A 57,424-nucleotide genomic window follows, 5' to 3' on the forward strand; every position below is an offset into this window, starting at 1 on the left:
GTGGGCGTGGGCACGCTCGTCCTGTCCCGCCCCGTCTGCCAGTTGGTCCGCCGCCTCGTCGCGAGGTGGACCGCCACCGTCATCCCCGCCGGCTACCGGCAGGCCGGACCGGTGACGCGGATGTCCACCGGCTACTGGTGGAACGGCTTCAGTTACGAACGCACCAGCCGCGACGCGCTCCTGGACCAGAAGTGGCGGGTCCGGTGGGGCGACCCCGCCAACTGGCGCGATGTGCGGTTCACGGCGATCGCGCCGCTCACCGCGGGCGTGGTCGCGTCGCTCCCGCCGGCCGGGGTCGCCGCGGCGGTCCTCGGGCTCGGCCAGCCGGAGCCCGCCGCACGCGTCGTCGGGGTGCTCGGCCTGGTCGTGGCCGTCGCCGGCGCCCCGTACGCCTGGCGGCCCGTCGAACCGGTGGCCGTCCGCTTCCTGCGCCCGTCGCCCGCGATGGCGCTGGCGGAGCGGGTGGAGAAGCTGACCGCCCAGCGCGCGGACACGACTGTCGCGCAGGCCGCCGAGATCCGCCGGATCGAACGGGACCTGCACGACGGGGCGCAGGCACGCCTGGTCCTGCTCGGGCTGTCCTTGGCCACCGCGGAGAAGCTGATGGAGACCGACCCCGACCGGGCCAAGGAGCTGCTGCGGGAGGCACGAGCCGGCGCTGCCACGTCACTGACCGAGCTGCGCGAACTGGTCCGGGGGATCAACCCGCCGGTGCTCAACGACCGAGGCCTCGTCGACGCCATGCGCGCCCTTGCCTTGGACAGCCCGCTCGAAGCCGCGGTCGGCGCCGAGGTGTCGCTGCGTCTGGACCCGCCGATCGAGTCCGCCCTGTACTTCGGGGTCGCCGAACTGATGACCAACGCGGTCAAGCACGCCCGTGCGTCCCGGGCGCGCATCCGCGTCGCCCGGGACGGCGACGACATCGTCGTCGATGTCGAGGACGACGGTCGGGGCGGGGCCGGCGAGCGAACCGGCGGTGGCCTCGCCGGGCTGCGCCGCCGCCTCGCGGTCTTCGACGGCACCCTGGAGATCAGCAGTCCGGCAGGCGGTCCGACCCGTGTCAGGATGGTCGTGCCATGCGCATCGTCGTAGCCGAAGACCTCTACCTGCTCCGCGACGGGATGGTCCGCCTCATCGAGGCGTACGGACATCAGGTGGTGGCGACCGCGACCACCGGCCCCGAGACGCTCGACGCGCTGCTGACGTGGCGGCCGGACGTCGCCGTCGTCGACGTCCGCATGCCGCCGACCCAGTCGGACGAGGGTCTGCGGGCGGCCCTGGCCGCGCGCCGCGAACTGCCCGGACTGCCGGTGCTGATCCTCTCGCAGTACGTCGAACAGCTCTACGCCCGCGAGCTCCTGGCCGACGGCTCCGGTGGTATCGGCTACTTCCTCAAGGACAGCGTTTTCGACGCCGACCAGTTCGTCGACGCCTTGGAGCGCGTCGCCGGGGGCGGGACCGCGATGGACCCGGCCGTCATCGCGAAACTGCTGTCCAGCGGGTCCTCGAACCGGCGACTCGGACAGCTCACCGAACGTGAACACTCCGTGCTCGGCCTGATGGCCGAAGGGCTGTCCAATCAGGCCATCGGCCGGCGGCTCTTCCTCAGCGACAGTGCCATCAGCAAGTACACGACCTCCATGTTCGGCAAACTCGGCATCATCGACGACGACAACAGCAACCGTCGGGTGCTGGCCGTTCTCGCCTACCTCAACAACCCCTGAGTACCGCTCAGGTCCAGTGTGCGGGGGTCCGGGCCGCGTGCGGGGGTCCGGGCCGGGCCCCCGCGGCCGTTGTCAGTGGGTGCGTGCATCATCGTTCCCATGACGCAGAGCACCACTGAACCGCTGCACACGCTCGCCCGCGAGCACCTGCCCGCCGAGATCGCCGAGCGGTGGATCGGCCTGCTCCGGCCGAGCCTGCGCCTGGAGAAGGCCACGGGTACGGGCGCGGGAACGGATCCGGTCGTCGGCCGGCTCGGCGGCCTGCCGGAGCTGCCCCAGAGCGCGGAGTGGCCCGTATGGGAGGGACACGGCCCGCTGTCCTTCGTCGCCGCACTCGACTGTGCCGCGCTCCCCACCACCGCCCTCGACATCGCCTTGCCGGCGGACGGCACGCTGGCCTTCTTCTACTTCGACGGACAGTTGGACGACGGCTGCGCGGTGGTCGCGCCCGATGAGCCCGACACCTGGGCGGGCGCGCGCGTGCTGTACATACCGGCGGGGGACCCCGTCGCCGAACGGGCCGCGCCGGCGGAGCTTCGGCCGTTCCCCGAAGTACCGCTGACGGCGCGCGTGGAGACGACCGCGCCGTACCTCGGGCATCCGGTGGTCCACCGGGAGTTCGCACCGATGCCCGATGACCACCCGGTGCGGAACGAGGACTTCGAGGAGGCCTTGTGGGACCACGGCGAGGGCACGGAGCACCGCATCGGCGGGCACGCGAACCCGGTGCAGGACGCGGTGGAGTTCGAGGTCGCCCGCGGCGCCCTGGACAGCCCGCCGTGGGACGACCCCCGCATCGAGGAGGAGGCTCTGCGCTGGGTGCTGCTCGCCCAGTTCGACACGGATGACGGCGCCGACATGATGTGGGGTGACTGTGGCGCCCTCTACTGGCTGATACGCCCCGAGGACCTCGCCGAACGCCGCTTCGACCGCGCGATGTTCACCTGGCAGTGCGGCTGACGGAAGTCCGTCCCGGCCTGGCCGACCCGGATGTCATCAGCTGACGGAGTCGGTCCGGCCGCGTTCGCCCAGCACCTCCAGGTAGTGCGGGTTGTGCATCACACCGAGGATGTTGCCGAACGGGTCGAGTACGGCTCCGGCCCGGAAGTCGCCGTAGTCCCGCAGCGGCTCGTGCTCCTTCGCGCCGAGGCTGTGCAGCCGCGCCATCGTCGCCTCGACATCGTCCACGTGCCAGTACGCGACCACGCCGGCCGGGGCGGAGGGAGTACGGGAGATCCCGAACTCCTGCAGATGGTCGCCGAGCCGGAACTCGATGTATGCGGAGCGCTCGAAGTACGGCTCCACGCCCAGGACTTCGGTGTACCAGGCGCGGGCGGCGGCCAGGTCGTCGGCGTGGTAGCGGATGGTGGCGAGGCCACGGAACATTGTCATGGGAGCGAGTGTGCAGCGTATGCAGGTCGGTTCCTGACCTATATCGGCTCTGACCTACATCCGCTCTGACCTACATCCGCTCGTCGCATCGGTCGACGAGGAGCATCGCGGCGTCGTCCGCCAGGCGGCCCTGGGCGTGCCGGATCAACGCCTGGTGCAGCTGGTTCAGGAACTCCGGCGGGGTGCAGGCGTGCACCGCTTCCATGGCCTGGGGCAGGTCGAAGAAGTCGTTGTGGCGATCGCGGGCCTCGATCACGCCGTCGGTGTGCAGCAGCAGGCGGTCACCGGGCGGGAAGGGGTAGCTCTCCGCCTTGGCGGGAGGGCCGGTGATGAAGTCTTCCAGGCCGAGCGGCGGCAGGGGCGAGCCGGGCGTCAACGCCAAGACCTTGCCCCCACGCAGCAGCAGCGGAGGCGGATGGCCGCGGTTGACCACCTGGACCACGTGCTCGTCGGGCACCTCGGCCACGAGCGCGGTGACGAAGTCCTCCGCCCGATCGTCCTCCTCGTCCCGACCGACCGCCGCCGGCACGGCGCGCTCCCGCCGCAGCGCCGCCGCGCAGTGGTTCATGACCTCCACCAGGTCGTCCTCGTAGTGCACGGCCTCCCGGAACGCGCCCAGCACGGCCGCGGCCAGGCGCACGGCGGGCAGTCCCTTCCCGCGGACGTCCCCCATGATCATCCGCACCCCGTACCGGGTGTGCACCACCTCGTACAGGTCACCGCCGATCTCCGCCTCCGACTCGGCCGCGAGGTACACGCTGGCCACCCGCACGGGACCCAGCCGGGCGGGTACCGGCCGCAGGAGGACTTGTTGGGCCGCCACGGCGACCCGGCGCACCTGATCGAGCTCGCCCTGCCTGCGTGTGCGCACGGCGTTACTCGTGGTGACGCTGGCCACGGAGACCACGAGCAGCCCCAGGAGGTTGCTGTAGATCTGCTGGCCGCCCCACGCCTGGTGCAGGGTGGTGGTGATCAAGCTGACGCCCAGGGCTCCGGCCGCTACGGAGAGGGTGCCTTTCGGGCCCATCGTCAGCGAGGCCAGGGCCGGCATCGCGGTGAGGAGAGGACCGGTGTACAGAACGTGGGCGGGTGAGAGCTCGATCCCCAGCCCGAGCAGTACGATCGCGAACGGCACACACTGCGCGAACCTGAAGAGGACCCGGCTATGACCGCCTGCTCCTCCTGGTGGGGGGCGTGCGCGGAAGAGCGACCACATGCGTACAGCCTGCCTCGCCGAGGGTGAGTGTTCCACTCCTCGCGCTCGAGCCCTCCCGGAGCATGCGGTGGCCCGCGGCGGACTGGGGTGCGCGGTGGCGGCGGGCCGGACGGGGGCCGGGCCCGCCCGCCCTGGTGCACGATCTCACCGTCAGCGCCGGTGCACGACCTCCCCGCCGACGACCACGGTCTCCGCGACCGTGCCGGGGATGTCCTGCGGCCCGACCCGCAGGATGTCCCGGGAGAGGACGACGAAGTCGGCCAGTTTGCCGACGGTCAGCGACCCCCGGTCCTCCTCCAGGAAGTTGGCGTACGCCGAGCCCATCGTGTACGCGTGCACCGCGGTCTCGACGCTCACCGTCTCCTCCGGCTGCCAGGCCGCACCACCGGCCAGCGGCTGCCGGGTGACGGCCGTGTAGATGCCGATCATCGGGTCCATCTCGGCGACGTTCCAGTCGCTGGAGAAGGCCAGCACGGCTCCCTCGGTGTGCAGGCTGCGCATCGGCCAGGCCTTGTGCCAGCGCTCCGGACCGACGTTTCGCGCCCAGTCCTGGCCGGGGCCGGCGATCTCCGGGGCGCAGTGCCGTGGCTGCATACAGGCCACCACTCCCAGCCCGGCGAAGCGCGGGGTGTCGCGCGGGTCGAGGCATTCGACGTGCACGACCTGGTGGCGGGCGTCGCGCGGCCCGTTGACCGTGCGGGCCTGCTCGACGGCGTCGAGGACGGTGCGGATGCCCCGGTCACCGGTGGCGTGGACGAAGCACTGGAAGCCGCGGGCGTCCAACCTGGTGAGCAGGTCGCCGAACTCCTCCGCCGGGTAGAAGGTCTCGCCCCGGTGGTGGCGGCAGCCCGCGTAGGGCTCCAGGAGGGCGGCGGTCCGCGGCTCGACCACATCGTCGATGTAGAGCTTGAGGGGGCCGACGCGCAGCCGGTCGTCGTGGTGGCGGCGCGCCGCCTCGGCGAAGTCGTCGAGGTCGGCGTCGGTGGTGCCGCGCGGGTGGAAGAGCGCCGCGACGATCCGGGAGCGCAGCCGGCCCTCGGCGCGGGCGCGCTCGAAGAGGGCGAGGTCGTCCAGGGAGTTCTGGGGTTCGACGACGGTGGTGAGGCCGAAGCCGATGGCGTCGTCGAGGCTCCTGGCGAGGCGCCCGTACTGGCGGTCGGCCGAGGCCCAGGGCACGCCGAGCTCCTTCAGGGCGCGGTGCCCGGCGCGGGAGAGGCCCTTGACCGCGAAGTCCTTGAGGAATCCGGTGGGCTCGCCGGTCTCCGGGTCGGTCTCCGCCTCGCCGAAGGGCAGACTCGTCCGGTTCCGGTCGATGCCGAGGCGGCGCAGGGCCGCGGTGTTCAGCCAGGCGGTGTGGACGTCGTAGCTCAGGACGAAGGCGGGGGTGTCGCCGGTGACCGGGTCGAGGTCGCCGGCGCGCGGCATCCGGCCGCCGGGGATCGCCGAGTAGTCGAAGGCCTCGGCCTCGATCCACTCGGCGTCCGGGTGGGCGGCATGCCAGGTGCGGATGCGCTCGTGGATCGCCTCCAGGGTGCGCACGCCCGCGAGCTGGACGCAGGCGTCGTCGGAACCGAGCCGGACGTGGTTGTGGGCGTCGATGAAGCCGGGCAGCACCAGCCGGCCGCCGGCATCGATCACCCGGGTGTCCGGGCCGGTCCACGCCCCCGCGTCGGCGTCCGTGCCCAGCCACACGATCCGGCCGTCGCGTACGGCGAGTGCCTCGGCCTCGGGCAGGGCGGGGTCGACGGTGTGGATGCGGGCCCGGCTGAGTACCAGATCGGCGGGGGCGGCGGACGGGGTGGTACGGGTCATGAGGGTTGGGCTCCAGGGGTACGGAGGGGTGAGGTGGGACGGGACAGGGGTGGCATCAGGCGGCCGGTGGAGTGGCGGACACGCTGCGCCCGGCGAGCGCCCAGTAGACGAGGCCGGAGACGACCGCGCCGGCCAAGGTGAGGTCGGCACCGCCCAGCGGTGCGACCAGGGGGCCGGTCCACAGCTCGGAGTCGCAGGTCAGGGCGGCGAAGACCATCCCGGTGAGCAGTGCGGTCATCCCCGCCGGGTGGTAGCCGGAGCGGTACCAGTACGCGCCGGCGCGCCCGGAGTGCAGTGCCGCGGTGTCGTACCGGCAGCGGCGCAGCAGCATGTCGGCGAGGAAGACACCGCCCCAGGGGGCGAAGACGATGATCAGCAGGGAGAGGAAGGAGAGCAGCGACTCGGTGAAGTCGGTGAGGAAGAGGGCGCCGAGCGAGCCGAGGGCGGTGACGGCGGCGCTGATCACGATGGCCTTGGCCCGGCTCCAGGGGATGCCGAGGACCTGGAGGTTCAGCGAGGAGGAGTAGAGGGTGATGATCGAGTTGGTGACCGAGCCGAGGAGGACCAGGGCGAGGAAGACCGGCTGGAACCATCCGGGCAGCAGCCGCTCCGTCCCGGCGACGGCGTCGGTCATGTCCGTCCGGCTCGCGGCGGCCACGCCGATGACGCCGAGCGCGACGGAGGAGAGCAGACCGCCGAGGGCTCCGCTCCAGGTGAGGGCGCGCAGCGAGGTCGTCTTCGGCAGATAGCGGGTGTAGTCGGCGGGCATCGGTACGTACGAGAACGGCCCGGCGAGCATCACCACGAACGCCAGGCTCCAGCCCGCTGCTCCGGGGGCACCGTCCCGGGCGGTGAGGTCCGCGCCGGGCAGGACGAAGACCAGCAGCGCGGCGAAGCCGACGGCCAGGATGTAGGCCATCCAGCGTTCGGCGAACTGGACCGTGGCGTGGCCCCACATCGCCACCACGAAGGTGAGCGCGAGGGTCACCGCGAGCGCGAGCGCACGGGCGAGGTCGCCGCCCCGCCAGCCGAGGTCGGCGAAGAACGCTTCCAGGGCGAGGGTGCCGACGACCGTGTTGACGATGGTGTAGCCGATGCTGACCACCCAGTTGAGCAGTCCGGCCGGCCAGTTCCCGCGGACGCCGAAGGCGGCACGGGAGATGACCAGGGTGGCGGTTCCGGTACGGACCCCGCTCAGACCCGCCGCGCTGATCGCGAAGAAGGACAGCCCGCCGAGGACCACGACCGCGGTCGCCTGCCAGAAGGAGAGCCCGAAGCCGACCGCGAGGGCACCGTTGATCACATAGGTGAAGGTGAGGTTGGAGCCGAACCAGAGCCAGAAGAGGTCCTTGGCGCTGCCGTGCCGCTCGTCGTCGGGGATCGGGTCGATGCCGTGGGTCTCGACCCGGAACACCTCATCGGTGGCAGCGGGGCCGACGGCCGTGCCGGCGCTGGGGGCGGGGCCGCCGGCCGCCCCCGTCGTCCCGATCGTGTCCGCGTCCGACTGCTGTGCCATCCGCACACCGCCCTTCCGTACCAGCATCTTGAATGCCGTTCTAACTTTTAGAACGGCATTCAAGGTGTGCGACCGCTCCCCCGCCCGTCAAGCCCCTTGCACGAATTCGTGGATAGGGTTTGGGCCACAGGAGGACGTCGCAGGGGGACGTCACGGAGAGCCGGCAGCGGAGCAGGGGCGATACGGGTGGCACGGGCGGCACGGCGACGGGACGGGCACATCGCCCAGGAACGGATGCTCGAGGAGGCCATGGCGGCCATCGCCGAGAACGGTCTGGCCGGGCTCACCATGTCCGCGCTCGCGGAGCGTCTGGGCACCAGCGGCGGCCACATCCTGTACTACTTCGGCAGCAAGGACCTCCTGCTGCTGGAGGCCCTGCGCTGGAGCGAGTCCGCCCTCGCCGAGGAGCGGCGCGCACTGCTGACCCGCCGGCTGTCCGCCGAGCGCAAACTCGACCTGTTCCTGGATCTGTACCTGCCGCGCGGCCCCCGCGACGCCCGCTGGATGCTGTGGATCGAGCTCTGGGCCCGTACGCCGTCGAACGAGTCGCTGCACCAGGCTCAGGAGGAGATGGACCAGGGCTGGCAGGACGACCTGGAGGCGCTGCTGTCCAAGGGCGTGGAGCGCGGCCGGTTCGCACCGCTGGACGTATCGGCGCGCGCCTCCGAACTCCTGGCACTGCTCGACGGGTTGAGCACCCGGGTCGTCCTCGGCCAGCGCGGCAGCGACCACGGCCGCGCACTGGCCGCGGCCCGCTCCGCCGCGGAGCGTCTCATCCCCCGGCCGGCCGACTCATAGGTGCGACGGCTGCCGCGCTGGACGGCGCGGGCGGCGGTCGCGTGGGCCGAGTGCGGGACTCGGTGGCCCCGACCGGCCGCGGTACCAACTCACCTGACTTTCGGGCGCTTCATGCCTTGCCGAACCCGAACACCATGTCGTGCCAGTCCGTGTCGGGCATGCCGTCGTCGAGCGCCTTGCTGATCGTCCGCTCTTCGTAGCTGAAGTGCGATTCCATGATCGCCGCCAATCCGTCGAGTTCGCGCCCGATCGCCTCCAGGGCCGGGCCACGCGATTCGGCAGCTCTGTCGGCGAGTTCGCTCACCCGAGACAGGATCGAGGTGATCAGTCCATGGTCCTCCACGAGATTCGCGACCGTCGCGGCGAGATCCGGGCGTTCCCGTAGCAGCAGGGGCTCTTTTGGATGCGTCCGATGGAGCCGGGTTCGAACACCCTCGGCTCGGTACGCGCCCCCTCACTCGTACATCACGTACTCCGGTCGCGGAGTGAGCGCGAGGACCTCCTTCGGGGTCATCAAGCGGCTCCCCTCCGCGTCCTCCTCGTAGAACAGCTTGAAGCCGGAGTGGACGCCGTCGGGCAGCCGCGCCACCAGCCGGCGCCAGGTGCCCCGCTTCAGTCCCGGCGAGCCGATCCCGTCGACGCTCTTGATCAGCGCGACGCCGGGCTGCGGCCGCAGCGCGGACTCCGCCCGCAGGACGGACTCCGCGACCTGGTGGAAGACCAGCGGCTTCTCCGGCAGGTCGTGCTCCGCCACCAGGCCGGAGAGGTAGCGGGCGACGCGGGTCACCTCCTGCCCGCTGGTGTGCCCGTACTTCCCGCCCGGGACCTCGCCGGGCCCCATCTCCCACTCCGGGTCGAGTGCGATGCCGACATCGGGATGGACCAGCCACTCGCGCAGCGCCCGCACCTCGTCGAGGGGAGCCGCGCGGCCGGGCTGGATGTTCAGCAGGAGCAGCGCACGCCGCTCGCGGGCCATGCCGTGGAAGCGCCGGATCGTGGCGGCCGGTGTCCGCGAACGGTAGGTGCCGTCGCGCCCGGCCGAGGCGTTGGCGACCGTCGCCAGCAGCTCCAGCACCGGCAGCGGCTCGCGCCCGGCGGCGTAGCCGTGCGCCACCTTCTCCACCTCGGCGGCGCGGGCGCGCAGATCGCCTGTGCCGAGTCGGCCGAGCGCCGCCGCACCGGGCACCCCGCAGAAGCCCACCAGCCGGTATCGAGGGAACAACTCCCGCCCACCACGCGGGAGTTCGGGTCGATGCACCCCGTGCCGACCCGGACCGGCGGACGCGGAACGTGACGGGTCCGCGGGGGCGGGACGGGACTGCTCCGCGGAGGCCGAGGGCTTCGAGGACCGGGGCGGCTCCGTCGGCTCCGACGCCCGCGGGGGCGGCGGCGCACCGTTCGCCGGATCGTCCGGCCCGGCCGATTCACCACATCCCGCGAGGAGTCCGAGCCCCGTCGCCACGGTGGCGGCGAGCACCGTCCGGCGACTGGTCCCGCTCGCCCCGTCCGGTCCGCCCTTCGCACTCGCACTCGCACTCGCATCCGCACTGTCGCCCCGGTCCGCCACGTCGCCTCCCGTCCGTGTCACACCCCCCGCATCACGCGCCTGTCCAGAGCGCACCCCACGAAACCGTCGAGTTCGCCCGCCGAACCCGCTCGCCATCTGGCGCAGGACAGAGGAATGCCCGATGACGAGGCGCTCGGGTCGGTCGGATGGCTTGCGCACGCGACGCGTCGAACCGGCCGGCTCTAGGACCGGTCCGACGGGGCAGGGCCGGCGGCCCAGGACGACGTGCCGTGGACGGTGTCGACGGCCTGCACGGCACACCCCATGCGGTCGACGGCGCGGAGCACTTCGCGGCGGGCCCTCTCGCTGTCACCCGGCGGGAAGGCGACACGGAGCTGGTGCCCGTAGGCCGTCTCGTACGTCAGCTGCCAGCCGGGCCCGGTGACGACGAAGTGGTCCTGCCGGTTGCCGTCGTGTGCGTAACCACCGCGGTCCGAGGTGGGGGCGAGCGCGTCGCGCAGGATCCGAAGGCGCTCGGTATAGGGGAGGTTGCCTTCGTCCAGGCGGACGTAGATGTGGTCGCGGTCGATCGCCGCGTCGAACCAGGGGGCGGCTTCCGGTTCGCGGTGCAGGAGTTCGGAGCCGATGCGGCCGCTGACCCACCCGTCGAGAAACGCGGCGGCCCCGCCGTCGAATCGCTCGTAGTCGTCGTCCCGTGACCAGATCACCACCGGCCAGGATTCGGGCGGCCCTTCGGTCAGCCAGCACAACCGCGCCGCGTCGTCGGTCACCGCCCAGGTGAGCAGCCCGCCCGGTTCCGGGAAGAAGGGGTGGGGGTGGTCCTCGGGCCGGCGCTCGCGCAGCGGTCCGAAGTCCTCCAAGAGGTGCGCTTCGAGCCGGACCGGGTTGTCGTCGCCGAACGGAGTGCACAGGCACAGTGCGCCCCAGAAGTCACCGCGGCCGTAGGTCTCGACCAGCTGTTTGTAGTCGTCCGGCAGCCGGGTGCCCAGCGCCCGCTCGGCATCGGCCCAGTCGCCGTGTCCATTGACCGCCTCGGCGGGCGGTGGCACCCGTTCGATGACGCGGGCAAGGGGGCTGTGGGCATCGATCATGCGCACACCTTAGAACCGGCATCCGAGAGGGGCGGCGCCGAGTGTGAGTGCGGCGACGGCGACGCGGAGTGTTCGCCCGTCGTCGGCGATGTGGTCCTGTGACCGCAGGGGGGTTGCTTCCGGTCTCAGAGGGGCCAGAAGGGGTCCGGTGACCACCCGACAAAGACGGTGCGGGGAATGTCGGGTGATCGGGACCGGTGTCGCCCCACGATGGGGACATGGATGACACAACTTTGGTATCCCGCTTCCTCCGCGACGGCTTCGTGAAGTTGGAGGGCGCCGTCGCGCCGCGCGTGGCCGCGGACTGCGCGCGGCTGCTGTGGCGGGAGACGGGCTGCGACCCGCACGATCCGGCGACATGGACGCAGCCGGTGCACTGGGTGGCCGGCATGGCGCAGGGGCCGTTCGCCGCCGCACCCAACTCCCCCTCCCTGCAGCACGCGTACGACCTGCTCGTCGGCGCGGGACGCTGGGAGCCGCGCTACTCGCTGGGCACCTTCCCGCTGCGCTTCCCGCACGAGGAGGAGCCGGACGACGCGGGCTGGCACATCGAGGGGAGCTATCTGCCGGACGGCGAGAGCTGGTACTTCACGAATCTGCGCTCCCGGGGCCGGGCACTGCTGATGCTGTTCCTGTTCAGCGAGGTCGGTGAACAGGACGCCCCGACCCGGATCCGGGTCGGCTCACACCTCGACGTGCCGAAGGTGCTGGAGAAATACGGGGAGGACGGGGCGAGCGGGCTGACCCTCGCGCCCGACCTGGTGGCGGCGTCCGACCACCGGCCGCTCGCCCTCGCCACCGGGTCCCCGGGCGACGTCTTCCTCTGCCATCCGTTCCTGGTGCACTCGGCGCAACCGCACCACGGGGTGCGGCCGCGCTTCATGGCCCAGCCGCCGCTGATGCCGGCCGCGCCGTACGAACTGGAGCGGGCCGACGGCGCCTACTCACCCGTGGAGATCGCGATCCGTCGGGGCCTGGGACGACACACCCCCGGTCCGGACGGGGACGGCACCGGCTGCGGCGCCGGGTAGACATGTTCCGTCCCGTTCCACCGTCACCCGAAGGACGGGGACAGCCGCAGAGCGGGGCTCACCGGCTCCCCGAGATGCCGCCGAGTCCCGGAGGGGTACCGAGGACTCCGGCGATGAAGGCCGCCAACTGCCCTCGCATCTCCTCCCGGGACACGCGCTTGTCGCCGGCCAGGTACTCGACGAGGTCGGCTCGGGTGGCGGCGAGCAGCGCGTGGGCGGTGAAATCGCTGTCGATCGGATGCGGAATCCGCTCCAGCAGGTCCCGAAGCAGGGTGTGCCATCGCTCGTAGTGTTCGGTGCGATAGGGGCTGTCGCTGCCGGTTTGCTCCAGGGCCAGCGCGAGGTGGCGGTTGTCGAGCTTGAAGCACAGGACGGCGTCGAGCAGGGCCGGTACGCGCTGAAGCGGCGGGGCGGCGGGCCCCAGGGGCGGCGGGCCCTCCTCGACGGCGCTTCCGATCGGTTCGAGGCGGGCTTCGTACAGCGCACGGATCAGCCCGGTGCGATCGCCGAAGGCACGGAAGAGCGTCCCCTTGCCGACACCGGCCGCCGCCGCGACGTCGGCCATGGTGACCTCCTCCGGGCTCTGGCAGCGGGCGAAGAGCGTGTCGGCGGCCGCGAGGACGGCCGCCCGGTTTCGCGCCGCGTCCTTGCGCGGTCTGCGCTCGGTCATGGGTCCTCCAGTTGCGATGCGGACCGGCGGTCCGTATCTTCAAGGAAGCGGACCTTCGGTCCGCATCGTCATCGTACGCGACGGAGGACTCATGCCTGCGCACACCTCGCCCGCCGATCTGTACCGCCACGGCCTGAGGCTTCTGCTGGACAAGGACATTCCCGCCTGGGTCGGCCTGTGGGCCGCGGACGGTGTCATGGAGTTCCCCTTCGCTCCCCCGGGCCGGCCCGAGCGACTGGACGGCAGGGAGGCCATCGCCGCCTATATGCGCGACTATCCCGACCACATCGACCTGCACGACTTCCCCGACGTGCGGATCCACCAGACCACCGCCCCCGGGACCATCGTCGTCGAGATGCGGGGCGTGGGCCGGGTGGTGGAGACCGGCGGCCCCTTCGACATGACCTATATCGCCGTCGTGTCCGTCCAGGACGGACGCTTCACCTCCTACCGCGACTACTGGAACCCCCTCGCCGTCCACGCCCCCGGCATGGACTTCACCCGGAGCGACGCCCGATGACCAGTACCGGCACCACCCTCGTCGTCGGCGCCACCGGCACCACCGGCAGCCGTACCGCGAAGCGGCTGACCGCCGCCGGCCACCGCGTCAAGGCCGCCGGCCGCCGCGCCACCCCGGTCGCGGGCGCGGAACCGGTCCGCTTCGACTGGTACGACCCCGCCACCTTCGACGGCGCGCTCAGCGGAGCCGACCGCGCCTATCTCGTCCCGCCCGTGGGGGATCCGGACCCGGCCGCGGTCATGCTGCCCTTCCTCCGCCAGGCCCGCGCCGTCGGCGTCCACCGCGTGGTGCTCCTCAGCTCCTCGGCCGTCCCCGAAGGGGGCCCGGCGGTGGGGGCGGTGCACGGGGCCCTGCCCGGCCTGTTCGAGCAGTGGGCGGTGCTGCGCCCCTCCTGGTTCATGCAGAACTTCACCGGCACACACGGCCACGCCCGCAGCATCCGTGAGGACGGCGTCATCCTGACCGCGGCCGGGACCGGCCGGGTCGGATTCGTCGACGCCGACGACATCGCCGCCGTCGCCGTACACGCCCTGACCGACGACCACGCACCCGACTCCGACCTGATCCTGACCGGGCCGGAGGCGCTCAGCCACGACGACATCGCCACCGTCATCACGGAGGTCACCGGCCGCCCCGTGGCCCACCGCCCCCTGACGTACGAACAGCTGCGGGACCGTCTGGCCGCGCAGCTGCCGCCGGAGTTCGCCGCCCTGCTGGCCGGCATGGACCGTGCCATCGCCGAGGGAGCCGAGGACCGGACCACCGACACCGTCCGGCGACTCACCGGACGCCCGCCGCGCGGTTTCCGGGCGGTCGCCGAACGGGAGCTGGCAGGGGGGACCCGGCCATGACCCGTCGGACAGGACTTAGGATCGGACGGTGAAGCAGAGCGCGATGCTGGCCGGGGCCTTCGACGAGCTGGCCGACAGCTACGATCATCAGCACCACGAGGAGATCGCACGGGCGCTGATCGCATGGGTGGCTCCCGGTGAGGGCGACGCGGTCGCCGACGTGGCGTGCGGAGCGGGAGCCGTCGCCCGGCAGCTCGCGCGGAGCCGGCCCGACACCGCGCCCCCCGTCCTGGCCGTCGACCTGTCTCCCGGAATGGTCGCGGTGGGCCGGGCGCGGGCCGCGGGCCCGGTACGTGACACGGCGATCGACTGGCGGGTCGCCGACGCCGTACCGCTGCCGGTCGCCGATCACTCCCTCGACGTCGTGCTCTGCGCGTCCTCGCTGCACTTCCTGGGGCGCCGGGCCCTGGCCGACTGGCGGCGCGCCCTGCGCCCGGGTGGCCGGGTGGGCTTCACGCTGCCTCTGGCCACGCACTTCCGTCCGTCGGGGCGCTTCTCGGGTCATGTCGCCCGTGACCTGCCGCTGCCCCGGACCGCGCAGGAGGCGAGCGCCTGGGCGGCGGAGTGCGGCTTCACCGAGGTCGATTCCCGCGTCCTCGTCCTCGGTACGCGTCGTGTGGTGATGACCTCGGCCGTGGAGCCAGGCGATCGCTAGGCCGGCGAGCCCCGGCGCGCTGCGGCCAGGGCCTGTCCAACGGGTCATGGCCGGGTCCCCCATCGCTGCGGCGAGGACCTGCGGGGCGGTCCAGATAGCTCGTCCGGCGGCCGTCCCAGGAACGGCGCAGCGGGTCCCGCACCGCCCGGACGCACCACCCGGCCGGGGTGACCACCGCGAAGTACAGCGCGGCCAGGCCCAGGTGCCGCAGCCGCTCAGTCCATCGGGATCGCGGCACGCCAGTCGCCCTCCTCCCGCCACTCGGGCTGGTCCCGCTTGTCCAGCAGGAAGTCGCCGAGGACCAGCAGATCGATCCGGGTGCGCATGAAGCAGGCGTACGCCTCCTCGGCGTCGCGCACGATCGGCTCCCCGCGCACATTGAAGGAGGTGTTCACCAGCACCGGGCAGCCGGTGCGGTCCCGGAAGGCGGTGAGCAGCGCGTGGAACCGCGCATTGCCCTCGGCCGACACGGTCTGCACCCGGGCCGAGCCGTCGACATGGGTGACCGCCGGGATCGTCGAGCGGGGCACCCGCAGCAGGTCCGGCCCCGTGGCGCCTTCGGGCGCGGCCTCGCACTCCCGCCGCCGTGCCGCGGCGACCTGCGCGGTCAGCAGCATGTACGGACTCTCCTGCGTCAGGTCGAACCAGTCCTTGGCGTCCTCCGCGAGGACCGCGGGCGCGAACGGACGGAAGGACTCCCGGAACTTGGTCTTGAGGTTGAGGGTGGACTGCATGGCCGGGTCGCGCGGATCGGCGAGGATCGACCGATTGCCCAGCGCCCGTGGTCCGAACTCCATCCGTCCCTGGAACCAGCCCACCACCCTTCCCTCCGCCAGCTCCGCCGCGACCCGCGCCACCAGCTCCCGCTCCGGCAGCCGTACGGCGGGGTATCCGCCCCGGGTCAGGAACTCCCCGACCTCCCGGTCGCCGTAGCCGGGGCCGAGCAGCGCCCCCGCCATGGCGTCCGTGCCGCGCCCCACGTGTGCGCGGGGCGCTCCGCGGCGGTGCGACTCGGCCAGGGCCGCGCCGAGCGCCCCGCCCGCGTCACCGGCGGCCGGCTGGACCCACAGCTCGTCGCAGACCCCGTCGGCCAGGATCCGGCCGTTGGCCACGCAGTTGAGCGCCACGCCGCCGGCCAGGCACAGCCGTCGCTCGCCGGTGCGTGCCGACGCCGTCCGGGCCAGCCGCAGCATCACCTCCTCGGTGACCTGCTGCACCGAGGCAGCGAGGTCGAACTCCCGCTCCGTGAGCGGGCCTTCCGGTGTCCGGCGCGGCCCGTCGAACAGCTCCTCGAAGGCCCGGCCGACCATGGTCCGCCCGTACTGGAAGGTGAAGTGACGCAGATCCAGACGGAACGAGCCGTCCGGCTTGACGTCGATCAGCCGCTCCCGGATGAGCGGTGCGTAGCGCGGCGTCCCATAGGGCGCCAGGCCCATCAGCTTGTACTCGCCCGAGTCGACCTTGAAGCCGCAGAAGTAGGTGAACGCCGAGTACAGCATGCCGAGCGAGTGCGGAAAGCGCAGTTCCGCGAGCGGGACCAGCTCGGTGCCGCGGCCGTGCCACAGTGTCGTCGTCGCCCACTCCCCCACGCCGTCGACGCACAGCACCGCCGCCGACGGGTACGGGCTCGGGAGGAACGCCGATGCGGCGTGCGAGGCATGGTGCCGGTAGGCCACCACCGGAGGCAGCGGCCGCCCGGGCGCCAGGTCGCGCAGGTGCGCCCGGACGTCGTCCAGTGCCCGCCGCTTCCAGCCGGCCCACTGCGGGAACGCCCGGCGGAACACCGGGAAGCCGTGCGGGGCCGTGGCCAGCCAGGTCGCCGCCACCCGGCGGAACTTCAGTCCCGGGTCCTCGTAGAAGGCCACGGCCGCCAGCTCGTCGAGGCGCAGTCCGGCCTCGCGCAGGCAGAAGGAGACGGCGTGCGAGGGAAAGCCGGGGTCGTGGCGGCGCCGGGTGAACCGCTCCTCCTGCGCCGCCGCGAGCGGGGTGCCGCCGGCCACCAGCGCGGCCGCGCTGTCGTGGTAGTAGGCGGAGATGCCCAGGACCGGGCGGTGCGGCCCGCCGGGGCCCGGGCGTTCGGCGCCCGCACCGCCCTTGCCGCTGCCCATGTCAGAACAGCGGGTAGACGGATGCGTCGTCCTCGGGCTGCGGTCGCAGTCGGGACGGCGGCGGGGCCTGGGCGGCAGGCCGGTCCGGCGGGACGGCGGGCGAGGGCTCGGGGCGGTCGCGGTGCCGCAGCCAGGAGGCGAGGCGGCGGAGCGCCGATTCGGGCGCCGCGCTGCTGTCGTCGGGCATGGATGGGCTCCTCACGCCAGGTCGAGGCGGTCCGCCAGCTGCCGGGCCACCAGGTCGTAGCCCAGGTCGGTGCAGTGCACGCGGTCGATGAACAGCCAGTCCTCCGGCACGGCGGCCTCGGCCAGTGCCACGTTCATGTCCAGGAAGGGCACGTCGAGGCGGGCGCATCCGGCGGCCAGCCGGTCCGCGTAGGCGCGGCCCACCGCCATGGTGGAGATGTCGTTGTGGAACCGGCGGAAGTTGGACACCTCGTCCAGCTCCTCGAAGAGCAGCCGCTCGCGGGGCAGCGGCTGCGCACGCACCCAGGGCGCGAGGGGCTGGAGGACGAAGGTCAGCCGGGCGCCCAGGGCGCTGGCGAGCGACCTCCATCCTCCGAGGTGGCGGAGGGTCAGTTCGGTTGCGTGCGCCACTCGTCGGTCCGGCGGCGGGACGACGTCGGGGGCGGGTCCGCAGTCGAAGAACGCGCCGTGCCGGCCCTGCTGCTCCTCGGGCAGCCGGCTGAGCACCAGGTTGTTGACGCCGGAGAGCAGCACGATGTCCTCGACCGGCGGGAGTTCGTGCTGGAACAGGGTGAACAGCAGGAGCTCCTGGGCAGAGTTGTGGCTCTGCCCGGCGATGTTCAGCCAGGGCAGCCGGGGTGCGTGGGTGTTCCACAGCCGCGCGGTGATGGTGGCCGCGTCACCGGTGGCGCCCACGCCGAAGACCGCGGAACTGCCCGCGAGCACCCGTACCGGGCCGTCGGGGCGGTCGTCGCCGACCGTCGCCCGGAGCCCGTCGGGCCCCGGGGTGACCCGGAAACCGTGCCGGTCGGTGGTGTAGACGGGGGTCTTCTCATTGCCGTACTGGAAGTACCCCAGATAGGGCTGGTCCTCCAGGACGAAGGTGTAGTGCTCCATGTGCGGGGTGAACTCGGCGCGGGGTGACGTCATCGGCGAAGGGGCTCCCGTCGGTGCGCGGTGGGTGGCTGTGGTGCCTTCCGTGGTGACCGGGCGTCCGGCCGTGCGTGGGTGCGGACCGTGCGCACGGCGTGTGTGGGGTGGGCGGTGTGCGCTCAGCGGGCCGGCACCGGGGGTGGTGGCTCGGGCAGGGAGCCGGGGCGGTCCTCGCGGATGAGGTCGGCGTTGATGGCCATGCCGGCCAGGCCTCCGCTGGCGGCGGCCATCGCGGCCTGCTGCATGTTCCGGCCGAGGTCCCCGGCCACGTACAGCCGGGGCAGGCTGGTGCGGCCGCGCTCGTCGGTCTGCACGGACTCCAGGTCCGGGGCCTGCAGCCAGGGGCGCAGCGGGGCCACCCGGGGCTCGATGTCCAGGTGCAGGAAGAGCGCCCCGTAACTCGCGGACCGGCCGTCCTCGAAGAAGACCTCGACGCCCTCGGGATGCGGCTTCACCTCGCCGACCCCGTGGGTGACGACGGGCACGCCGGCCGCGGTGAGCCGGTCGCGCTCGTCCTGGGGCAGCTCGCGCCGGTCGGTGAGGTAGGTGATGCTGTCGGACCACACCGTCAGGGTCGCGGCCAGGCACTCGCTGGGCACGGTCCCCCCGTACACGGCGAAGCTGCGTGTCCGTACCTCCCAGGCGTGGCAGTACGGACACTCCAGGACCGTCTTGCCCCACAGGTCCGCCAGACCCGGGACCGGCGGCAGCACCGAGCGCACACCGGCCGCGTACAGCAGGGTGCGGGTGCGGAAGGTGCCGGACTCCTTGGTGGTGACCACCACATGGTCGCCGTCGGGCTCGGCCGACACCACCTCGTCGTCGCGGAACGTCACGTCGTACGCGGCGAGTTGGGCGCGGGAGCGGGCTCGGAAGTCCGCGATCGTCGCCCCGTCGTTGGTGAGGACGTTGTGCATGACGCCGGCCGCCATGTTGCGGGCGTCGCCCGAGTCGATCAGCAGCACCCGGCGGCGTGAACGCCCCAGGTAGAGCGCCCCGTTGAGGCCGGCCGGGCCGCCTCCGACGATCACCGTGTCGTAGAGCTGTGTGTCCAAGGGTCATCCTTCGTCGAGAGGGTCGTGGTGCGGGGGTGGATCGGACGGCGGCGGGTCGGACGACGGTGGGGGTGGTGCGCCGGGCGCGGGTTCGGTGGGCGCGGGCCGGTCACCGGGCGCGGAGTGGTCCCCGCGCAGGGGCGCGAGCAGCAGCAGGGCCCCCGCGGCCAGGACGGCCCCGCACACCACGAACACCGCGGGCACGGACAGGGCTTCGGCGAGCAGTCCGCCGAGGGTCGCACCGACCGGCATGGCGCCCCATGCGCACAGCCGGGACACGCTCATCACCCGGCCCTGGAGGTCTTCCGGGGTGAGCCGCTGGCGCAGCGACATCACGGGGATGTTCCAGCCCATCATGAAGACGCCGTTGGCGGCGAGCGCCAGCGCGGCCAGGACCGGGTGGCGGACCAGGCCCAGCGCGGTGTAGGCGGCTCCGGACGCCACCAGGGACCACCGGGCCAGCCGCACGGTGGGCAGCAGGGCGGCGGCCCGGGGCGCCAGCCAGCTGCCCGCGACGGCGCCCAGCGACCCGGCGGCGAGCAGCAGCCCGTACCCGGTCTCGCTCAGCCCGAGAGTACGGTCGCTCAGCAGCACCAGCATCGAGAAGGTCGCCGAGAACACCAGGCCGTACAGGGCGCTCGCGGCCAGTGTGAGCCGCAGGGTTCGGTCGGCCAGGACGAAGCCGAGCCCCTTGCGGATGTCGCGCAGCACTCCGCCGCCCGCCCCGCCCGGTGCCGCCTCGCGGCCGGGACGGACGAGCGGGGCGAGGCCGCACAGCAGCAGCGCGGCCAGCGCGTAGAGCACCCCGCCGGTGGCCAGTGCCGCGGCGGCGGTCAGTCCCACCAGCAGGCCCGCCACGGGCGGTCCGGCCGTTTCGTTGAGCACGATCTGCGCTGCCATCAGCCGCCCGTTGGCGCGCTCCAGGTGCCGCTCGTCGACCAGGCGCGGCAGCATCGCGGGCGCCGCGGTGTCGGCGAGGGTCTCGGCGATGCCCAGCAGGAACGCCAGCGCGTACAGCAGGGCCAGCGGGCGGTCGTCGGCGAGCACCAGGGCCACGCCGAGCAGGGCCGCCGCGCGGACGAGATTGCTGCCCAGCACGATCCGGCGCCGGTCCACCCGGTCCGCCAGGACGCCCGCGGGGAGCGCGAACAGCAGCCAGGGCAGCATGTTGACGGCGGTCAGTCCGGCGACCGCCGCCGGGTCGGGGTGGTGCGCGACCACCAGCAGCGGCAGCAGGGTGCGGGTGACGCCGTCGCCCGCGTTGGAGGCGGCCGTCGAAGCCCACAGCCAGCGGAACGGACGGCCCAGGTCCGCGCGGCGGGCCGGGCGGGTCCCGGACCGGGCGGTACTAGTCAACGGCGCTCCCCTCGGGCCACGTGCGCAGGCCCAGCAGCCGCTCGCCCAGTTCGGTCAGCGTCGCCGGCCCGTACAGCTCGGCCTCGTCCTTGCGCGCCCCGCCTTCCGGCGGGTGCGGCGGGATCCGCTCCCGCCAGAACCGCACCCGGGCCTCGCGGAGGTCGGCGTTCTCCTGCCAGGCGGGTGCCATGGTCAGGTACTGGGCCATCCGCACCCGGTCCTCGGAGACGTTGGGGTGCACCCCGTGCGGCAGCAGACTGTTGAAGATGATCAGGTCGCCGGGCGCGACCTCCGGCGTGGTGATGGCGTAGCCGGTGATGTCCGGCGTGCCCGGGTCGCGGTCGGCGGGCTGGCCACTCACCCACTTGTCCCACTCGGTGAAGATCTCCGGCACGCACTGGAACCCCCCGATCTCCTCGTCGCCGTGGGTCAGCGAGAGCACCGCCTGGCAGCTCACCGGCAGCGGGTCGGTGGAGGTGTCCACGTCCCAGTGGATGAAGCCGTCGAAGGCGCGCGGCCCCCGGTTGGGCGGGTTGACGTTGGCGAAGTCGATGGTGACCCACAGGTCGGTGCGGTCCCAGATGTCGGCGAAGGCCCCGTACACCCGGGGGGTCTGCCGGACGTCCCACTGGGCCTGGTGGTTGTACATCTCGACCAGCCCGCTGTGGCCCGGCAGCCGGTCGTTGCCGGTGTGCGGCGAGGTCCAGGTCGAGGGGGCCTCGGGGCGCATGTCGAGGAAGGAGTACAGGCCGTCGGTGAGGGCGGCCACCGTCTCCGGCGCCACTGCCTGACGCACGATCACATAGCCTTGGGTGATCCATTGTTGCCAGTCCGCGGGGGACAGGACGCGCAGTGGTTCCGTCTTGTGGATGTCTCGCAGTTGGATGGCGGCCACGGGCACTCTCCAGGGACACGACGCCTGCACAGGATCGGGTGGGACGGGCCGGCCCCGACATGTCCGATTCGGCCAACCTTCGCCCGGTCGGGTGTCGAGGGGTACGGGTACGGGGCGCTGGACGGGGCTGGGGCGGGGGTCACTCGATGATCAGGCGGCGTTCGGGCAGCACCACGGCGTCCAGTTCGGTCTCGGTGAGCAACTCCAGTGCCTCGTCGAGGTGGTTGAGGAGGGGGCGGCCGCCGCCGTTGGCACTGGTGTTGATCAGCACGGGCAGCCCCGTGCGGGCGGCGACCGCATGGCACAACCGGTGCAGCAGGGGCTGGGCGTCGGGCCGTACGGTCTGCAGGCGGGCCGTGCCGTCGATGTGCCGCGCCTCGGCGAGCTGCCGGGCCCGGTCGGGCCGCACCCGCACCGCGAACAGCATGGTCTCGGTGTGGTCCAGGGGGCCGGTGAAGTACTGGTCGGCCACCTCCTCCGGGCAGATCGGCGCGACCGGGCGGAACCACTCCCGGTGCTTGATCGTCTGGGAGACGTACCGGCGGGCGCCGCTCCAGTGCGCCGAGACCAGCAGCGAACGGTGGCCCAGCGCCCGCGGCCCGGTCTCCAGGCCGCCCTCCAGCCAGGCCACGCAGCGCCGGACGGCCAGCAGCTCGGCGACGGTCTGGAGGAACTCCTCCTCGTCGGCCGGGCGGTGCGGGGACAACCCGAGGCCGGCCAGACGCCGTGCCAGGCCGCCGGGTGGGGCCGTGTCGTCGCCGTCCACCGTGTCCAGGCCCGCCAGCGGCGGTCCGGCGTAGGCCAGCGACGTGGAGCGCGCGCGGCTGCGCAGGGCCGGACGGTCGGCCGGGTCGGCGACGGCCAGCGCCGCGCCCAGTGCGATCCCCGAATCGTCGCAGCAGGTCGGGATGGACACCCGGGTGAACTGGCCGCACTCGGCGAGGCGGCTGTTGGCGGTGATGTTGAGCGCGCAGCCGCCCGCGTAGCAGAGCGTGGTGTAGCTGGGGAAGCGCCGGCTGACGCCGGTGACCAGTCGCGTCAGGTCCCGCTCCACGGCGGTCTGCAAGGTGGCCGCCAGGTCCCTGCAGACGCGCTCGTCGGGGGAGGTCCCGACCACGGTCGTCCGGCCGTCCGCGGTGCGGATCTCGTCGGGGAAGACCGAGCCGAAGGAGTGCACCACGTCGTCGTCCGAGGAGTCGGCGAGGCCCGCGTCCAGATATCCGCCGCTGTCCGGGTCGTACTCCCACCAGGTGTCGGCGTAGCGCAGGGCGGTGCCGGTCAGCAGATCCTCGTCGAGCGGCTCGAAGAGGTCCGGCGAGGCGCGGCGGACGGACTGCGGGACGAGCATGGCGTGCAGCACCGGCAGCAGGGCGGCGTCGCTCTCCCCGGTGGCCGTCAGCCCGAGCAGCTTGCCGGTGTCGAACTGGCTGCCGTGGACGCGCCGCGCGAGGGCCTCGTAGACCAGGCCGAAGCGCGGGCCGGTGCGGTTGGTGAAGGACATCACCGGAGTCAGCTGGTCGCCGTCGCCGAGGCAGACCATGCCGCACTCGGCGTAGTTGGCGGTTCCGTCCAGGGCCAGCACCAGGGCCTTGCGGGCTCCGGAGGTGTAGTAGGCGAGCGCGGCGTGCGCGTAGTGGTGGCGCACCGCGGTCAGCGTGATGTCGCCGAACCCCTTGGCCAGCGGCCAGTCCAGGGGTTTGATCACCCGGGTGACCGCGTCGGCGAGTCCGGTGCCGCCGGTGGCCGTCCAGCGGGCGTCCTCGTTGACGAGCTCGACCAGCGCCGGGGGCAGCACCTGGCACATCGGCGTGTACCAGTCGGCCACGGCGATCCCGGTCACCGGGCCGGCCGCCCGCTCCCGAAGCTCCGCCAGCCACTCGGCGGCGGCCCGCGGGAAGTCGCCGTTGCCGCCGCACACATGACGCAGCCCCAGCCGGCGCTCGGCCTCGATGACGCGGTAGCCGCCCGCGTCGGTGAGCGCGGCACCCGCGTCATGGCCGAAGTGCATCCCAATCGTTGCCATGGAACCAGTCACCCTTCCTCGGCCCGGAGGAGAGTCGCGGGGCCGGGTCGTGGATCGGCAGCCCGCCTCGCGAGGGGGCGGGCCGTTGCGGAGAGCATCGGGAAGGGACCGGGTCAGGACAGGGTGGCGAGGCCCTGGGCGTGATGGCGCTCCAGGAGGCCCTGCACCACCTCGCGCATGTAGGCGCAGTAGCCGGGCGACATCAGCTGGATCGAGCCGTTCTCCTCCTCCAGCGCTCCGGCGGAGCCGCCCGAGCAGGTGCCCTGGAGTTCGCAGCCCTGGCAGCCGGGGCCGTTGGTGTAGGCCCGCATGCCGTAGTCCTGGTAGGCGGGAGAGGAGAAGATGCCGCGCCAGTCGTCGATGGTGCCGAGCTTGCGGGCGGTGGCCTTGCAGGCGAAGACGCTGCCGTTGGGCTCGATGGAGAGCTGGCGGCCGACCGCCGGGCAGGTCTTGTAGTCGGCCTGCTCGGCCCACTTGGCCTCGTCGATGATCATCTGGAAGGTCTGGTACCAGTAGCCGCTGAGCTGCACACCGCGCTCGCGCCCGTAGTCGACGGCGGCCAGCAGCCGCTGCGCCACGTCGTGCGGACTGTGCTGCTGGAAGAACTCCCTGGCCTGGAACGACACGATGACGTCCAGGGCGTCCAGACCGGCCTCGGCGACGAAGTCGATGAGCTGGGTGCCCCACTTGTCCCAGGTGTACTGGGAGAGCACCGAGGTGATGCTGACCGGGACGCCCGCGCCCTTCATGTCGAGGATCGCCTTGCGGACCACGGCCCACGGGGTGCGCTGCTGCTGTCCGCCGCGGAACTCGCCGGTCTCCGGGACCAGGTAGTCGATGGAGACGGTGGTGTCGACACGGTGCCTGGCGAGCGCCGCCAGCAGCTCGTCGTCGATGCGGGAGCCGTTGCTGGTCAGGTCGTAGGAGAGGGTGACCCCGTCGTAGCGGTCGCCGAACGTGCGCAGCACGTGCAGGATCGTGCCCCGCGCCAGGGTGGGCTCGCCGCCGAAGAACGACACCGTCAGATGGCCGCCTCCGTTGGCCTTGCGCAGCTCGATGGCTTCCTTGATGGTCTTCTCGGCGACCTCGCGCGACATGTGCATCGAGGGGTTGCGGCCCTCGTCGGCGCCGTGGTTCCAGTCGCCCTTGGCGAGCGTGGGGCCCGAGTCCTGGCGGAGCGGGCCGGCGTCGTCGCGCGAGCGGCGCAGTTCGACCAGGACCGGACCGGGTTTCACCGACTCGCCGGAGGTGTTGCGCTCCTCGACGCCACCGTCGAAGTTGTACGCGAAGCAGCCCTGGCAGGAGAAGTTGCAGGCGTTGGTGAGCACGAGCTGGATGGAGGAGTGGAACACGCCGCTGCCCAGTGCGCTCTGCCGGCTCTCCAGCAGACCGTCGATCTCCCTGGCCTCGTCGTGCCCGGCCTCGACGAGGAACCGGGCGGTGAGGAGGTCGCGCAGTGAGTCGTCGTCGGCCCGCTTCCTCAGCTGGTCCCAACTGAGGCCCTGGGAGGCCTCTTTGAGGAGTTCGACGATATCCCGGTCGATCAGTCGCGCATTTCCGAAGAGTGAATGAAAGGCCATGGTCCGCTCGTCGCCCTCGTAGGAGCCGAGCCGGCCCCCGAACGACGTGAAATCCCGGTCGCCCGCGGCACGTAGGGTGCGGACGTAGCGCGAGGACTGGTACATCGAATTCTGCATGGTGAAGATTTCTCCCTGCGTCTTACGACTTTCCGACCCGGCGTAGGGCGCGGCGCCCCCGGGCGCACGGCGTACGGCACGGCGTCGGTGAAGGGGATTTCGGCGCGGGGCCGTTGGGCGCGGACCGGTCCCGGACCTGGGTCCGGCCCGCGCGACAGACCGGGGCCCGGCCGGTGGGCGGGGCCCCGGGAACCTCAGCCCTTAGGCCGACGCACCCTCTTTCCGCTGCTCAGCGGAGGCCGAGACGACCTCCGCCTGCTTGCGGGCGGGTGTGATGGTCGGGGCGTTGCCCTTGTCCGGCGACACGAACGCGCACGGGCGGGACGACGCGGTGACCGCGGGGCGGGCGACCTTCTTGACTTCGGCCATCTGGCCTCCTCAGTAAGTGCGACTCACAACGCGCCCACTGAAGCAGAAGAAATGAACGCTCGATAAGACTGCTACCGGTCATGCTCGGAAAAACACCTCGATCACATTTACCAACACTTTCCGAGCGTTCCGCAGAGAATCGATCTTTCGACATTCGGCGGGTGCTGCGCTGAGCGGCCAATTCGCCCGCACGCCCGCGTGATCCCATGCGGCCGGGAGCGTCGCCGGGCGCACTTCGATTTCCTTTGCGCGGGATGAGATCCGGCCAGAAGCGGGGTGGGACGGCGTACGGCCGGGCCGGACCGGCGGTGCCCGGCGCGGTGACACGGCGTGCGGCCCCCGCCACCGCCCGCAGCGTTCCGCGAAGTGGCGGGCGGCCGGCCGGGCGTCCCCTCGTGACCGGGCGCATACGGAACGCAGCTGCTTTGACCGCGCCGGGGTGGCGTGCCTACGCTCGGAAGGGACGTCGTTGAGAGTGCAACATCGATTGCCGCGACGTCAGCGGAGCAGGTCGGAGTCCTGCGAAGTCGCCCCGCCGGTGCGGCCGGGCCGCGCGCGTTGCCGGCGCACGGCGGTGGGGCCGGAGAACTCCACATCGATACGCCGATGACCTCGGTACGCCGACGCATCGGCCACGCACCACCCCCGAGAGGGGACGACCATGCGCGCGAAGACCAGAACCCATCGCATCATCGCAGCACTGTGCACAGTGCCCTTCCTCGTGTTCGCCGGCGCCGGCGCCGCGAGCGCGGCTGCGGCCACCGCACCGGCGGCCGCCACCTCCCACGTCCAGAACCACGACTGGCGTTGTGACTACTGGACCTGGGACGACTGGGACTGCGACGCCTACTACGGACACGGCTACCACGGCCTCAGCTACGGCTTCTACGACCACGGATTCGGCTACGGCGGCCACGGCTACGGTGGCGGATACGGCGGCGGCCACGGTGGCGGATACGGCGGTGGCGGTCACGGCTACGGTGGCGGCGGTCACGGATTCGGTGGCGGATTCGGTGGCGGCGGCCACGGCGGCGGTCACGGCTGATCGACCGGCCGCGGAAGCACCGACGGCCCTTCACACAGGGGACCTGCCCGCAACGGGCGGGTCCCCCTTCCGCGCGCGGGATCGGGCCGGCGGGATCCGGTCCGCGCCGATGACCGCCGGCTTCACGCCCGGGGCCGCGTCCCGGTCCACCGGATCAGGAAAGCGTCAACATCGTCGGGCTCGCGCACGCTCCCGCCGGGCCTGCTGTGACCATGCGACACAACCCATGTCCGCTCGGCCGCCCGAGATCCGCTCGCAGTACCAGGCGTCGTGGGTCCCCGTGCAGGACCGGTGAGGCAGGGGCCTTCGGTGGCGCCGAGGGTGGTCGCGGCCGATACGCCAGGCGTACGGCCAGGAAAGCTCAAGGTGTTTCTCGGAGCGGCGCCCGGGGTCGGCAAGACCTACCGGATGCTGGACGAGGGGCGCCGTCGTGCCCGTCGCGGCACCGACGTGGTGGTGGCGTACGCCGAGTGCCACGGCCGGCCGCACACCGAGGAGCAGCTCCAGGGGCTGGAGCTACTGCCCAGGACGCGGCGCGAGTACCGGGGCAGTACGTTCACCGAGCTGGATCTCGACGGCGTCCTGGCCCGCCGTCCCGAGGTCGCGCTCGTCGACGAGCTGCCGCACACCAACGTCCCCGGGGGCCGCAACGCCAAGCGCTGGCAGGACATCGAAGAGCTGCTCGCCGCCGGGATCGACGTCGTCACCACCGTCAACGTCCAGCACCTCGAATCGCTCAACGACGTCGTGGAGAAGATCACCGGCGTCCCGCAGCGGGAGACCGTCCCCGACGAGGTCGTGCGCCGCGCCCACCAGATCGAACTCGTCGACATGCCCGCCGAGGCGCTGCGCCGGCGGATGGCGCACGGCAACATCTACCAGCCGGAGAAGGTCGACGCCGCGCTCGCGCACTACTTCCGGGTCGGCAACCTGACGGCCCTGCGGGAACTCGCGCTCCTGTGGGTGGCCGGGCGGGTGGACGAGACCCTGCAGAAGTACCGTTCCGAGCACGGCATCGGCACCGTGTGGGAGACCCGCGAACGCGTCGTGGTGGCGCTGACCGGCGGCCCGGCGGGCGAAACGCTGATCCGCCGGGCGGAACGGATCGCGGACCGGTCCTCCGCCGGCGGTCTGCTGGCCGTCCATGGCGATGAAGATGTCCGGGGCGTACGCGGAAAGGAGGCTCCAGTCGAGGGCGGCGAGCCCGTTCGTCCTCGTTCCACCGCCCGGCGCCGGCCTCGGGCTCCTCGGATCAGAACTGCAGGGCGTCGGACGCGGAGGTCTGCCAGTAGGTCACCGAGGCGTTGTCGTCCTTGTGCGTCTGCGCGGGCAGACTGAGCGTCAGGGGCGCGCCGACCGAACCGGAGCCGCTGCGCGGCGTGAAGTAGACCGTCAGCTTCCGGGCGGTGCGGCCATGGGTGTCCCCACCCGCCTCGCCGCTGAGCAGGACCGACGCATAGGCGGACCGGCCCGGTGCGAGGGTCACCACGGCTTGCGGCTTGCTGTCGTCGTTGACCTGGGTGGCGGACTGGTCGTCGTCGAAGCGCAGCAAGGGCGCGAAATAGGCGCTGCAGGGGCGGGAGCCCTTGTTGGTGACCGTCAGCAGCAGGTGGTTGATCGGGCGCGGAACCTTGGTGACCGTGGCCGTCACGTTGCCTCCCGTGCAGGCATCGGACGAGCCGGCTCCGCGGCCGGGGGCCTTTCCGCCGTCCGAGGGCTGCGGAGCGGAGGGGTTCTTCTCGGCGCCGGAGGCCGAGCCGCTGCCACTGCCGCCGCTGTTGCCATGGCCGCCACTGTCGCCGTCGCTGTTGCCGCTGCCGTCGGCCTTGTCCCCCGGGCGCGCCGTGGCGCCGTCGGCGGCGGCCTTCGCCGGGGAGCGGCCGTCGGACGACGAACCCTGGCAGGCGGTCAGGGACATCGCGGCGAGCAGGGCGGCGGCCGCGGCGACGGCGGTACGGGGACGAACGCGAAGCATGATGAAGGGTGTTCCTTTCGCTCCACGGTGGTGGAGGTGGTCGTTCCACAGGGGTGGAGGTGGGTCCGGACGTGTCTGGGTGTGGGTGGGGGATGGATCCGTGTGCTTGCGACGGCTCTGTCCCCACGGGGCGAGGTCGCCGGGTCTCAGTTCTGGTCGAGCAGCGAGATGACGACCACTGCGACACAGACGATCAACACGGCGACGGCGAGAACATCGCTGAGGCAGGGGCGGGTTCGCATCGGGTCTCCCGTCTCGGTGGTACCGCGTCCAGCCTGCGGGCTGCTCGCCGGCGCGCCAACGGATCCTGGACAATGAGAGAAGCTGGAACGCCGACAGTGGGTTTGACCTGGGGAAACGACCATTCCCTGGAACACCGTCCTGGAACGGCGGAACGAACAGGGGATCAGGGTGGCCACAGAGACAGCGGACTTCGCGCACCTGCTGCGCCGACTCAAGGAGCGCTCCGGACGCAGCTACGGCGCCCTCGCCGGGCAGTTGCACTTAAGCGTGTCCACGCTGCACCGCTACTGCAACGGCGACGCCGTACCGCTGGACTTCGCCCCCGTCGAACGCCTCGCCAGGCTGTGCGGGGCGAACCGCGAGGAGATGGTGGAGCTGCACCGGCAGTGGATCATCGCGGACGAGGGACGCCGCCGCGGGCGCTCGGCCCCGGCCCCGACACCGGCCCCGCCCGCCCCCGTCGGCCCCGACACCTCCGACGCGGGTGCGGATGCAGGTGTAGATGCAGGTACTGACGCCGACCCAGCGCCCGACGCCACACCCCCCACCACCCCTTCCGCGGAGAGCGCCACCGCGGCCACCGCCGCCGCCCCCACCCGCAAGCGGCTCCGTTTCGCCCTCGCCGCCCTCGCCCTGGTCTCCCTCGCCGTACCGGCGGCGCTGGCCCTGGAGCAAGCCCCGGCGGAGGACGCCCGCCGGGAGGCGCGTGGCGCCGCGCGCCTCCCGGCCGCCGGCGATCATCCCCTCCGCACATCCGAGAACACCCCCACCCCCGCCCCTTCCGCCGCGAAGGACTCCCCCGCACCCGGAGTCAAGGGCGAGCACGGCCCCTCCGCGTCGGGCCGCCCGAAAGCTCCCGACGCGAGCCGCATGCCCACCGGTGACAAGGGGAAGAGGGACGGCTCCGCACCGCAGGTCGGCGTCAGCTCGTACAACTGGGACGGGCCCTGCGGCGTCTACTACCTGCTCCAGCAGCAGCCGGAGCACGTCCCGCCGCCGCCACCGCCGCAGGACGCCCGCGGCTGGTCGCGTGCCCTGGGCGGCGTGGACGGCGGACATCTGCGGCTCCAGCTCACGGCGACCGGCAGCACGGACGAGGCGGTCGTCCTCACCTCGCTGCACGTCCGTGTGGTGGGCAAGCGTGCCGCGCTCCCCTGGCCCGTGTATTCGATGGGCGAAGGCTGTGGTGGCGGGGTCACCCCGCAGAGCTTCGACATCGACCTGGACTCCGACCGGCCGACGACGAGACCCGTGGCCGGCCAGGACGGCGACATCGAGGTCCCCGCGAAGGACTTCCCCTTCAAGGTCTCCACCCAGGATCCGCAGGTGTTCAACCTGGACCTGCACACCGAGGGCCACGACGTCAGCTGGTATCTGGAACTCGGCTGGAGCAGCGGCGACCGGCGGGGAACCGTGCGCGTCGACGACGGCGGAAAGCCGTTCCGCACCAGCGCCGTCGACGGCCGTGACCACTTCTCCTACTGGCCCGACAAGTACAAGTGGGTGCCCGAGTAGGCGGCATACGGAATCATCGTTCGCCTTTTCTTCATGTGCCGGCTGCGGTCGGGGTCGCCCGGCTGCTTCTAAGGTTGCGCCGTGCCGCCCCCCGAACGCTCGTCACTTCTGTCCGGAGGACAGTCATGACCGCAGTCAAGGCACCCAAGCGCCGCCGCCGTCCCCTCACCGCACTGGCCGGGGCGATGGCCCTCGCCGTCACCTCGATCGGGCTGTGGGCCACGACCGAGTCCACCGCGTCGGCCGTCGGGCTGCCGGCGCCCGATCACGTCGTGGTCGTGGTGATGGAGAACCACGCCTACTCCCAGGTGATCGGCAGCGCCGGCGCGCCGTACATCAACAACACCCTCAAGGCGGGTGGCGCCAACCTCACCCAGTCCTTCGCCCTCACCCACCCCAGCGAGCCGAACTACTACCAGCTGTTCTCGGGCTCCAATCAGGGCCGCACCGACGACAGCTGCGTCCCCGTCGGTTCCCTCAGCGCACCGAACCTCGGCTCCGAGCTGATCGCCGCCGGCAAGACCTGGGCCAGCTACAACGAGGGCCTGCCGAGCCAGGGTTCAACCGTCTGCAGCAGCGGCCAGTACGCGCAGAAGCACAACCCGTGGTTCGGCTTCTCCAACGTGCCGACCAGCACCGCGAAGACCATGACGCAGTTCCCGACCGACTACTCCACCCTCCCCAAGGTCTCCTTCGTCGTGCCGAACCTGTGCAACGACATGCACGACTGCTCGGTGTCCACCGGCGACTCCTGGATCCAGAACAACCTGGGCGCGTACGCGACCTGGGCGCAGACGCACAACAGCGTCCTGGTCGTCACCTTCGACGAGGACAACAAGCAGTCGGGCAACCGCATCCCCACCGTCTTCTACGGAGCACACGTCGCCCCCGGCAGCTCCACCAGCACCACCTACAACCACTACAACGTCCTGCGCACCCTGGAGGACCTGGCCGGTCTGACCACGCACGCCGGCAACGCCGCCTCCGCCTCCGACATCACCGGCATCTGGAACTGACGCCGGTGTATCTCGCGGACTCCCGCAGCGCCGCGCCCGCCGTCGCCCCGGACACCCGTCCGGGGCGACGGCCCGCCGTGCCCGGCACCGTCCTGGCCCTCGGCGCGGTCAGCCTGATCACCGACGTCTCCTCGGAGATGGTCACCGCCGTCCTCCCGCTCTATGTGGTCGCGACCCTCGGCCTGTCGCCGCTCGGCTTCGGGCTGCTGGACGGCATCAACAACGGCGTCGGCGCGCTGGTCCGGCTCGCCGGCGGCCACCTCTCGGACCGCGGCGGCCGGCGGCACAAGGTGGTGGCGGGGCTCGGATACGGGCTCTCCGCCGTGTGCAAACCGCTGTTCCTGTTCGCCCACGGCCTCCCCGTGATCAGCGCCGTACTCGCCGCCGACCGCACCGGCAAGGGCCTGCGCACCGCGCCCCGGGACGCGATGATCTCGCTGGCCACCCGGCCCGAGCACCGAGGCAGGGCGTTCGGCGTGCACCGCGCCATGGACACCACCGGCGCCCTGCTAGGGCCGCTGGTGGCCTTCGCCGTGCTCCGGGCGGCGGTCGACGGCTACGACGCGGTCTTCGCGGTCAGCGGCTGCATCGCCGCACTCGGGGTCCTCGTACTGGTGCTCTTCGTACCCCGGAGGATCACTGCGGAGGCCGTTCCGGGCCCGAGGACCGCTCCGGAGGCCGTCCGGGCGTCCCGCGGCGGATCCGGTCCCACGCTGCGCGACTCGCTCGCGCTGCTGCGCCGGCCCGGCCTGCGCCGGCTCACCCTGTGTGCCGCCCTGCTCGGGCTCACCACCGTCAGCGACTCGTTCCTCTACCTGCTCCTCCAGCGCGAGATGCAGGTGCCCGCCCATATGTTCCCGCTGTTGCCGCTCGGTACGGCCGCCGTCTTCCTGCTGCTCGCCATTCCGCTGGGCACGTCCGCGGACCGTGTCGGCCGCGGTCGGCTCTTCCTGGCAGGACACGGCCTCCTGCTGCTCGGCTACGGTCTGCTGCTCTCCCCCGTCCGCGGCGCCCCGGTCGCGGTCACGGTCGCCGTCCTGGTGCTGCACGGTGCCTTCTACGCGGCGACCGACGGGGTACTGGCGGCCGCCACCGCAGGCGCCGTGCCCGCCGAGCACCAGGGTGCCGGGCAAGCACTGGTGGGCACCGGCCAGGCCCTGGCCCGGTTCACCTGCTCACTCGCCTTCGGCGCCGCCTGGAGCCTGTGGGGCGGACGAACCGCCCTCGCCGTCACAGCCGCCGCCCTGGCGGTCAGCGCCGTCGCGGCCTGGGCTGTGCTGCGTACGACCGGTGAGACGCCGGATGAGACGACCGGAGGTGCCGAATGACCCGAACCGCCCGCCTCGCGATACTGCTGGTCGCCGTACTCCTGCTGGGGACGGCCGGCACCGCGGCGGTCCTGCGCGCCGCCGAGCGGTCCGGCGAACGCGACCAGGAGCAGGCGGGTGGCCCGCCCGTGCGGACCGGCACCGTCTCGCTCCGGGCGACCGCTCCCCACCGCCGGCTGCTGGTCCGCAACCTGGCCTGGGGACCGCACCGCGACGAGATCGCCACCGCGCCCGCCGACCGGCCGAACGGGCCGCGCACCGTCTCCGGTGTCAAGTGCCTGCGCTTCCACGCGGCCGCCGGCACCGGCATCTGCCTGCAGGCCGTGCACCACGCGCTGGACGACACCTATCGGGCCGTCGTCCTCGACTCCCACTTGCGCCCGCGTCATGATTTCCCGGCGGCCGGCATCCCCACCCGGGCCCGTGTCGCACCCTCCGGCCATCTCGTCGCATGGACGGTGTTCGTCAGCGGGGACTCCTACGCGGGCACCAAGTTCTCCACCCGCACCGCCATCGTCGACACCCGCACCTGGGCGATCGACGACAACCTGGAGTCCTTCGCCGTCACCAAGGACGGCCGGCCCTACCGCGCCTCCGACATCAACATCTGGGGCGTCACCTTCGCCGACGACAACCGCTTCTACGCCACCCTCGCGACCCGCGGTCAGACCCACCTCGTCCAGGGGGACGTCACCACCCGCACCCTCACCACCCTGCACCGGAACGTCGAATGCCCCTCGCTCTCCCCCGACGGCAGCCGGATCGCCTACAAGAAGCGCGTCGCGGGAGCCTCACCCGACGCACCGTGGCGGCTGTACGTACTCGACCTGCGCAGCATGTCCGAGACCGCCACGGCCGAACAGCGCAACATCGACGACCAGGCGCTCTGGACCGATGACTCCACCCTCGTCTACGCCCTCCCCGGCGACTACGGCTCGGACCTGTGGACCGTCCCTGCCGACGGGGGTGGCCGGGCCCGGCGCCTGATGGCCTCCGCCCTGGCTCCGGCGTATCTGCGCTGACCGATGGACCGCCCTCCGGCCCCGATGAGCACGACGGCATACTGCCTGTCGGCGCGACGTGTTCATTTCCGCATGTGAGGAGCAGTCATGGCCGACCAGCCCACCGCCCAGAAGACCACGTTCCGGACGGTCTTCGAAGTGGGCCCCGATGCCCTGGCGCAGACACGGCGCATGGCCGACGCCTTCCAGCACGCGGTCGCCCCGGCGACCGTGGACTACGACTTCGGTGAGATCCGCCGCGCCGCGGAGGCGATCCCCGACGGCTCGATCGTCAAGATCATCCGTGGCTGGGGGCTCCAGGAGACCGCTCCCACCGGCGTCATGGTGCTCTCGCTCAGGGAGACCGTCCGCCAGGCGCTGACGCACCCCTTCGGCAACCCCGCGTTCTGGGAGAAGGCCGAGACGGCGCTCACCGACGCCTTCGTCGGCCTCGGCGAACAGCAGGGCACCCACCTGTCGTTCCACGGGGACGCCACCGACAGCACCAGCTACTACTACAACCTGCTGTTCGCGCTCCAGGACGAGGAGACCGAGGGCTTCGTCCACGTCCTCGCGCTCTGCGCCGATGTGACCGTCGCGCTGGACGGGGAGCGGGCGCGCACACTGGCCCTCGACGACGTCGCCCGGTTCGCCATCCGGATCAACGCGGTCACCGTGCGACAGGCTCTGCAGTCCGCCGCCTGACCGCCGGCCGGGGTGTGGCAGCGCGCCACGCCCCGGCTCTTCTCCGTACTCCTCGCGTTCACCGCCACCAACAGGTCAGTAACTGCGGGTAAGTGATCAGTTTCACTCAGTACGGGACCCGCTCGCGGTCCATACCGGTCTCCCGGCTGCCATGATCCCTAGTGGTGCGGAACGCGGTGGACTCCACACACTCCGCACGGTCCGAAATGACAGCGAATTCAGGGGTGTTGGCGTGAAGTTAGCGTGGTGGCGGCGGGTTGCGCCCAGGCGGGCGGGCACCGGCTCGGGTGCCGTGCCGAGGCGGACGGGGACGGACCGCCGCTCACGGACGGCGAGGCGCTTCGCGGCGGTGGGGGCGGCCGCCGTGCTCCTCGGCCAGCTCCTGGGCGGGCATCCGGCCGCGGCGCGGTCCGGCCTCCTGCCGGGATCGGCGTTCCCCCTCGTCCTCGACGTGGACCTGACGCCGAATCCGGTGTGCAGCGGAGCCGTGCACGGTCGGGTGCAGATCTACGACCCGTCCGCGGCGAAGACCGGAGCCACCGTGGAGTGGCGGCTGCGCGCCGGTGCGGAGCAGCTGGCCGGCGGGCGCCTCGCCATGGCCGCCAAGGTCGGCACCGCGGAGTTCAGCATCCCCTTCGACCGGGTACCCGCGGCCGAGACCGCCGTGCAGGTAGATGCCCGCATCGCCGCCTCCGACGGCCGTGCGCCCGGCCGCTACGGCAAGGTATGGCGGGACACCGTCCGCCGGGGGTGCGACCCGGTGCGGGTGGCGTCCGTCGGCGACTCCGTGGTCTGGGGTCAGGGGCTGGACCACGACCAGAAGTTCCCTTATCTGACGGGTGAGTTGCTCGGCCGGGCGACCGGGCGGGGCCATCAGAACCTGGACTACTCGATCTCCGGCGCGGTGCTCGACGCGCCGGAGCTGCCCGCGGGCAACGACGACGCGGCCTGCCTGCGCACGACGGAGAAGCAGGACCCGGACGGCGACGGGGAGATGGAGTTCGGCGAGGTCACCCAGCAGATGCCGGACGTGTTCTGCCAGTTGGAGAAGGCGGGCGCACAGGCCCGGGCGGGCGGTTACGGTCTCGATCTGGTCGTGATCAACGGGTGCATCAACGACCTCGATCCCTTCTTCGGCATCGGCGTAGGCATCACCCCCGGCTCGGAGGACCTGCCCGAGGCGGTGAAGCGCGAGTGCTCCGGCGTCGGCGCCGCACCGGAGAACCCGGCCAAGGACGTGCCCTACTTCAGTGGCGCGAAGGTCGGATACGGCGGACGCGGCATGCAGGCGGCGATCGAGAAGGCCCACTCCCTGCCGGGACGGCCGAAGGTGCTGGTGGCCGACTTCTACTACGCGCTGAGCCGCAGCAGCTCTCCGATCCCGGTGAGGACCTGTTCGACCCGGGGAGTCGCCGGGGCCCGGCTGGCCTCCTGCAAGGCCGCCCTCGGCAAGGTGGCCGAGCGCTACGAGCAGTACACGCAACTGGCCAATGCCGCCTACCACCAAGCGGCGGCCGCCGCCAACAAGGCGTCCACGGACGGCGCGTACGCGGTCGCGGCCGACGGACTGTTCACGGTGGACAACGCCCTGCTCACCCGGGACTCCAAGGTCTGGAACACTCCGGTGACCGATCCGGCGTTCCCGCTGCGCACACGCGCCTGCCCCGAGCTCAGCTCGACTCCGGCGCAGTGCCTGTCCGCGGCCGTCGGTCACCCCGACATCGAGGGCGCCCGGCAGTACGCCGACGCCTTTCTCCTCAACCCCAGTGTGCGCGCATGGTTCCACCTCCCCCGGCAGGGACCCCGGGCGCAGCTGGAGGCCCCGAGGAACGCGCAGGTCGACAGCGAGGTCCCGCTGTCGGTGACGGTGGACGGGAAGCCGCCCGCCGGCGGGTACCGCTACCACTGGTACTTCGGTGACGGTACGCAGCAGGAGACGGGCGAGCCGTCCGTCCAGCATGTCTACGACCGCAAGGGGCCGTGGCTGCCGCGGATCGTGATGACCGGCCAGGACGGCGGACGGGTCCTGGCCGAGGCCGCCCGTGCCGTCACGGCGGACTGACGTCTCGTACGGACCCTAGGGGCGGCTCGCAGGCGCGGGCCGCCCCTCAGGCATGTCCCTCCGCCGGCAGCACCACCGACGCCACCATCGCCCGCAGCGCGACCAGCGCGCCCTTCGGGTCGACCCGGTCGGGGGCCAGCAGCCACTGCTGGTGGATGCCGATCACCGCACCGCTGATCGTGACGGCCAGCGTCTCCGCGGACGGACCGTCCGGCAACGGCAGTTGCTCCAGCCATCGCCGGCAGTGGCCACGCAGGGTCTCGTGGATCTCGACATAGCGGCCATGGATCGGTGAGCCCGGCTCCAGCGCCTCCACCAGGAGCGTGACGAACAGCTTGGTGGTGGGCGCCTCCAGCATGGCCTGCGCGCCCTCCACGAGGCGGTCGAACCCCACCTCCGGGGCCTGCGCCCCGCCCGGTTCGGCGAGGGCGGCGCTCATCAGCTGCACCGAGCGTTCGAGTACGGCGAGCAGCAGGCCCTCCTTGCTGCCGAAGTGCCAGGGAATCGATCCCCTGCTGATCCCGGACCGCTCGGCCACGTCGGCGAACGTGGTCTGCCGATACCCCTTCGCCGCGAACAACTCCGCGGCCGCCGCGAGGATCCGCTCGCTGCTCTCGTGGCTGGTCTGCTCTCGTCGCGTCGCCACACCGCCCCCTTCTCTACTGATGAATATATTCTATGCTGGCCAACATAGGATGCGGGACGGCATGAGGAGGGGTTGCTTTGCGCTTCGTCACATACGCCTCGGCTGACGGCGACCGGGCCGGCGTCATCAACGGAGACCTGATCCACTCGTTACCCAAGGGCACGACCCTGCTCGAACTGCTCGGCTCCTTGCGGCAGGAGGGCGAGCGGGCGCTCGCCGAGCCCGACGAGGTCGTCGCGCTCGCCGACGTCACGCTCCGGGCCCCCGTCCCCAGGCCGCCGTCCCTACGGGACTGCCTGTGCTTCCTCGACCACATGCGCGGCTGCCTCAAGGCCGCCGGCGGCACAGGGACGCTGGAGCCGACCTGGTACCAGATCCCCGCCTTCTACTTCGCCAACCCCGCCACCGTCCTCGGCCCCCACGACGACGTCCCCATCTCCCCCGGCAGCGCCTGGTTCGACTTCGAGTTGGAGATCGGCGCGGTGATCGGCACCGCGGGCCGCGACCTGACGCCCGAACAGGCCGAAGGCCGTATCGCCGGTTACACCCTGTTCTGCGACTGGAGCGCCCGCGACCTGCAGGGCCTCGAAAGCCAGCTCAAGATCGGCCAGGCGAAGGGCAAGGACGGTGCGTCCACGCTCGGGCCGTGGCTGGTCACACCCGACGAGCTGCCCTTCGCCCCGAACGGCAGGCTCGCGCTCCAAGTGCGGGCGGAGGTCAACGGCGAGCCGGTCGGCGAGGGCCGAACCGACTCGATGGACTGGTCCTTCGGCGAGGTCGTCTCCTACGCCTCCCGCGGGGTCGAGCTGCAGCCGGGCGACGTCTTCGGCTCGGGCACCGTGCCCGGCTGCTGCCTGCTGGAACACCTCGACTTCGGCGACCTTTCGACGTTCCGCGGCTGGCTCAAGGACGGTGATGTGGTGTCGCTGCGCGCCGAGGGACTGGGCGAGGTGCGGCAGACCGTACGGGCCGGCGCCGCTCCCCATCCGCTCGCCGCCAGACCCGATCCCACCGCGCGGCCCCGCCGGCCGAGGGTCAACCCGGCCCGCTCCGCGCTGCCTTACACCAAGGGGCTGCACCAGGTCGGTGACGGCGTCTGGGCCTGGCTGCTGCCCGACGGCGGGTACGGCAGGAGCAACGCGGGGCTGATCGCGGGCGACGGCGCGTCGCTGCTGGTCGACACGCTCTACGACCTGCCGCTCACCGCCGAGATGCTGGCCGGCATGCGGCCGGTCACCGACCGGCACCCGCTGAGCCACACCGTGCTCACCCACGCCAACGGCGACCACACCCACGGCGGCCAGTTGCTTCCCGGCCCGGTACGCGTCCTCGCCGCCGAGGGCACGGCGCAGGAGATGCGCACCGAGATGGCACCGGAGCTGACCGCGGCCCTTCAAGTCATGGACTTCGGGCCGGTCCTCACGCCGTACCTGCGCGACCGCTTCGGCGCGTTCGACTTCGGCGGCATCCGCCTGCGCACCCCCGATCAGACCTTCGACCGGCGACTCACCCTCGATGTGGGCGGACGCGAGGTGCGGCTGCTCGACCTCGGGCCCGCGCACACGGAGGCCGACACGGTGGTGCACGTTCCCGACGCGGGGGTGCTCTTCGCCGGCGACCTGCTGTTCATCGGGTGCACTCCGATCGTGTGGAGCGGCCCCCTCACCAACTGGATCGCCGCCTGCGACACGATGATCGGCCTCGGCGCGCACACCGTGGTGCCGGGCCACGGCCCGGTGACGGACTCCGACGGGATCCGCGCCGTCCGCGACTACTTCGGCCATGTCATCGAGCAGACGGACGCCGCGTACGCCAGGGGGCTCGACTTCCAGGAGGCGGCGTTCGGGATCGATCCGGCCCAGTACGCGGACTGGCTGGACGCCGAGCGGATCGTGGTCAACGTCTACCGGCGCTACCGCGAGATCCACCCCGACCAGCCCGTGATCGACAGATTCGCCCTGTTCGGCCTGATGGCCGAATGGGACAGCCGGCGGCAGCGGACGCAGTGAGCCGACCGCCGAGCAACGGACCGCACAGCTCGATCCGGATCCGGCACGGGAAAGACCCTTGAAAAACACCGAAGGAGAGCACCATGAAGGTAGGAATGGTGGCGTACCACTATCCGCACGCCGCTCACCGCGAGGAGTTCGTCTCGCGCGTCCACCAGGTCCGCGAGGTGATGCTGCGGACGCCGGGATGCCTCTCGGGTGAGTGCTGGGTGTCCGGCGACGCGGTGATTTCCATAGTGCGGTGGGAGTCCGAGGAGGCCCGGGACGCGTCGCTCGCCGCCGTGATGGAGGCCGGAGTCGACGTCGCCTACGACGAGCGCGAGTCACGCCCCCGCGAGATCGTTGCGCTGGTCGCGGCCTGAGCACGGCCCCGCGGTCCTCGTGGGCTGCGGGGCCGTCGGTGCGGTCCGGTCGCGCGCCGGTCGGTGCGCCCCGTCCCGCGCCCGGCGCACCGTTCGGAGGTTTGCCGGGCGGACAGCCGTGCGACTAAAATTCAAGATCATCGATACTTTATTCGATTCACCGGTGTACCACCGGTATTCCACTGCAGTGGCCCCACTGTTGGAGGGCGGCCATGGCAAAGATCCTCGCGGTGCTCTATCCGGATCCCGTGGGCGGCTATCCACCCGAGTACGCCCGCAACGCGATTCCCAGCATCACCGGCTATCCGGGCGGTCAGACCGCGCCGACCCCGCAGGCCCTCGACTTCACCCCGGGACAGCTGCTCGGCTGTGTCTCGGGAGAACTGGGACTGCGCCGCTTCCTGGAGGAGCGGGGCCACACCTTCGTCGTCACGTCCGACAAGGAGGGCACGGGCTGCGCGCTCGACCGCGAGCTGCCCGACTCCGACGTGGTGATCTCGCAGCCCTTCTGGCCCGCCTATCTGACCCCCGACCGGATCGCCGCGGCGCCCCGGCTCAGACTCGCGATCACCGCCGGGATCGGGTCGGACCACGTCGACCTGCCGAGCGCCATCTCCCACGGCATGACGGTGGCGGAGGTGACCTACAGCAACAGCATCAGCGTGTCCGAGCACGCCGTCATGCAGATCCTCACCCTGGTGCACGACTACCTGCCCGCCCATGAGTGGGTGACCGCGAAGAGGGGCTGGAACATCGCGGACAGCGTCTCGCGCTCCTACGACCTCGAAGGCATGGACGTCGGCGTCCTCGGCTCCGGCCGCATCGGCCAGGCGGTGCTGCGACGCCTCAGGCCGTTCGACGTCACCCTGCACTACTGCGACGTGCACCGGCTGCCCAGGGACATCGAGGAGGAGTGGGAGCTCACCTTCCACCCCGACGCCCGTTCACTGGCCTCCTCGATCGACGTGCTGTCCATCCACACCCCGCTGCATCCGCAGACCCACAACCTCTTCGACGAGGAGCTCATCGGGGTCATGAAGCGCGGGTCGTACATCGTCAACACCGCACGTGCGCTCATCGTCAGCCGGGACGCCGTGGTGCGGGCCCTGGACAGCGGACAACTGGCCGGATACGCCGGTGACGTCTGGTATCCGCAGCCGCCACCACCCGACCACCCCTGGCGCACCATGCCGCACCAGGCGATGACCCCGCACGTGGCCGGTACGACGCTGTCGGCGCAGGCCCGCTACTCCGCCGGCACCCGGGAGATCCTGGAGTGCTGGCTCGACGGACGGCCCGTCCGCCCGGAGTACCTGATCGTCGACGGGGGCGGGCTCGCCGGGACGGGAGCGCGCTCGTACACGGTCGCCGGATGACCGCCCGCCGGCCGGCGGGCGGAGAGTCGTCGCGCGGGGACCCATGGACCGGGTGCTACCTCACCGCTCTCCGCGCCTCACAACGGCTGCTGCGCCCAGATGGTCTTGCCGTTGCGCACATAGCGGGTGCCCCAGCGTTCGGTGAGCTGGGCGACCAGGAAGAGCCCCCGGCCGCCTTCGTCGGTGGTGGCGGCGTGGCGCAGATGGGGCGAGGTGCTGCTGGTGTCCGAGACCTCGCAGATGAGGTCGCGGTCGCGGATGAGCCGGAGCGTGACCGGGCCGCTGCTGTAGCGGTAGGCATTGGTGACCAGCTCGCTGACGATCAGCTCGGTGGTGAAGGCCAGGTCCGCCAGCCCCCAGTCCTTGAGCTGGGCCACCGCGAGCGTCCGGCCCTCGGCGGCCGCGGTCGGCTCCTCCGGCAGCTCCCAGGTGGCCACCTTGTGTGCGGCCAGACAGCGCGTACGGGCGGTGAGCAGTGCGATGTCGTCGCTGGGACGGTCGGGCAGCAGTGCGTCCTCGACCGCCTTGCAGGTGTCCTCCAGCGAGCGGGCGGGCCGGCTCAGCGCCCCGCGCAACTGCGCCAGGCCCTCGTCGAGGTCGCGGCGGTGACGCGCCAGGAGGCCGTCGGTGTAGAGGGCGAGCACGGTGCCCTCGGGCAGTTCCAGCTCGGCGGCCTCGAAGGGCAGTCCGCCGAGGCCGAGCGGCGGGCCGGCCGGCAGATCGGGGAAGTCCACCCGTCCGTCCGGTGTCACCACCGCGGGCGGCGGATGACCGGCGCGGGCGAGGGCGCAGCGCCGGGAGACCGGGTCGTAGACCGCGTACAGGCAGGTCGCGCCGACGACCTGCGGAGCACGCTCGCCGGTGGCCTCCTGCTCGGCTGCCAGCCGGTCCACGAGGTCGTCCAGATGGGACAGGACCTCGTCCGGGGGCAGGTCGAGGTTGGCGAGGGTGTGGACGGCGGTGCGCAGCCGGCCCATGGTGGCCGCCGCGTGGATGCCGCGGCCGACCACGTCACCGACGACGAGGGCGACCCGCAGTCCGGAGAGCGGGATGACGTCGAACCAGTCGCCGCCCACGCCGGCGGTGGCGTCGGCCGGCAGATACCGGTGGTCGATCTCGACCGCCGGGTGCTCGGGCACCTCGCGCGGGAGCAGGCTGCGCTGGAGCGCGAGCGCGGCCTGGTGCTGCTGGGTGTAGCGGCGGGCGTTGTCGATGCAGACGGCGGCCCGGGCCGCGAACTCCTCGGCCAGCGTGAGGTCGTCCTCCTCGAACGGCTCGGGCCGCCGCCACCGCCACAGGCTCACCACGCCCAGTACGAGGCCGCGCGCGACCAGTGGCACGACGATGAGCGAATGGACGCCCAGTTCCAGGACCCGCTCGACCTTGTCCGGGTCGAGGGAGGACCAGCCGGGAGAGAACTCCAGGACCGGTTCGAGGACGGGAGTCCGCTCGGCCAGGCACCGGGCCTGCGGGGCATCCGACGGGAAGTGCATCGTGTGGCCCACCGGATACATCACCGGAGGGGCGTCGGGTGAGATGCTGCGGACGGCCGTCCGGACCATGTGGGCCAGTTCCTCCCGAGCCGGTTCCTCACCGCGGGTGACCGGTTCGAGCAGGTCGACGGAGACGCAGTCCGCGAGGTCGGGGACCGCCACCTCGGCCAGCTCGCGCGCCGTGCGCTCCACGTCGAGGGTGGTGCCGATACCGGCTCCGGCCTCGTTGAGCAGCGCCAGTCTGCGGCGGGCCCGGTAGCGGTCGGTGACGTCCTCCACCATCTGGGTGACGCCGAGGATGTGGCCGGCGGAATCCTGCATCCGGAAGGCCGACACCGACACCACCAGCTCCCGGTCGGGGTCGTGCCGCAGATGGCAGGGCTGCTCGGTGAAGATCAGCGGCTCGCCCGTTTCGAGCACCCGCCGCAGCTTCGCCTCCACCGTTTCCGCGTCCCGGCCGATGACGAAGTCGCCGGTGCGCAGCCCGCGGTAGTACTCGGCCGGGATGCCGCCGAACCGCGCGATCGCCCGGTTCACCCGCAGCAGGCTCAGGTCGGGGGCGTGCACCGCGAGTCCGATCGGTGACCGGCGGAACATCCCGTCCAGGACGGACCGGTCCGTCTCCCACTGGATCACCTGCTCCGCGGGCGCGCCGACCAGGACCCACTCGACATCGCCGTCGGCCCGCGCCACCGCCCGGACCCGGCAGCCCAGCTCCACCCGTTTGCCGCCGCGCTCCCGTACGGGGATCACCCCGAACCAGCCCCCGGCGCTCACGCAGTGCGCCACCGCGGCCATGACGACGTCCTCGTCGCGCGGGTCGAGCAGCACCTCGCGCGCCGTCCGCCCCAGCACCTGCTCCGGCGAGTGGCCGAGCAGGGCCTCCGCGCGCTCGCTCCAGCCGACGACCCGCCCCCTGCCGTCCAGCACCGCGGAGGCCGAGCGACGCACGGCGAACGGGTCGTCCGGGCCCTCGCTGAACGTCGTCACCGGTGTGTCCATCACCTACCACCCTCGTACCGTCCCAGTGGGACCGCGCGTCGGCGCCGGGGGGCTGCTCGATCCGCCTCGACCGGGCGCCTGGCTCGACTCGAACCCAGTATCGGCCCGGTAAATGCACTCCGCGCGCCTCACACGGCATACGCAGGGGCCCGCGCCCGCCGTCACGGCGCACTGCCCGCCCCTCCCCCGGAGGGCCCGTCAGGCGCGGAGATAGGCGAGGACGGCCAGGACGCGGCGGTGGCCCTGGCCGTCGAGGTGGAGGTCGAGCTTCTGCAGAATGCTGCTGACGTGCTTGTTGACCGCCGCTTCCGTGACGTACAGCTCGCGGGCGATGGCGGCGTTGGCCCGGCCCTCCGCCATCAGGGAGAGCACCTCGCGCTCGCGCGGGGTGAGGCGTCGCAGAGGATCACGGCGGCGGTTCAGGAGCTGACCGACCACTTCGGGGTCCACCACCGTCGCGCCCGCCGCGACCCGGGCCACCGCGTCGACGAATTCGCCGACCGCGCTGACCCGGTCCTTCAGGAGGTAGCCGACGCCGGTGTCGCTGCCGAGGTCGAGCAGATGGGCGGCGTAGGACTGCTCGATGTACTGGCTGAGGACCAGGATCGGCAGGGTGGGACGCTCGTGGCGCAGGAACACCGCGGCACGCAGCCCGTCGTCGGTGTTGTCCGGTGGCATGCGGACGTCGGTGACGACGATGTCGGGGTCGTGCTTCTGGACCGCGGCGACCAGGGCGTCCGCGTCGCCGACGGCGGCGAGTACCTGGTGGCCGAAGCGGGAGAGCACGCCGACCAGGCCGTCCCGCATCAACGGGGAGTCCTCGGCGAGCACGACGGTCAGCGGCACGGCAGCTCCACATGCAGGAGTGTAGGTCCGCCCGGCGGGCTGGAGATGCGGAGTCTGCCGTCCGCCGCGGCGACGCGGTCGGCGAGGCCGGTCAGGCCGGTGCCCCCCTCGGGGGCGGCACCGCCGATGCCGTCGTCCCTGACGGACAGGGTGAGTACGTCGGTGTGGAGGCGGGCGTGCACGTCGACCCGGGTCGCTCGGCTGTGCTTGGTGGCGTTGGTCAGCGCTTCGGCGATCACGAAGTACGCGGTGGTCTCCACGGCGACCGGCACCCGGTGTGGCAGGCGGATGTCGGCCGTGACGGGCAGGGCGGAGCGAGCCGCGAGGTTCTCGACGGCCGCCGGCAGGCCGTGGTCGGTGAGGGCCTTGGGGTGGACACCGCGGCTGAGCTCCCGCAACTCCTCGACAGCGAGGGTGATCTGGGCCTGGGCGTCGGCGAGCTGCCCGGCCAGCGGTGAGTCCGGCGCGACGTCGAGGCGGGCCAGGCCGAGCGTCACGTTGAGGGAGACCAGCCGCTGTTGCGCTCCGTCGTGCAGGTCCCGCTCGATCCGGCGCCGTTCCGCGTCGAAGGCGTCGACCAGACGTGCGCGGGAGGCCCGCACGTCGGTGAGCTGCCGGCCCAGTTCGCTGTCGCGGGGCGCCAGCATCAGGCGGGTGACGGCGGCCCTGGCACCGGCCCACGCGGTGATGGTGTACGGCGCGGCGACCAGCAGGCACAGGCCGACGACCGTCAACGGCCAGGCACCGGGGTCGTCGGCCGGCGAGTACATCACCACTACGGGGACGACCAGGGCGAAGCCCAGTACGAGGAAGTCCATCCACCACAAGGCGGCCGAGGACACCGCGGTGAAGCCCAGCTCGCGCCAGGTCGCCGGCTCCCGCATCCGGGTCCGCAGCCATCCGCGCAACCCCGGGCGCTCGGGGGCCTGGTGGGGGTCGGGCACCGGGTCCAGGTCCACCAGGCGCAGGCGCCACCGCTCGAAGCGGGTGACGGCGATGCCCGACAGCGCGACGCCGAGCAGCAGCACCGCGCCCACGACCACGATCAGGGAGACGATGCCCGCGATCAGCGCGCTCACCAGGACGGCCGTGGCGACGGCGCCGAAGGCGACCCCGGACAGGAGGTAGGCCAGGGACCGCCAGGGCCAGCTCGACCGAAGCATCGTCAGCGGGTTCTGGCCCAGGGCCTGCCAGGCGGTTCGATGTCGCACCCGACGACCGTACCGGGGCAGGGATCTTGCCGCGGTAGTGCTGGCACTACCTTCGGGCTCCCCTTTACGCCAGTGCGCCGGCCCGGGGCGAAGGGGTGCACTGGGCGCCATGAGAATGTTCACCGTCCGCAGTGGCGCCCGTCGCAGACTGGGCGTCCTGGTGGCCGCGTTCGGCATCACGACGGCCGCCGCTTCCCTCTCCTCGGCCGCATCGGCCGTCCAGCCCGCCGCGAGCCTGGCTCCGGCCTCGATCGACCGCTTCGTCACCGACTACCTGGAGCAGACGCGTCTGCCGGGCGCGGTGATCGCCGTGACCAAGGGCAACCGGGTCGTCCACACGGCCGGCTACGGGCACACCGCCTCCGGGCGGGCGGTGACCGCGCGCACCCGCCTGCCGGTGGCGTCGCTGTCGAAGTCCATGACCGCACTCGCCGTCATGCAGCTGGTCGAGGCGGGCAAGGTCGACCTGGACCGGCCCGTGCACCGCTATCTGCCGGAGTTCACCATGGCCGACCGGCGCGCGGCACGGATCACCGTCCGCCAGCTGCTGACCCAGACCTCGGGCATGGCCGACTCGACCTATCCCGACCTGACCCGCGCCCAACCGCACACCCTCAAGGAGGCGGTGGCCGCGATGCGCGGGGCGCGCCTGGCCACCGCACCTGGGACCACGTACCGCTACCACAACCCCAATTACTTCGTCGCGGCCCGCCTGGTCGAGGTCGTCAGCCAACGGCCCTTCGCCGACTACCTGTCCGCCAAGCTCTTCGAGCCGCTGCGCATGACGCACACCACGTCCGTCGACAGCACCGACGACATGCCCGACCACGCCCGCGGCTACGTCCGCGCCTACGGCGCGGTGATCCCGCGTTCCCACCCCCGCTGGTTCACCGCCGGCGGCCATGGCGTCGTCACCACCGCCGACGACCTCTCCCAGTGGCTGATCGCCCAGAACAACCAAGGGGTGTCCGCCGACGGACGCCGTATCGCCTCCGCGCGCACCATCGAGCTCACGCACACCCCGCCACCAGCGCCCCGGGACAGCGACTACGCGATGGGCTGGACGGAGGACCGGCACGACGGCGGCCCCAGACGGATCCAGCACACGGGCGAACTGCTGACCCACAACTCCATGGCGACCCTGTTGCCCGACAGCAAGGTCGGCATCGCGGTCGTCACCGACACCGGCATGATCTCCGGGGACGACGCACCCCAGATCCTGCAGGGCCTCGTCGAACTCGCCCAGGGAAAGCACCCCGAGGTGGCCAAGCCGTTCTCGATGACGGCCGACTGGGCCCTGGCGGCCCTCACCCTGCTGGCCGTGGGCCTCGGCGTCCGCGGCGTCCTGCGCGCCCGCCGGTGGGCGCTGCGCGCCGCACGGCGACCGTGGTGGCTGGCGGCGCTGCGGATGCTGCCCCAGGCCCTTCCCCTCCTTCTCCTGACCCAACTCGCCGCGCTGCTCGGCCTGCTGATGAACCGCTCGGGAACCCTCGCACAGACCACCTACGCCTGGCCCGCGCTCGTCGTCTGCGCGACCGCGGCGGCACTCGCCTCCACCGCGGTCGTCACCGCACGCACTGTGGCCCTGCTGCGCGGGCGGGCCGCGCGGCCGAACCGCCGCTGAGCAGAGCCCGGCGCCGGCCGCGGGACCGGCCGCGGGACCGGCCGGCGCCAAGACGCCCGTGGCCCCAGAAACCGACACCTCAATAATGTGGTCATGGAGTTCTTCTGCTACCACCGTGATCGGCCCGACTCCTCGGCACTGCGCGAGGAGCTGTTGGAAGAGCACTGGTCCTACATGGACCGCTATGCGAAGGAGATGATCGCCCGCGGCCCGACCCTCGTCGGCGACGTGCCCACCGGCAGCGTCCACATCGTCGACCTGCCCGATCTCGCCGCGGCCCGCGCGTTCGCCTTCGACGAGCCCGGCTACCAGGCCGGCGTGTACCGGGACGTGCTGTTGCGGCGGTGGCGCAACATACTGGGGCGCACGATGTGGGACTTCCCCGGTGGCGCGACCGGCGGCAACCGCTACCTGGTGCTCGGCCTCGGCACGGGACCGGCAGCCGACCTCGCGCTGCCGCCCGACCAGGACGAGCTGATCGCGTACGGTCCGCTGCTGTCCGACGACGGCGCCATCTGGGTGGGTACCGCGGCCCTGGTCCGGGCGCCGGACCCGGACTCGGCTCGCACCGTCCTGACCCGGGAGCGATACGCCGACATCGAGGTCCACAACTGGCAGTTCGGCGGCCGGTCGTGAGGGATCGGGGCGTTGCTCAGCGCTCGCCGTCCGTTCGGAAGTGCTCGACGAGCACGCGCAGGACGAAGAGGTTCCGGATCGTGGCCGCGGTGTCCGTCAGGGTGTGCCATGTGCCGTCGATGTCGAGCCTGACGGCCCCGCGCTCGATCTCCAGCTGCCGCACCTGCGGCCACCGGGCGGAGACCTCCGCGGAACCGACCTCTTCCCGGGTCAGCCAGATGTCTCCGAACGCCAGTCGTTCGCCCTGGTCGAGTGCGGCCAGGGCGCGCGGCAATTGGGCGCGGATGACGGCCCGTCGGACCTCGGGCACCCATTCCTCCGCATCGCCGTGCTCCGGCCCGTCGTACAGCACGATCCGCTTCCCGTCGACATCGGCGAGCGTGTGGACGCCGAGGGCGCCGGCCCGGGCCGAGCCGTGCGCGGGCCGGATGCTCTCGTGGAACACCGAGGTGGTGTCGTAGCGGACGACCTGGATCCGTCCCTTGATGGCCACCGTCATCCCGTGCTCGTACAGGTCCAGTCGCGCGTCCACGCGCACCTTCGTCGCAAAGGACCGGCCGTAGCGGGCGAAGGCCAGCAGCGTGCGGATCACCCGGAGCGGGCCGGTCTGCGCGGGGGCCGGATGCCCGGCCCCCGTGTAAGTGGCGCGCCGCCTGCCGATGCGTGCCCGGCCGGCCGCTGCCGAGATCCGCGCCAGCAGCAGTTCCTCACCGCGCGCACGCGGCGCCGGACGGGTCATGGCGTGGTGCGGGCGAGGCCGGGGCCGGCGTCCTGCCCGCGCAGGATCATCAGGTGCGTCCGGCTCAGCAGCCCGCCCGGCGACACCCCCAGATCGTCGGCCAGACGGCGTCGGGTGCGGTCGTAGACGGCCAACGCCTCGGCCCGCCGGCCGCTGCGGTACAGCGCACGCATCAGCATCGCGGCGACCGGTTCGTTCAGGGGCTGCGCCAAGGACAGGGCCCACAGCTCGGCGACGGCCTCGGCGTGCCGGCCCAGCCGCAGCTGCCAGTCCAGCTTCCGCTGCGCGAGGGCGATCCTGCGCTCGGTGAGCCGTAGCCGCTCCAACTCGACGAACGGCCCGGGCAGACAGGACAGCAGCTCCCCGCGGAACAGGTCCACCGCCTGGGCGCAGACCCGGACCGCCTCGGCCAGTTCGCCGGCTCGCTCGGCCTTCGCGGCGGAGGCGACCAGTTCCTCCATGCGCGTCACATCCACCTCGACCGCGCCGGAGACCAGCCGGTAGCCGCACCGGTCGCGCCGGATCACCGAGTCCTGGCCGTCCCCCATGTTCAGGATCTTCCGTAGTCGGTAGATGTACACCGGCACCACCTTCGTGTTCGGCGGTTCCGTCCCCCACACTCCGTCGAGCAGTTCCTGCTGGCTGACCGTCCGGTCCCGGCAGAGCGCCAGCGCCGCCAGCACGGCCTGCTGGCGGAGCGGCCCCAGGTCCACGGGCTGTCCGTCACGCCAGGCCCGCAGGGGGCCGAGCACGCAGATCCGCACCCGCGGCTCGCGCGCCCGGCCGCCGGCCGTCCGTGCCACCGGGCTCGCCGCCTCGCGCGGGCCGTGGCCGGGGACGACCAGGCCGCAGTCGAAGGCGTGGACGATGGCGGCGGCCCGGTCGCGCAGCCCGAGTTTGGCGAGGATCCGGGCGAGGCGTCCGGCCACGGCGTCGTCGGGGAGGGCGAGGGTGGAGGCGATCTCGGCGTCCCTCAGGCCACAGCCGACCGCGTAGAGCAGCTCGCGCTCCTGGGGCGTGAGCGTGGTGACGGTCGGTCGGTCGGCGGTCGCGGTCGTCGGCATCGCGGGATCCCCTGACTTCGCTGGTCGGTCTGGTCGATGCCGTCGACGCTGGCCCCGGCGGCGTCCGGTGGACAGGCCAGCAGACCGGCCGTATCCGGCCGGTGGCCGCGCTAGAGTCCCTCACCTGGGGGAATCGACATGCCGGGGGAAGGCGTGACCTGTGACGACCAGTGAGTTCAGCGCCCTGTTGAAGCGGCTGCGACGGGCGGCCGGGATGACCCAGGAGGCGTTGGCGGAGCGCGCCGGAGTGGGCGTGCGCACCATCCGCGGGCTGGAGACCGGCGAGCGCGCCGACCCCAGGGTGACCACGGTGCGCCTGCTGGCCGACGCGCTCGGGCTGAGACCCGAGGAACGTGAGGAGCTGATGGCGGCCGCCGTCCGCCGGACCGGGGACGGCAGCCGTCCGGAGGAACCGGCTCCGCGCACCGAGCCGGTGCCGGGCGGCCGGCCGGAGTCGGCGTTGGACGAAACCCTGGCCGACGTGTCCGAGCAGCTGGCGCAGACGGTGGCCGCCCGCTGGCGGCGCGAGGAGGAGCAACGGCAGGTCCACGATCCCTATCCGTTACCGGTGCGCTGGCGGCCGGTCGCCGAGGAGTTGACCGATCACTGGGCCAACATCCGCCGGCTTCCCGCGGGTGCCGCGCCCGGTCCGCTGGACCTGAGCGGGCAACTGGACGAGGTCGCGGGCGTGTACCGGCGGATCCCGTCCGGGCGGCTGGTGGTGCTGGGCCGTTCAGGGTCCGGGAAGACGATCCTCGCCGTGCGGTTCGTCCTGGACCATCTGGCCTCGAGGAGCCGTACCGACGCCGTACCGGTGATCTTCAGCATCGGTTCGTGGGACCCGACCGCGGTGACGTTCCGCGACTGGCTGGCCGCGCAGCTCACCCGCGATCACCCCGGTCTCGCCGCCCCGGGCCCCGGCGGGTCGAGCCTGGCCGCCGCACTGGTCGAGACCGGCCGGGTGCTTCCCGTGCTGGACGGCTTCGACGAGATAGCCGGCGGACTGCGCCGTCCCGCGCTGGAGGCGCTCAACGCCACCACGCTTCCCCTGCTGCTGACGAGCCGTCCGTCCGAGTACGCCGCCGCGGTGGCGGAGACCGACGTGCTCACCTCCGCCGCCGCGGTGGAGCTGACCGACCTCACCCTGGGCGACCTGGCCGACTACCTGCCGCGCACCACGCGCAAGGCCCGCGGTGGGTCCCCCTCGGCGACCGCCTGGGATCCCGTCCTGAACGAGCTGCGCGCACGGCCGCACAGCCAGGCCGGCGCCAACCTCGCCACGGTGCTGACCACTCCGCTGATGGTCACCCTCGCCCGGGCCGTCTACAGCGACACCCCCGGCAACGACCCGGCCTCGCTCCTGGAAACCCGGCGCTTCTCCGGCCCCGACGAGCTGGAGGACCACCTCCTCGACAACTTCATCGCCACCGCCTACCGGCCCCGGCCCGAGCACCGCCCCGGCAGCGGGCCGCGCCGCGCCGTCGCCCCGGAGCGCGCCCAGTACTGGCTCGGCTACCTGGCCGACCACCTGACCCGGCTCGACACCCCCGACCTGGAGTGGTGGCGGCTCGGTCACGGGCTGCGCCGCACCACGCGCACGCTGGTGACGGCGCTGGCGACCTGCCTGGCCATCGGGCTCGTCGACAGTGTCGTCGGCACCCTCTTCGACTCCCTCCGGTTCCAGCTCGCGGACGGGCTCGCGGCGGGACTCCTCTCCGGGCTGCTGTTCGGCATCGCGTACTGGCTGCTGGTCGCGTCCGACGACGCGGCCGTGGAGCCGTCCGGCATGCGCATGAAGCTGTTCGGCATGGACGCGCGGGCCAGACGCAGAGCCCTCCCCCGGCTGGTGATCGGTGTGGTGTGCGGGCTCGTGTTCGGCCTGTGCTACGGCTTCGTCCGCGGGGTGCTCAACGGCATCCTCGCGCACGGCAGCCTCCCGATCGTCCTGGCCGTCGGCCTCGACGACGGCATCATCTACGGGCTCGTGTTCGCGCTGGGAGCCGGCCCCACCTTCGGCCTGCTGGCCCTCTTCGAAGCCCCCCTCGACATCCGGTCCGCCGTCAATCCGGTCAGCCTGCTGCGTACGAACTCCCGGACGGTCGCCACCCAACTCCTGCTCTGGTCCCCCACCTTCGGACTCCTGGTCGGTCTGGGTTCCATGGCGGTGATCGGTCTCGTGGAGGCGGCGGTCACCGGCCCGGTCGTCTGGAGTCTCACGGCCTCCCTCAAGCTCGGCCTCATCAGCGGGCTCGGCGGCGCCCTCGGCTATGCGCTGAGCCTGACCGCCTGGGGCCAGTGGGCGGTGTTCTCCCGGATCTGGCTGCCGCTGACCGGCCGGCTGCCCTGGTCCGTCGTCACCTTCCTCGAAGACGCCTACCAGCGCGGTGTGCTCCGTCAAGCCGGCGCGGTCTACCAGTTCCGCCACGCCCGACTGCAACGCCACCTCGCCCGCGCCTACCGCTCCCCCCTCGTCCCACAGCAGCCGACGGGACCAGACGGCCCACGCCCGACGACCGACGAATCGGGGTCAGCCTGACGAGACGGCTCCCCCGCCGGACGACTCCGGGCGGGACTTCGCAGCGGGAGCGCACAACTTCCAAGCGCCCTTCTCCTTGCGGAGGTAGACGGCCCTCGGCTTCTGGGCGGGCCTGGTGACCACGACACTCGCGATGCTCCCCTTGATCCGGACATCCGACGTCGTCACCGGTATCGGCTTCGAACGGGTATCGCGCTCGGCGTCGTCCGATTCGGCGCCGTCGTCGGTGACATCGCGGGCCTCTTCCCCGCAGAGCAGACCGACCATCCGGGGGGTGTCACCCCGATCGACCGCGAGGGCGAAGTCCGCGACCACCTTCTTTATCCTCGACTGCTCGCTGTCCTGCTGATCCGGGAGCAGGTATGCCGTGATGCCTCCGGCCGCGGCGAGCAGAACGGCGGCCGCCGCGAGGTACCACCACTTCTTTCGACGGCCGGATGGCGGGCGGGAAGACGGCGGGCCCCCCGGCATCGGCGGCGGCGGTGACCCAGCCCCCGGCGGATGAGGTGGCGGTTGGTTTCCTTGCGGAGGCAAGGGCGGTTGGTTTCCTTGTGGGGGCCAGGGACGCTGCGGCTCCTGACCGGGCTGGTGTGACATTTCCCTGCCTCTCTGATCAGGACGGTTCCTCGAAACGCGACATCAGCAGATCGTCCAGCTCCGGCCCGAAGTCCTTCGGGTCGACGTCCCCTTCATAGACCAGGGCGATCCTCCCCACTTCGAGATCCGGGGACAGGCAGTACTTGAGGAGGCCGCCGTCCGTCGTGATCTGCAGCAGGCGCGTCGACGGAATACGCGAGTCGCCCTCCCAGCCGGGTACGCCGTCGGGGAAGTCGGCCAGCCCGGCGATGGTGCCCATGTCGACGGGGCGCGCCACGCCGAACGCGTCCCTGCTCGCCGAGACGAACCCCGCATGGACCTCGCGCAGGAACACCTTCGTCGCTTCCGGGAAGCTCTCCCAGAAATCCGGTTCCTGGAAGGTGCCGGGGTCGTAGCCGATCCAGGAGACCAGTTCGCCGTCGGCCGCCTCCAGGACGTAGACCAGTACCGGGGTGCCGTCGGTGATGCAGACGCGGACGTCGACGCAGTGCTCGTCCAGTACCTCGGCGAACTCCGGCAGGAGGTCGAGGAAACCCTGGTTCCACAACGACAGTGCCGTTCGACGGCGGTCCTCCGCTTCGGCCGACCGCACGATCGGCAGCCACTTCTCGGGGATCCGTGCGGCCTCGTCCGAATCGCCGCCGACGAACGTCAGCGACCAGTCCTCCAACGTAGCCGCGATTTCTGCAGGGCCCATGTCTAACCTCGATGCTGGCTCTTGAGCAGCTGGTCGATGATCCCCTGCAACTTCGTGCGGGTCTCACGCTCCAGCGCGATCTGTTCGTTTATCCACTTCGGATCGGCCCCCGACACATACGCCGCGCTCCGTGATTGCTTCGACTCGTTCGCCGCCTTCGACAACCACTGGAAGTTCAGCGGGGCACGGGAGACCACGTACATGTTCAGAGGCGTGAGCTTCATGAAGCCCCGCATCTGGACGAGCTCGGCCAACGGGACGATGTGGTCCGGCGAGACCGCGGAGTTCCCGGAGTTGAAGGACCCGATCGTACGGCCGGAAGCGGCCGGATATGCCGGATCGGGGTCCGTGGACGCCGGCCGCGCAACTCCGCGGAGCGGGATGTTCCCCACCTTTCCCGGATTGCCCTTTCGGAGGGAGTCGAAGACCGGACGTATCGGGGAACTCTTGGGGACCTCCCAGTTCTTTCCCCTGGGCGGCGGCGAGGGTGCGGTCCAGTTCGACGGAGCCTTCTCCCGGGCCTGCTCGATCTTGTCCAGGGTTCGCCGGACCGGGGCCTTGAGGCCCAGGGGGCTGCCGCCCCCGGCTTCGAGCGCCCGCATCGCCTCCATGCAGGCCCGCAGTTGGGCGACGACCGTGGCCCTGCGAGCCTCCAGTAGCGACTTCTCCGCGTTGTACGCCGACGCGGCCAGGGATTGCTCCGGCATCCGGAAGACATGCGGTTTGGCGTTGTGCGCCCGTATGTCCGCCCCGACCTGCCGGGCCGCCGCGACCTGCCCCGAGCACAGATCAACGGGCCGGACCGGTTTCGCCGCCGCCGGGGAGACGAACCCGAGCAGTGCGACCAGCACCACCAGCGCGACGAGAAGTCGCTTGAATCTGCGTGACACGCCCATGCCTTCGCCCATCGTCGCGATCCGGCACCGTCCACCTCGCTGCCGGGTCCACGCGGTGGCCCCAGCAGTCGGGGCGACGGTTCTCACCTGCGGTGCGAGAGGTCGCATCGGACCGCGGAGACGCCCCCGCCCCCGACAGCGCCTACCGGCACGGGGAGTTCCCGTGCCGGACACGCCTTCCGTCTCTCGCCGTTTCCTTGTCTTCGAGCGGTTCTCGGTGAAGACCGGCCCACCATTACGGGAGGCGCTGAAATGCCGATGAAATATCGCTGATGAGCGGGGCCAGGACCCTGGGACGGCTCAGGCTGGGCGCGAAGCGGCGTTCGGGGACGACTCCAGCAACTGAGTCAGAAATGCCGCAGCCGCACGGTGCGACTACGCGCGCTAAACCGGCACGACGCCGAACGGGCGGGGATCGAGAGAGGGTTGGGGCGGGATCACCCCGCCATCGCCTCCCTAACCCCGAGCGGCTGCCGTCACTTCCACAACTCGCCGTTCCGAGCGGGGACTTCCGGCCCCCGCAGGGCGGCGTAGTTCCCCAGGGCACGCACCAGGATCTTGGTGACGGACTCCGCCAGCAAGGGCTCGAGCCGGCGCCACGCGGCGTCGACGTGGGCCTTCGCCTCTTCGTAGCAGGCTTGGACGGCGCCGCAGCCGGTGACGGCGGTGGCCACCTCGCGCACCGTCGCCGGATCCGCTCCACCGCCGCGCACGGACCTCCACAGCCGGGAGATCTCCTCGGCCGGCAGCAGGGAGACGGAGCGGGCGAGCGGCATGGTGACCTTGCCGGCCCGGAGATCCTCCCCGCAGTGCTTGCGGTGTTCGCCGGGCGGGGCGGGAATCGTCGCGCCGTGCAGGTCGAGGAGGTCGTCGGTGATCTGGTAGGCCGTGCCGACGGCCTCGAAGTACTCCCCCAGAGCGTCGATCCGCGGGGCGTCGCCCCTGGCGATCAAGCCTCCGATCTCGGCGAAGGCGCGGGCCGGCAAACCGGTCTTGAACCGGTGGGCCGCCTGGATGCGGGCCAGCAGCGCGGTCGGATCGTGTGCGGCCACCGCCTGGTCCATCGCCTCGGTGTGGCCTGCTATGTCGACCGCCTGACCGCCGTGCGCCGCCCGCAGGATCCGTATCCACCGCTGGTAGACGCCCAGGCGCAGGGCGTCGTCATCGGGCACGATGTCCTCGATGACGCGGTCGAGGACGAAGTACGCGGCGGTGGCGGCGTTGATCGCGGTCGGCACGCCGTAGACGGTGTGCACGGCCGGAACGCCCCTCCGGGAGGTCGAACCGTCCTGTACGTCGTCGATCGCCAGGTTCGCGCTGTGGATCACCTCGACGACCGCCAGCAACGGGGCGTACGGGCCGCTGGTGACTCCGAGCAGCTCCATCGCCGCGCAGCACACGAACGTCCGCCAGCCCCTGCCCCCGGGGTCCGTGAGGTGGCGGATGGGCCGCACCATGGTCTCGTGCACCGTCGTATCGGGCATGCCGTCCGTCGGGGTGCCGCAGCCGCCGAGGAGCGAGGCCGTCAAGGCCGGTGAGGGGCGGTCCGGGTAGAGCAGGTCCACCTCGCGCCGGGTGACCTTCTGGAGCCGTCCCAGATACTCCTCGATGTCGGTGACCTTCTGGGCGGGCACCACTTCCACCCAGGCCCGTCCCCGGACCGGCCGACCGTCCAGAGTGCCCCGCACCTCGGCGTCCGTGCAGAGCAGCCCCCAGCCGAACAGCAGGCTCCGGATGTCCTGGTCCACGGTCGCCGTGACCGTGAGCTGCGCGTCCACTTCCGGGAGCCGGATCTCCCAGGACGTCGGATAGGTGTTCAGCGTGGCGAGGGAGGTCCACCAGGACGATTCGGCGAGGTGCGGCCGGGCACGGACGACGGTGCCGTCCGGAGCCATGACACCCGCCGCCGTGAGGCGGTCGGTGACACGGCGGGAGACCACGTCCTGGACCCGGACGTCTCCGACGCAGATGTCCCAGCCGCAGTCCAACCCGATGTCCAGACGGCTCCAGCCGGCATCGGCCGCCGTCCTCCCGCCGGTCGTCCGCGGAAGGCCGGCGCCGGTGGTGTGGTCGTACCACCCGCTGCCCGACACCGTCACCGGCCGCTCGCCCGGTACGGCGATCACGCCCCGCACGCCGCAGCGCGGCCGGCAATGGCCGCCCAGGTCCCCAAGGCCCCTGTGCGGGAGAGCTGCCCGGGCGGGCGCGACGACCAGGTCCAGTCCGAGGCCGTCCTCCTCCAGCACGGTGAGCCGGTACGAGCCGTCGGCGGCCTCCTGCAGGGCGGCCACACCGCCGTATTCGAGCCCCACCCGCCCCATGGCGGCGACCGCGACGGGCCCGGGCAGCAGCCGGTCGGGAGGCACCGGTGTGCCGTCCGCCAGCGCCTCCGCCAGCGCCGCCCGCACCCGCGGGTCCATGGCCCCGTCGGCTTCGACGACCGACCGCAGCATCGCCACCGCTTGGCCGTCCATCCAGGTGCGGACAGCCGGCTCCCGGTCACCGACGCCCGACCGGGACCACAACAACGCGTGCCACGGAACCGCTGGGCCGCCGTCCGCCGCGTCCACGCCCCGTAGGAACATCACCGCGAACGTGGACGACTCGCCGGCCTCCCCGGACAGCCGGCCGCGCAGGGCCCACCGCTCCAGCATGCTCCCCCCAACGGCACACCTGCACCCGGCCACGGTGAGCGGCCCAAGGAACCCCGTGCCTGCTTCAGGCCTACCAGGAAGCCGCCACCGGCCAGGCGAGTTGCCCACCAGCGTCCGTCAGCAAACCGCCCCCACAGGTGAACCGCCCACCCCGGCCCCGTCCCCCAGACCACCCCAGCCCCTGCAGATGTGACCACTCCGCAAGGCGAAACCGAACCCGAAACCGGTAACGAGGGGGCGATGCCGCGGCGTTCAACGCGTTCACGCTGCCGGGCGGAGACGAGGCTTGCCGCCGGTCGGCATGGCGGGGTGTCCTGGACCCGCGGTCGCTGTGCGCACCGAGGTGGCACATGGGCCTGCCCTGTTTCCTTGCAGGAGGGACGCGGCCATGCCGCAAGATGTCGAGTTCGTGCTTCCGTTCACCACGCGGATCAGTCCCGACGTGGATGCGGCCCGGACACGCAGCCTCGATTGGTGCCGCCGGCGCGGGCTGGTCACCAACTCCGTCGACGAGGCGCGTTTCCGGCACTGGGACATCGCGGGGCTGATGGCGGCATGGATACCGGACGCGAGCGGTGATCGGCTCGACCTGGCCGTGGCAGCCGTCCTCGTCGCCACCTTCCTGGACGACCAGTTCGACGGCCCTCTCGCCCGGCAGACCCGGCGCGTACGTGCTGTGTGCGACGCCTTCCACGAGGTCATGGCCACCTCCGGCGACGT

General features: G+C 72.0%; 50 protein-coding genes and 1 pseudogene (2 of these 51 running past the window's edge). 23 read left to right on the forward strand and 28 right to left on the reverse strand.

The window, feature by feature from the left end; translation table 11 throughout:
* The 3 genes from AC0680_RS12620 to AC0680_RS12630 form a co-directional block, all read left to right on the forward strand.
* Positions 1 to 1,092: the 3' portion of a sensor histidine kinase gene (locus tag AC0680_RS12620; protein WP_478627451.1), read on the forward strand. The gene continues 168 nt to the left of window position 1, outside the view; only the last 1,092 of its 1,260 coding nucleotides appear in the window; its start codon lies off the left edge, out of view; it ends in the stop codon at positions 1,090 to 1,092.
* The gene (locus AC0680_RS12625; RefSeq protein ID WP_478627454.1) at positions 1,077 to 1,724 is read left to right on the forward strand and encodes a response regulator transcription factor; all 648 of its coding nucleotides are present in this window, start codon (positions 1,077 to 1,079) and stop codon (positions 1,722 to 1,724) included. The genes AC0680_RS12620 and AC0680_RS12625 overlap by 16 nt, the downstream gene beginning before the upstream one ends.
* A 99-nt stretch (positions 1,725 to 1,823) precedes the next feature.
* Entirely contained in the window at positions 1,824 to 2,684 is an 861-nt protein-coding gene (locus AC0680_RS12630) for a YwqG family protein (protein WP_478627457.1), read from the forward strand.
* 36 nt (positions 2,685 to 2,720) lie between these two features.
* Here AC0680_RS12630 and AC0680_RS12635 read toward each other — a convergent pair whose 3' ends face one another.
* The 4 genes from AC0680_RS12635 to AC0680_RS12650 all read right to left on the reverse strand — a co-directional run bounded on the left by AC0680_RS12635 (position 2,721) and on the right by AC0680_RS12650 (position 7,687).
* A complete protein-coding gene (locus AC0680_RS12635) occupies positions 2,721 to 3,116 on the reverse strand; it encodes a VOC family protein (protein WP_478627460.1) in 396 nt (131 codons plus the stop codon).
* Positions 3,117 to 3,186: 70 nt separating this feature from the next.
* Positions 3,187 to 4,251 carry a PP2C family protein-serine/threonine phosphatase gene (locus tag AC0680_RS12640; protein WP_478627463.1) on the reverse strand — a complete coding sequence of 355 codons (1,065 nt, stop codon included), beginning with the start codon at positions 4,249 to 4,251 and terminating at the stop codon, positions 3,187 to 3,189.
* A 231-nt stretch (positions 4,252 to 4,482) separates the two neighbouring features.
* Complete coding sequence (locus AC0680_RS12645; RefSeq protein WP_478627466.1) at positions 4,483 to 6,144, reverse strand: amidohydrolase; 1,662 nt, start codon at positions 6,142 to 6,144, stop codon at positions 4,483 to 4,485.
* Positions 6,145 to 6,199: 55 nt separating this feature from the next.
* Complete coding sequence (locus AC0680_RS12650; protein ID WP_478627469.1) at positions 6,200 to 7,687, reverse strand: purine-cytosine permease family protein; 1,488 nt, start codon at positions 7,685 to 7,687, stop codon at positions 6,200 to 6,202.
* Between the two features lie 159 nt (positions 7,688 to 7,846).
* Between AC0680_RS12650 and AC0680_RS12655 the strand changes: the two genes are divergently transcribed.
* Positions 7,847 to 8,458, forward strand: coding sequence for a TetR/AcrR family transcriptional regulator (locus AC0680_RS12655; protein ID WP_478627472.1), 612 nt, complete (start codon positions 7,847 to 7,849; stop codon positions 8,456 to 8,458).
* A gap of 109 nt (positions 8,459 to 8,567) precedes the next feature.
* On the opposite strand, the gene AC0680_RS12660 is transcribed toward AC0680_RS12655, so the two are convergent.
* The 3 genes from AC0680_RS12660 to AC0680_RS12670 form a co-directional block, all read right to left on the reverse strand.
* On the reverse strand, positions 8,568 to 8,762 hold the full coding sequence (locus AC0680_RS12660) for a hypothetical protein (protein WP_478627475.1): 195 nt from the start codon (positions 8,760 to 8,762) through the stop codon (positions 8,568 to 8,570).
* 150 nt (positions 8,763 to 8,912) lie between these two features.
* A complete protein-coding gene (locus tag AC0680_RS12665; RefSeq protein WP_478627478.1) occupies positions 8,913 to 9,680 on the reverse strand; it encodes a hypothetical protein in 768 nt (255 codons plus the stop codon).
* A 527-nt stretch (positions 9,681 to 10,207) separates the two neighbouring features.
* Positions 10,208 to 11,077 carry an SMI1/KNR4 family protein gene (locus AC0680_RS12670; RefSeq protein ID WP_478627481.1) on the reverse strand — a complete coding sequence of 290 codons (870 nt, stop codon included), beginning with the start codon at positions 11,075 to 11,077 and terminating at the stop codon, positions 10,208 to 10,210.
* 218 nt (positions 11,078 to 11,295) lie between these two features.
* Here AC0680_RS12670 and AC0680_RS12675 point away from each other — a divergent pair, with 218 nt between their 5' ends.
* Positions 11,296 to 12,108, forward strand: coding sequence for a phytanoyl-CoA dioxygenase family protein (locus AC0680_RS12675; RefSeq protein WP_478627484.1), 813 nt, complete (start codon positions 11,296 to 11,298; stop codon positions 12,106 to 12,108).
* Positions 12,109 to 12,166: 58 nt separating this feature from the next.
* Here AC0680_RS12675 and AC0680_RS12680 read toward each other — a convergent pair whose 3' ends face one another.
* Positions 12,167 to 12,778 (reverse strand): TetR/AcrR family transcriptional regulator, encoded by a 612-nt coding sequence (locus tag AC0680_RS12680; RefSeq protein ID WP_478627487.1) that lies wholly within the window; start codon positions 12,776 to 12,778, stop codon positions 12,167 to 12,169.
* Between the two features lie 91 nt (positions 12,779 to 12,869).
* Between AC0680_RS12680 and AC0680_RS12685 the strand changes: the two genes are divergently transcribed.
* The 3 genes from AC0680_RS12685 to AC0680_RS12695 are packed head-to-tail and all read left to right on the forward strand — an operon-like array spanning position 12,870 to position 14,804.
* A complete protein-coding gene (locus tag AC0680_RS12685) occupies positions 12,870 to 13,298 on the forward strand; it encodes a nuclear transport factor 2 family protein (RefSeq protein WP_478627490.1) in 429 nt (142 codons plus the stop codon).
* The gene (locus AC0680_RS12690; RefSeq protein ID WP_478627492.1) at positions 13,295 to 14,149 is read left to right on the forward strand and encodes an NAD(P)H-binding protein; all 855 of its coding nucleotides are present in this window, start codon (positions 13,295 to 13,297) and stop codon (positions 14,147 to 14,149) included. Before AC0680_RS12685 ends, AC0680_RS12690 begins: the two co-directional genes overlap by 4 nt.
* 28 nt (positions 14,150 to 14,177) lie before the next feature.
* Positions 14,178 to 14,804: a class I SAM-dependent methyltransferase gene (locus AC0680_RS12695; RefSeq protein WP_478627494.1), complete on the forward strand. Its 627-nt coding sequence runs from the start codon at positions 14,178 to 14,180 to the stop codon at positions 14,802 to 14,804.
* A gap of 215 nt (positions 14,805 to 15,019) precedes the next feature.
* Here the strand turns inward: AC0680_RS12695 and AC0680_RS12700 are convergent, their stop codons facing one another.
* The 9 genes from AC0680_RS12700 to AC0680_RS12740 form a co-directional block, all read right to left on the reverse strand.
* Positions 15,020 to 16,912, reverse strand: coding sequence for a carbamoyltransferase family protein (locus AC0680_RS12700; protein WP_478627497.1), 1,893 nt, complete (start codon positions 16,910 to 16,912; stop codon positions 15,020 to 15,022).
* 1 nt (position 16,913) lies between these two features.
* Positions 16,914 to 17,099, reverse strand: a complete 186-nt coding sequence (locus AC0680_RS12705) for a hypothetical protein (RefSeq protein WP_478627499.1) — start codon at positions 17,097 to 17,099, stop codon at positions 16,914 to 16,916.
* Positions 17,100 to 17,110: 11 nt separating this feature from the next.
* Positions 17,111 to 18,028, reverse strand: a complete 918-nt coding sequence (locus tag AC0680_RS12710; protein ID WP_478627500.1) for an SGNH/GDSL hydrolase family protein — start codon at positions 18,026 to 18,028, stop codon at positions 17,111 to 17,113.
* 122 nt (positions 18,029 to 18,150) lie between these two features.
* Entirely contained in the window at positions 18,151 to 19,086 is a 936-nt protein-coding gene (locus AC0680_RS12715; RefSeq protein ID WP_478627503.1) for an NAD(P)/FAD-dependent oxidoreductase, read from the reverse strand.
* A 3-nt stretch (positions 19,087 to 19,089) separates the two neighbouring features.
* Positions 19,090 to 20,442, reverse strand: a complete 1,353-nt coding sequence (locus AC0680_RS12720; protein ID WP_478627504.1) for an MFS transporter — start codon at positions 20,440 to 20,442, stop codon at positions 19,090 to 19,092.
* On the reverse strand, positions 20,435 to 21,337 hold the full coding sequence (locus tag AC0680_RS12725; RefSeq protein ID WP_478627507.1) for a phytanoyl-CoA dioxygenase family protein: 903 nt from the start codon (positions 21,335 to 21,337) through the stop codon (positions 20,435 to 20,437). The genes AC0680_RS12720 and AC0680_RS12725 overlap by 8 nt, the downstream gene beginning before the upstream one ends.
* 139 nt (positions 21,338 to 21,476) lie before the next feature.
* Positions 21,477 to 23,360: a carbamoyltransferase C-terminal domain-containing protein gene (locus AC0680_RS12730; protein WP_478627510.1), complete on the reverse strand. Its 1,884-nt coding sequence runs from the start codon at positions 23,358 to 23,360 to the stop codon at positions 21,477 to 21,479.
* A 113-nt stretch (positions 23,361 to 23,473) separates the two neighbouring features.
* Positions 23,474 to 25,057: a radical SAM protein gene (locus AC0680_RS12735; RefSeq protein WP_478627513.1), complete on the reverse strand. Its 1,584-nt coding sequence runs from the start codon at positions 25,055 to 25,057 to the stop codon at positions 23,474 to 23,476.
* Positions 25,058 to 25,258: 201 nt separating this feature from the next.
* Positions 25,259 to 25,426, reverse strand: coding sequence for a hypothetical protein (locus tag AC0680_RS12740; protein WP_384484307.1), 168 nt, complete (start codon positions 25,424 to 25,426; stop codon positions 25,259 to 25,261).
* Positions 25,427 to 26,087: 661 nt separating this feature from the next.
* Here AC0680_RS12740 and AC0680_RS12745 point away from each other — a divergent pair.
* Positions 26,088 to 26,471, forward strand: coding sequence for a hypothetical protein (locus tag AC0680_RS12745; RefSeq protein ID WP_478627516.1), 384 nt, complete (start codon positions 26,088 to 26,090; stop codon positions 26,469 to 26,471).
* 309 nt (positions 26,472 to 26,780) lie between these two features.
* Positions 26,781 to 27,617 (forward strand): annotated as a pseudogene (locus AC0680_RS12750) (histidine kinase); the annotation flags it as partial.
* Between the two features lie 106 nt (positions 27,618 to 27,723).
* On the opposite strand, the gene AC0680_RS12755 reads toward AC0680_RS12750, so the two are convergent.
* The gene (locus AC0680_RS12755) at positions 27,724 to 28,446 is read right to left on the reverse strand and encodes a DUF4232 domain-containing protein (protein ID WP_478627519.1); all 723 of its coding nucleotides are present in this window, start codon (positions 28,444 to 28,446) and stop codon (positions 27,724 to 27,726) included.
* A gap of 411 nt (positions 28,447 to 28,857) precedes the next feature.
* On the opposite strand from AC0680_RS12755, the gene AC0680_RS12760 reads away from it, so the two are divergent.
* The 6 genes from AC0680_RS12760 (at position 28,858) to AC0680_RS12785 (ending at position 36,316) form a co-directional block, all read left to right on the forward strand.
* Positions 28,858 to 30,204, forward strand: a complete 1,347-nt coding sequence (locus AC0680_RS12760; protein WP_478627522.1) for a helix-turn-helix domain-containing protein — start codon at positions 28,858 to 28,860, stop codon at positions 30,202 to 30,204.
* Positions 30,205 to 30,329: 125 nt separating this feature from the next.
* Entirely contained in the window at positions 30,330 to 31,220 is an 891-nt protein-coding gene (locus tag AC0680_RS12765) for an alkaline phosphatase family protein (RefSeq protein WP_478627525.1), read from the forward strand.
* 5 nt (positions 31,221 to 31,225) lie between these two features.
* Positions 31,226 to 32,548 (forward strand): MFS transporter, encoded by a 1,323-nt coding sequence (locus tag AC0680_RS12770; RefSeq protein WP_478627528.1) that lies wholly within the window; start codon positions 31,226 to 31,228, stop codon positions 32,546 to 32,548.
* Complete coding sequence (locus AC0680_RS12775) at positions 32,545 to 33,570, forward strand: TolB family protein (protein WP_478627531.1); 1,026 nt, start codon at positions 32,545 to 32,547, stop codon at positions 33,568 to 33,570. Before AC0680_RS12770 ends, AC0680_RS12775 begins: the two co-directional genes overlap by 4 nt.
* A gap of 87 nt (positions 33,571 to 33,657) precedes the next feature.
* A complete protein-coding gene (locus AC0680_RS12780) occupies positions 33,658 to 34,254 on the forward strand; it encodes a Type-2Aa cytolytic delta-endotoxin (RefSeq protein WP_478627535.1) in 597 nt (198 codons plus the stop codon).
* A gap of 349 nt (positions 34,255 to 34,603) precedes the next feature.
* Entirely contained in the window at positions 34,604 to 36,316 is a 1,713-nt protein-coding gene (locus tag AC0680_RS12785; protein ID WP_478627538.1) for a PKD domain-containing protein, read from the forward strand.
* 46 nt (positions 36,317 to 36,362) lie between these two features.
* On the opposite strand, the gene AC0680_RS12790 is transcribed toward AC0680_RS12785, so the two are convergent.
* On the reverse strand, positions 36,363 to 36,962 hold the full coding sequence (locus tag AC0680_RS12790; protein WP_478627541.1) for a TetR/AcrR family transcriptional regulator: 600 nt from the start codon (positions 36,960 to 36,962) through the stop codon (positions 36,363 to 36,365).
* Positions 36,963 to 37,039: 77 nt separating this feature from the next.
* On the opposite strand from AC0680_RS12790, the gene AC0680_RS12795 reads away from it, so the two are divergent.
* The 3 genes from AC0680_RS12795 (at position 37,040) to AC0680_RS12805 (ending at position 40,709) form a co-directional block, all read left to right on the forward strand.
* On the forward strand, positions 37,040 to 38,971 hold the full coding sequence (locus AC0680_RS12795; RefSeq protein ID WP_478627544.1) for a fumarylacetoacetate hydrolase family protein: 1,932 nt from the start codon (positions 37,040 to 37,042) through the stop codon (positions 38,969 to 38,971).
* A gap of 83 nt (positions 38,972 to 39,054) precedes the next feature.
* Positions 39,055 to 39,333, forward strand: a complete 279-nt coding sequence (locus AC0680_RS12800) for an antibiotic biosynthesis monooxygenase family protein (protein WP_478627546.1) — start codon at positions 39,055 to 39,057, stop codon at positions 39,331 to 39,333.
* Positions 39,334 to 39,545: 212 nt separating this feature from the next.
* Positions 39,546 to 40,709: an NAD-dependent formate dehydrogenase gene (locus tag AC0680_RS12805; RefSeq protein ID WP_478627549.1), complete on the forward strand. Its 1,164-nt coding sequence runs from the start codon at positions 39,546 to 39,548 to the stop codon at positions 40,707 to 40,709.
* A gap of 77 nt (positions 40,710 to 40,786) precedes the next feature.
* Here the strand turns inward: AC0680_RS12805 and AC0680_RS12810 are convergent, their stop codons facing one another.
* The 3 genes from AC0680_RS12810 to AC0680_RS12820 all read right to left on the reverse strand — a co-directional run bounded on the left by AC0680_RS12810 (position 40,787) and on the right by AC0680_RS12820 (position 45,261).
* Positions 40,787 to 43,204: a SpoIIE family protein phosphatase gene (locus tag AC0680_RS12810; RefSeq protein WP_478627552.1), complete on the reverse strand. Its 2,418-nt coding sequence runs from the start codon at positions 43,202 to 43,204 to the stop codon at positions 40,787 to 40,789.
* 198 nt (positions 43,205 to 43,402) lie between these two features.
* Complete coding sequence (locus AC0680_RS12815; RefSeq protein WP_478627554.1) at positions 43,403 to 44,050, reverse strand: response regulator; 648 nt, start codon at positions 44,048 to 44,050, stop codon at positions 43,403 to 43,405.
* Complete coding sequence (locus tag AC0680_RS12820) at positions 44,041 to 45,261, reverse strand: sensor histidine kinase (protein WP_478627556.1); 1,221 nt, start codon at positions 45,259 to 45,261, stop codon at positions 44,041 to 44,043. The genes AC0680_RS12815 and AC0680_RS12820 overlap by 10 nt, the downstream gene beginning before the upstream one ends.
* A 109-nt stretch (positions 45,262 to 45,370) precedes the next feature.
* Between AC0680_RS12820 and AC0680_RS12825 the strand changes: the two genes are divergently transcribed.
* Together AC0680_RS12825 and AC0680_RS12830 are read left to right on the forward strand one after the other, a co-directional pair.
* Positions 45,371 to 46,885, forward strand: coding sequence for a serine hydrolase domain-containing protein (locus tag AC0680_RS12825; RefSeq protein ID WP_478627558.1), 1,515 nt, complete (start codon positions 45,371 to 45,373; stop codon positions 46,883 to 46,885).
* A 93-nt stretch (positions 46,886 to 46,978) separates the two neighbouring features.
* Positions 46,979 to 47,521, forward strand: a complete 543-nt coding sequence (locus tag AC0680_RS12830) for a YciI family protein (protein ID WP_478627561.1) — start codon at positions 46,979 to 46,981, stop codon at positions 47,519 to 47,521.
* 16 nt (positions 47,522 to 47,537) lie between these two features.
* On the opposite strand, the gene AC0680_RS12835 is transcribed toward AC0680_RS12830, so the two are convergent.
* On the reverse strand, positions 47,538 to 48,260 hold the full coding sequence (locus AC0680_RS12835) for a DUF6585 family protein (protein WP_478627563.1): 723 nt from the start codon (positions 48,258 to 48,260) through the stop codon (positions 47,538 to 47,540).
* Entirely contained in the window at positions 48,257 to 49,324 is a 1,068-nt protein-coding gene (locus tag AC0680_RS12840; protein ID WP_478627564.1) for an AfsR/SARP family transcriptional regulator, read from the reverse strand. The genes AC0680_RS12835 and AC0680_RS12840 overlap by 4 nt, the downstream gene beginning before the upstream one ends.
* 160 nt (positions 49,325 to 49,484) lie before the next feature.
* Between AC0680_RS12840 and AC0680_RS12845 the strand changes: the two genes are divergently transcribed.
* Complete coding sequence (locus tag AC0680_RS12845) at positions 49,485 to 51,860, forward strand: helix-turn-helix domain-containing protein (RefSeq protein ID WP_478627565.1); 2,376 nt, start codon at positions 49,485 to 49,487, stop codon at positions 51,858 to 51,860.
* Here the strand turns inward: AC0680_RS12845 and AC0680_RS12850 are convergent.
* The 4 genes from AC0680_RS12850 to AC0680_RS12865 form a co-directional block, all read right to left on the reverse strand.
* Positions 51,852 to 52,331 carry an Rv0361 family membrane protein gene (locus tag AC0680_RS12850; protein WP_478627568.1) on the reverse strand — a complete coding sequence of 160 codons (480 nt, stop codon included), beginning with the start codon at positions 52,329 to 52,331 and terminating at the stop codon, positions 51,852 to 51,854. The two genes, AC0680_RS12845 and AC0680_RS12850, sit on opposite strands and share 9 nt — an antisense overlap.
* Before the next feature lie 142 nt (positions 52,332 to 52,473).
* Positions 52,474 to 53,154 carry a hypothetical protein gene (locus AC0680_RS12855; RefSeq protein WP_478627571.1) on the reverse strand — a complete coding sequence of 227 codons (681 nt, stop codon included), beginning with the start codon at positions 53,152 to 53,154 and terminating at the stop codon, positions 52,474 to 52,476.
* 2 nt (positions 53,155 to 53,156) lie between these two features.
* A complete protein-coding gene (locus tag AC0680_RS12860; RefSeq protein WP_478627572.1) occupies positions 53,157 to 54,044 on the reverse strand; it encodes a hypothetical protein in 888 nt (295 codons plus the stop codon).
* Between the two features lie 482 nt (positions 54,045 to 54,526).
* Positions 54,527 to 56,704 (reverse strand): polyprenyl synthetase family protein, encoded by a 2,178-nt coding sequence (locus tag AC0680_RS12865; protein WP_478627573.1) that lies wholly within the window; start codon positions 56,702 to 56,704, stop codon positions 54,527 to 54,529.
* A gap of 388 nt (positions 56,705 to 57,092) precedes the next feature.
* Here AC0680_RS12865 and AC0680_RS12870 point away from each other — a divergent pair, with 388 nt between their 5' ends.
* Positions 57,093 to 57,424: the start of a terpene synthase family protein gene (locus AC0680_RS12870; protein ID WP_478627575.1), read on the forward strand. Its footprint extends 673 nt past the window's final position; 332 of the gene's 1,005 nt are visible here — the first part of the coding sequence; its start codon is at positions 57,093 to 57,095; its stop codon lies beyond the right edge, outside the window.

The sequence above is a fragment of the Streptomyces sp. NPDC043738 genome (genome assembly GCF_056436545.1).

Coding starts and splice junctions, on each gene's coding strand:
- AC0680_RS12625 (WP_478627454.1), top strand. CDS start 1,077: ATGCGCATCGTCGTAGCCGAAGACCTCTACCTGCTCCGCGACGGGATG.
- AC0680_RS12630 (WP_478627457.1), top strand. CDS start 1,824: ATGACGCAGAGCACCACTGAACCGCTGCACACGCTCGCCCGCGAGCAC.
- AC0680_RS12635 (WP_478627460.1), bottom strand. CDS start 3,116: ATGACAATGTTCCGTGGCCTCGCCACCATCCGCTACCACGCCGACGAC.
- AC0680_RS12645 (WP_478627466.1), bottom strand. CDS start 6,144: ATGACCCGTACCACCCCGTCCGCCGCCCCCGCCGATCTGGTACTCAGC.
- AC0680_RS12650 (WP_478627469.1), bottom strand. CDS start 7,687: ATGCTGGTACGGAAGGGCGGTGTGCGGATGGCACAGCAGTCGGACGCG.
- AC0680_RS12670 (WP_478627481.1), bottom strand. CDS start 11,077: ATGATCGATGCCCACAGCCCCCTTGCCCGCGTCATCGAACGGGTGCCA.
- AC0680_RS12675 (WP_478627484.1), top strand. CDS start 11,296: ATGGATGACACAACTTTGGTATCCCGCTTCCTCCGCGACGGCTTCGTG.
- AC0680_RS12680 (WP_478627487.1), bottom strand. CDS start 12,778: ATGACCGAGCGCAGACCGCGCAAGGACGCGGCGCGAAACCGGGCGGCC.
- AC0680_RS12685 (WP_478627490.1), top strand. CDS start 12,870: ATGCCTGCGCACACCTCGCCCGCCGATCTGTACCGCCACGGCCTGAGG.
- AC0680_RS12690 (WP_478627492.1), top strand. CDS start 13,295: ATGACCAGTACCGGCACCACCCTCGTCGTCGGCGCCACCGGCACCACC.
- AC0680_RS12700 (WP_478627497.1), bottom strand. CDS start 16,912: ATGGGCAGCGGCAAGGGCGGTGCGGGCGCCGAACGCCCGGGCCCCGGC.
- AC0680_RS12705 (WP_478627499.1), bottom strand. CDS start 17,099: ATGCCCGACGACAGCAGCGCGGCGCCCGAATCGGCGCTCCGCCGCCTC.
- AC0680_RS12710 (WP_478627500.1), bottom strand. CDS start 18,028: ATGACGTCACCCCGCGCCGAGTTCACCCCGCACATGGAGCACTACACC.
- AC0680_RS12730 (WP_478627510.1), bottom strand. CDS start 23,360: ATGGCAACGATTGGGATGCACTTCGGCCATGACGCGGGTGCCGCGCTC.
- AC0680_RS12735 (WP_478627513.1), bottom strand. CDS start 25,057: ATGCAGAATTCGATGTACCAGTCCTCGCGCTACGTCCGCACCCTACGT.
- AC0680_RS12740 (WP_384484307.1), bottom strand. CDS start 25,426: ATGGCCGAAGTCAAGAAGGTCGCCCGCCCCGCGGTCACCGCGTCGTCC.
- AC0680_RS12745 (WP_478627516.1), top strand. CDS start 26,088: ATGCGCGCGAAGACCAGAACCCATCGCATCATCGCAGCACTGTGCACA.
- AC0680_RS12755 (WP_478627519.1), bottom strand. CDS start 28,446: ATGCTTCGCGTTCGTCCCCGTACCGCCGTCGCCGCGGCCGCCGCCCTG.
- AC0680_RS12765 (WP_478627525.1), top strand. CDS start 30,330: ATGACCGCAGTCAAGGCACCCAAGCGCCGCCGCCGTCCCCTCACCGCA.
- AC0680_RS12775 (WP_478627531.1), top strand. CDS start 32,545: ATGACCCGAACCGCCCGCCTCGCGATACTGCTGGTCGCCGTACTCCTG.
- AC0680_RS12780 (WP_478627535.1), top strand. CDS start 33,658: ATGGCCGACCAGCCCACCGCCCAGAAGACCACGTTCCGGACGGTCTTC.
- AC0680_RS12800 (WP_478627546.1), top strand. CDS start 39,055: ATGAAGGTAGGAATGGTGGCGTACCACTATCCGCACGCCGCTCACCGC.
- AC0680_RS12805 (WP_478627549.1), top strand. CDS start 39,546: ATGGCAAAGATCCTCGCGGTGCTCTATCCGGATCCCGTGGGCGGCTAT.
- AC0680_RS12810 (WP_478627552.1), bottom strand. CDS start 43,204: ATGGACACACCGGTGACGACGTTCAGCGAGGGCCCGGACGACCCGTTC.
- AC0680_RS12825 (WP_478627558.1), top strand. CDS start 45,371: ATGAGAATGTTCACCGTCCGCAGTGGCGCCCGTCGCAGACTGGGCGTC.
- AC0680_RS12830 (WP_478627561.1), top strand. CDS start 46,979: ATGGAGTTCTTCTGCTACCACCGTGATCGGCCCGACTCCTCGGCACTG.
- AC0680_RS12835 (WP_478627563.1), bottom strand. CDS start 48,260: ATGACCCGTCCGGCGCCGCGTGCGCGCGGTGAGGAACTGCTGCTGGCG.
- AC0680_RS12840 (WP_478627564.1), bottom strand. CDS start 49,324: ATGCCGACGACCGCGACCGCCGACCGACCGACCGTCACCACGCTCACG.
- AC0680_RS12850 (WP_478627568.1), bottom strand. CDS start 52,331: ATGCCGGGGGGCCCGCCGTCTTCCCGCCCGCCATCCGGCCGTCGAAAG.
- AC0680_RS12855 (WP_478627571.1), bottom strand. CDS start 53,154: ATGGGCCCTGCAGAAATCGCGGCTACGTTGGAGGACTGGTCGCTGACG.
- AC0680_RS12865 (WP_478627573.1), bottom strand. CDS start 56,704: ATGCTGGAGCGGTGGGCCCTGCGCGGCCGGCTGTCCGGGGAGGCCGGC.